This is a genomic window from Roseibium suaedae, from assembly GCF_900142725.1.
Taxonomy (GTDB): Bacteria; Pseudomonadota; Alphaproteobacteria; order Rhizobiales; family Stappiaceae; genus Roseibium; species Roseibium suaedae.
Window position 1 is genome coordinate 461,373 of sequence record NZ_FRBW01000003.1, and the last position, 57,671, is coordinate 519,043.

Genomic DNA, 57,671 nt, shown 5'->3' on the forward strand with positions numbered 1-57,671 from the left:
TTCGCCATATTGGTAGGCGTTGCCGGTCGAGCTGTATGACACCACATTGGTCTGGTTCAGGTCATAGGCCGCAGCCGTGAACTGAAGGTTTGTGCCCACGGGCTGGTAGCGAAGTCCAACCTCATATTGCAGCCCCTCATTCGGCTTCAGCGCACCGCCGGTCAGATAGTCCGTGCCGACCTGCGGAAGGAAGGACTGGCTGACACTGGCGTAGGGCGCAAGACCGTTGTCAAAGAGGTAGACCAGACCAGCGCGGCCGGTAAATGCGCTGTCTGTCTGATCGGTCACCTTGCCCGTCTGGTAGCTCTTGGAACTGCTGTCCGACCAGTCCTGACGGCCACCGAGCAACAGGATCAATCGGTCATCGAACTTGATCTGGTCCTGCAGGTAGAGGCCATACTGGTTGCCGATGCTGTCAGAGCCGCGGTCCACGGCATAATTGACATTCGGACCGCCGGTGTTGATGCCGGTTGCAAGGTCTAGCGTGCTGTAGCTCCCGCCACGATAGCGGTGGCTGTCATAGGAGCGGCGGTAGAAGTCAAACCCGCCCAGCACCGTGTGCTCGGCACCCAGCGCGTCGAATTTATATTCCAGCGAATTGTCGGCGGTCATCCCGTAGGACGTTTCGCTGCGGGCCGAGGCAAGACGCGTCATCACCCCACTGGCGCTGATCGGCGTCAGGTTGCCCATCATGTAGTTCCACGTCACATCGGCCTGGAAATACCGGGCAGCACTGCGAAGCTTCAGGCCACTGTCGAACTCATGCTCGAATATGCCGCCGGCGGTGTAGGTATCCGACTGATAGGTGTCGAAGCCGTCGATGCCGGTATAGGCATTCCGCGGCAGCTTTCCGGACGTGACGTCCGTCAGCAGATAAGGCGGCGCAAAGCCCGTGTCGACATGCTGATAGCTGCCAAGCAGGGTCAGTGACGTCGTGTCATCAGGACGCCAGGTCACGGCAGGGGCGATATAGACCTTGTCGTCCTTTGTGTTGCCGACCCAGTTGTCCGCATTGCGGTAAAGACCGGTCAACCGATAGGAAAACACTCCCTCCTCATCGATCGGCCCGCCAAAATCAGCAGAAACCTGTTTCTTGTCATAGCTGCCATATTCGACATTGACCTCGTGAAGCGGCGTATCCGTTGGCCGCTTGGAGATCCCGTTGACCAGCCCCCCGGGAGAGACCTGGCCATAAAGCATGGATGAAGCCCCACGCAGCACCTCGACGCGTTCCAGGCCGTAGGGCTCCTGCCCCCCGTCATAGACGTTGGACTGGTATTTCATGCCGTCGCGCAAGGTGCCGGTGTTGCCGCTCGCGCTGTTGAAGCCGCGGATCATGAAGTCATCGACCATGCGGCTGAAGCCACCGGACTGGGTTGAAATGCCCGGGGTGTAGGTCAAGCTGTCGGCCAGCGAGCCTGCACCCTGGTTTGTAATCTGATCAGCCGTGACAACGCTGATGGATTGCGGGGTCTCGATGATCGGCGTGTCGCTCTTGGTGCCGGAGGAAGAGCTGTCGGCGCGGTAGCCTTCCACCCGGTCATAGGCCCCGCCCCCTTCGGCCACGATCGGCGCAAGCATCGTGGATCCGTTCGGATCCGTGGGCAGGCCTGCGGATTCTGCACCAAGGATGGTGACGGCGGCATCGCCCGTGAAGCTGTAGCGCAGGTTCGTGCGGGACAGCAGCATGGCAAGAGCATCCTGCGACGACATCTGCCCCTTGATGGCCGGTGCAGTCACATTGGAGGCGATTGCGGTTTCATAGGCAATCTGGACGCCCGATTGCATGGAGAACTGCCGCAAAGCACGAGAAAGCGGAGCGGATTCGATGTTGAAATTGTAGGTCCGTTGAGCCTGGGCATAAACGGAATGAGGCGGAAAAGCCGCAACACCTACAGCCCCGACAGCCACACCCGCCATCAGCATCCGCAGTGCCGAAGACCTCGTCCGCGACCCCTTGTTATGTCCTGACTTGCCCATTTCAATCGTCCCCATGCCTAAATCAACGTGACAGCGCGCAGGTTTCGGCGCTTTTGAAATGTTGACGTTTACAGGCAGGTTTTACCTAAAGAGGCTGGGCGAAAAATTTGTCTCAGGTCAGGACAATGGCCACAGACGGAATGCGCCGGACCGTAAGATTCTGCGTCTTGGCGATCGATTGAAGCGCGATCAGCGGCTGTGCCGTTGAAAAAACGCCGCTGACCTTGAAGCTCGGGTCGATGCCCGGTCTGACAATGATGGGTTCGGCGATATAGCGTCCGACGACCGAGACTGCAGCAGAAAATGACTTTCCGTCGAAGACGATGCGGCCAGCCCGCCAGGCCAGAACGCTTTCCAGGTCGGCGATCACCGGACCGGATGGCGCAGCACCCCGAAGATAGGAGGTTTGCTGTGCGGTTTCGATCTCGATGCCCGGAAAATCTCCGCGCGGTGCATCAGGAGCCATGGGGCTGAAAACACTCGCCATGCCCTCCACCGCGGCAACGGTCGTCAGGTCGTCGCCGCTGTCGACAAAGACCTTGCCGCTGCGCATTTCCGTGTTGCCACCACGGGCCGCGACACGGAAAGGCGCATCACCGGTGACTGGCGCAACGTGGAACTCGGCCTCCCCCTGAAGCAGATGCACAAGGCGAAGCCCAGGCAGGAACTCCACCTTGAGCGCCGCCCCTGTGTTCAAGGTCGCAACGGTTCCATCGGACAGGGTGACGTCCCGCTGCTCTCCAACCTGCGCAATGAAATCGGCCTGCAAGCTCGTGAGAATCCGCGGTCCTGCGACAACCCCGACAGCCACTGCAGCTGCCATTGCCGAGCCACCGAGAAAGAGACGCCGGCTCAAAGGGGCGCCTGGCACAGCCCGCCGCTCTGAAGCCAGATGCTCGATCTGGGTCCAGAAAGCCCTCTCCTCCTCGAATGCGGCCCGATTTTGAGGGGAGCCATCCTGCCAGCGCTTGAAGCTTTCAAGATCGGCTGCGCTCGGGGCTCCGGATGTCAGCCGGACCAGCCAATCGCGCGCTTCCCGGGAAGCCCTCAAATAACCGGCGTGTTCCTCATGACTGTCGCTCATCGTCGAAAATAGATGCGTGCTCTTGATGCAGATGGTTGCAGGGACTCATACCACAAAAACGAAAACATTGATTTGCCTGCAGAATGTCACCATTCCAACTCGGCTCTGGCGGTTGCCAGCCGCTCGAGAACCCGCCTGATATGGTAGTACACGGCCTCTTCCGAGATTCCCTCAAGCGCAGCAATCTTCCTGTGGCTCAGGCCATCAATCCTGTTCATCAGGAAGATGCGGCGGGAGCGTTCCGGCATGGCATTGAGCGCCTCGGTTACAACCTCAAGCATCTCGCGCGCCATGACTGCACGCTCGGGAGAGATATCATAAGTGCCTTCACTCAGGATATCCTGAACTTCCGCATCAATTTCCCGCCGCCGCTTTTCCCGCCGCAAATGATCCAGTGTGGTGTTCGACAAGGTCCGGTGAACATATCCGGCCAGATTCTCGATGTTTTGATCCGAAACCGCGGTCTGAACCTTCACCCAGGACTCCTGAATCAGATCATCCGCCAGACTTCGATCGACCCTGCGTTGCCTGGTCACGGCGAGAAGTTGCGGCTTCATCTGAAGGAATGATTCCAGCAGTCGAACTATTTTTGCACTCATGAGGGGGTAGCTGACGCAATGCTTTCGAACGGCAACGCCGCTGGAGGATCAACCTGACCAGTTGCGTCTATCGGAGGTCCGACCCGGGAAGGGTAATGGAATATATGAGTACTATACTCATATATTCTCCTTGTCACGGTGCTAACTGGCCAGAAAAAGAGGCCAGCTTCAGATTTCTCGTGTGACCGAAAGATCCAAATCAGTCCAAACGGCAATGGGATATCCGTTATCCCATGCCGGGGGCATCAGAAACACGATCCCCAACCTTCGCTTCTATGAAAGCCGGCAAGTTCATTTTTTTCAAACGGGCATTCACTGTGCGAAGCAGGTCTTCCTTCGTTTTGAATCCGGTGAATTCAATCCGGCCCTTGAATGTGTCGTGACTCCCCAACTTTATATGTTCCCCCTCACGCGCCATCGCGAGATACTGAAGCTCCTCTTCGAAAAAGTTCCGGAACATTGAGGGGGTCATCTTCATTTCGTGAACCCAAAACAGTTGGTAGGCGTCGGCGATCTCCTGGATCGAATAATCGACCTGACTTTGCGGCAACAGCTGGTTCATCCGGGAAGTCTTTTGCTGATGGATATACCAGCCGATGTCGATCCCGGCAGCACGAAGCTTTCGTGCAATCTCGAGGCTTGGGGGAACAAGGATGGCACGGAACAATGACGCATCGACGCTGCCACCATATTGCTCCACCTTGCGAAACCGTGCTTCGATGAGATGGTCGGAGTTGAGGATGATCCCCAATCCCGGATATTGCGACGTGATCAGCTCGCGATGGTGAAAATAAGTATCGGGATTGTTCATGAGCCGCGCGATTTCTTCGCCATATCTGGCGATCATCGTATCGGGGTTTGGCGGCGGCCTACGGCCGGTCACAATGCCCCATGCTTCTTCACCGTATTTCAGATCAAAGGCGTCACGGGCCTCGGTCCCCTTCCCTGCAACCTTGGTCAAATAGGTAAAGGGAGAAAACGGAACCCCGTGATTGTTGAAAAATCCTTTTAGGCCGAAGCGGCCAGCATAAGCGGCGGCTCGCCGTATGATCGCGGGGTCATTGTTGATGTCATACAAGATCTGGTCTCTCAGACCGTCAACAAGAGTGTCGGCCACCTTGCCGTCAATCTTGCGGATATCTGCGATGACATTTGCAAGGTCCCCAGCCGCCTGGGCGTCTTCCCAGGCCTTCACGATCTGACCTTGGATAGCATTCGGAATGCCATTGATGTTCTTCAAGCGCGCAGCAAAGCGATCCCGGTGCTCACGCAACATGGCAAGGGTTGCTGGCTGCTGTTCAAAACCGATTGTCCTTGCATTGGCGCGCATGACGGCTTCGAATTCTGTCTCGAATTTTTTAGCGAGAGCTATGAGACCGCTTTCATCGCCAGCTGCAATCAGACGGTCCAGTTCCCGCATGAATGCACCACCCTCTTTCCTGGCAAGGGTCTCACCCGCAAAGATGAAGGCAGGTGTTCCCGAATAAGCAGCCCGAACAAGGCTCCGCGAGAAATTGGGATTGTGGGATACGATTTTGGCCGGTCCAAAGAAATAGGCTCCGATACGGGACATCATGCCTGTATCCACCTGTTTTGACAGGTCCCCAAGCACACCGAGCATGGCAAACCCGCCCATGAGCACGATATCCGACTTGGTTTTCCGGGCGCCCCAAAGATCCTTCCCCGTGACGGCAACACAAATGATATCCGCGACATCATAGAGTTGTCCGACGACAGGGATAAAACCGATTCCGAGCTGAAAAAGTGTATCGATTCCATACCAATCGGCTTCCGGCTCCAATTCCACCCAATTTCCGTCGTCGAACGTAAATTGATAAGGGTCGGCGAAACTGTCTGAGACGATGACATTCTCCGTCTTGCTCACCGCATCATCGCTTGCCCATACCGGGGTAATTGAACGGTTTTCCCATTTGGGGCTGTGGTAAACCTTGCGGGTTTGAACAATGGCCCGAAGAGGCGAGAGGCCGACCGCCGCCCCGCCATTGACCGTGAACTTGATGGTCGTATTTGCATCATGAATGATGCGAAACAGGGTGGAGTTGATTTCCCGCTGAGTGAGGACAGGTGCCCGGGGATAGCCTTCCCAGCCTGGCGGCAGTTTCATCGTTGGCTCGCCTGCCGAATGGGGAACAATTGCGATCTTGAAGAACGACGGCTTGGTCTCGCTCAGATTGATCTTGATCTGAAACTGAACCGGTTTTTCGATGATAATGCTGGTCGCCTCACGCCGGATCCGGATATCCGGTATGGAAAGCGGATCATCACTGTCAAAAACGGCATTGGCATTGACCTCATCCAGAAGATCACCCGCTGACAAACGGCCATTGAAATATTCCAGTGTCGGGCGGTCGCCAAGCAACTGACCCAGGTTCGGATCGCTGCCTGGAGCTGGCACTTCGTAAAGGGAATCGAGCCGGATGATGTAGATATCGGGATTCAGGAACACGGAACCCATGGAATAAAAGGGCAGCGGCATTCGCGTCACCTCGACATGAGGTGCTACGAATACATAAAGGGTGGTCGCCACGTTGGCGTAGTTTCCAGCACGACCGCGAAGCCAAGTTTGAGCAGGTTGCGTGGTCACATACCAGCTAAATGGCGGCTTATCGTCGTAAGCCCACTCCTTGGCCCTGATCTTTAAAATGCTCTTGTAATGCCAATTGCGGTCAGGCTCGCTCCAGCCGGGCGGCTCGGCCCCTTTGGCATCAGCGTTATCACGGATCGGATCAAGCGGGCGCCAGAAGAGCTCCGCAATTCCGGCATGTGAGTTGGCTTCCTCACGAATACAGCCGTAACCGTCGTTGACCAGAGGCATTGCTCAGACCTGTGTAACCGTCCCATCGGATGGCGGCACAATGCTGTCATCCGGATCGAGCACGACAAGAGTGGTCGGTATGGCATAGGTCCATGGCTTGCCGACAGGCAACGGGTCGTCAAGATCCCGCCCCTTTCGTTCAACGATCTCGTCAATGAGAGCGACATAGAGCGGGTTCCCGACACCTGGTGTCGGCCCACCTTTCCAGACCTCCCCGGTCGCGAGGAACCAGATGACGGCGCCCTCGAAACCGGGACGGACCGCAAGATTGACCCGCGCGGCACCGGATTGGAGGAAGGCATTGAAATTATAGTCAGGATCGCGCTGGGTCATCAGCTTGAACCATTCGGATCGCCTCGCCCAGAAGTAGGGATAATACAGGTAGGTCATCTCGGACCATTCAAAGGCTTCTTCGAAAAACCGGGCATACGCCCCCTCTTGCCTGGCCTCTTCAAACCGAATGCTTGGAAAATTGACCTGACCGTCCCGGACCAAGTCTATCGAGCCAGACTCCTCATAATTGTCTGAGGCCAGCATGGAAATCGCTGCCCGCTTGACTTCCATGCGCTCGATATTGCGCTTGATGTCAGTCTGGAGCGTTTCCTGAAGGACACTTGTCAGCGCATCCTTGCTCTTTTTGGCCGCAACATAAGCATCTATCGCCTTGTCATTTGCAGCCTTCAAGGCATCATACACACTGTTCTGCCAAGTCTCCCAAGCCTCTGGAGAGATCCGGCAATCAACGCGGACAGAGACCACGCCTCCCTCGAAGAAATCGATGTAAACGCCAAACTCAAGTGTCCCGACGTGATTGTTGAGCGAAACAGTCTGACGGGAAGTCTCGATATCTTTCTCAAGACCGCTGATGACGATGCGCGCATCGTCCTTGCCGTCGTTGTTCTCCTTCTTTGTGTCGCCGAAGAACTGAATGACGGCTTCCTCGCCGCGATATCCAGACGGGATCTGGATCTGATCAGTCGCCATGGAACATGATGTCGCCTCACCGGTTCCGAATTTCGGAACTTCCAGTTTCAGGGCCTTGGAAACAGAAACGATGGTGTCTGGCGGAGCAGGCACATTGGTTGCGCCCCAGGTATTGGCGAGGTTCTGATAATTGTCGACGTCAATACCCGCAGGGTTCACGTTGAGCTTCGCCGGTTCCTTCAGTTTGCTGTCAGGCAAGGACTCCTCCTCGCGCGACAAACGCCAATTGATCGAAGGCTCGGGGACCACCAGATCAAGCATCAGGCGCTTGCCATAATTGAAAACCTGTGCTGCCCAGATCTGGTCGATATGCCTGTAGACGCCGATCACATGCTTTGCACCCGGCTCAAGGTTCTTGAAGGTCTGAACATGCGTGTCCTCGCTTTCCGAGAGAACCACCGTGACAGTCTCATTCCTCTCGCGGCTCGTGACCGTGCTGACGGCCCGCTCGACCAGGTCCTGAGCATATTCCTGAGCCGAGGATGCGCTCTGTTCGCTCGCGGTCGTGAAGTCAAAAGAGGCACTGGTATCGACCGAAACCGTCGGGCCATAGGCTGCTGAAACGGTAGCGCCGGTCGACAGGCTCGACGACTGGGAAATGCTGCTCTGAACTTCCCTGGAAATAGCGGAATGGGTCGAGGTTGCGGTCTCCTTCAAGGCCTCCTCGATCCGCTCGCTCTCATAAGTCGTCGTGGTTTCGGTCCGGTTCAGTTGGCGGCGCGTGGTTGTCCGCTCTTCGGTCGCCATCACGTTTTCAATGTGAGCTATTTCCGTGCGCTGGTAGCCGATCCATTGTTCCTTGACGACCATGAGATCGGAAACGCCGATGACGAATGGGAACCTGACGCGGAAATTGCCACCGACAAGGTGGACGATCCATTCAGGAAGGATCGGTTGTCTCAAAAGACATTTCCGGAAGTCGTCCGCGGTCCGCAGCGTCTGCCTTGCATTCAGGAGAGCCACAGCTTTGAGGCAATCGACGAGAGCGGCACGCTTCTTGTCTTCGACATGGGGAAGAAGCAAGCTCAGGACGTAATCATCCCAGATGTCGCCAACGTTGCTCGCCTGCGTTTCCAGGTCCTTCAGCTTTGTACTGTCTTTCAGGGTTTCGGCGAGGTCTGACTTGATGACCGCAACATCCCCTGTCGTTGTCATTGTATAGGCCTGCTTCATTAAGCTGATCAGAGGCCAATAGGCCGTGTTCTGGAAGCGGGCGGCCTTGAAGAAAGGATCCTTGGCAATTTCTTCTGCAGCCAGACTGCGCGCCTGTTCCCGGGTTGCCAGTGTTTGCAACCGACGCAGGAAGGGGGTCAGTTCACCCTGATACTCTATGCCCATGTTGCTATCCGGCTGGGGCGCAACGGGCCGGACCGTGTTGAAACGGAACAGGCGCTTGGCTTCTTTCGACATGTCGGTTCTATCCCGTTTCAAATTTCGTTGGGTCTTTTCCCCTGAGCGGTCGCGCAGGCGGCCATCCCTGGTTGGTTCGGCGGCATTTCCAGCGTCTTCAGTGGACTTTGATCCGTTCTCACTCCGGCTGTTGCCGGTTTGAACGTGAAGATTGTCTTTCCCGCCGTCCGTGATCACAGAACCGCCGGGAGAACGTGGCTCGGGTGGATCTTCCTTGCCAGGGGAAAGAACATGGATTTCGAAACTCTGCAGACGTGCAGTCTTCGTCAGCCGAAGAGTTTCAATAACCTGAAGCGTTTGACCGTTAAGCGTAACCGAGGCAGATGGCAGACCATCCTCGCCCGGCATTTCGAACCCAGAAGTTGACAGCGCGGCAGACGCGCGGCCAGCAGCGTCGGTCTTCAGTGGAGAACTGATCAGTGCTCGCCCAGTATCCGGATCAAACAAAATGACTGACGCATCTGGAACAGGCACAAGGCTCTGATCTGTGACTGTCAAACGAACAACCAGTTCAGCCTCGCCCCCTGGCGCGTCCTCATTCTCCGATTTTGGGCTATCGGCAAAGATGGTAAGGGCAAGGAAACGGTCGCTGGACTTCTCGATTTTCGTTACGATCTCCGGCACCTGATCACCGTTGAACCAAAGTTCCACGGAAGGTTTGATCCCCCTCCGCAAAGCTGCACTTTCCTTGACGGTGAAGATGTACTCGGCGCGTCCATCGCGATCGGAAGCTGGCAATGTCACCTCATGGGATTTGCTGCCAGATCGAAACGCGAGAACGGTGACGCCCCCCTCCAGCGGAAGACCTCGAGTGTTCGAAATCCGGATCCGGACACCCTCTGCAACACGTTTCTGGATCGGATCTATTGCCAATGGCGCCCCTCGGTGAACCTACAGGCTACCGTAAGGGAATATTCTGCACAAGTTGCACAATCAGATCAATATTACCTATAGTTACAAATTAAGTTATGACAACAAGCCTCTGAGGAAACGAGGCATTTAACCGTAATCACCTGAGTGCATTCCGGCACGAGCGATCCTAAGGGAAGACATTGGTAGTTCTGGCAAGCGCTGCCAGCAGTAAATGCTCTACCAGAATACAAACAAGCCCGGCCATAGTGACCGGGCTTTCCGATTGTCAGGATTCTTGCTGGCGCTTAGCGCTTGGGCAGCGGGATCCATTCTGCGACGGAGACATCGGCGTGCTGGAACTGAGGCATCTTCACGCCCAGGTCTTCCATGTTCTTCACGTCATTGTCGTTCAGGAACTTCTGGGTGATCAGCGTCGGCGGAACGACGACCTGCTTTTCGGTCATCTCGCCGGCCAGCATCAGGGCCAGGGTGCGGACGCTGACTTCCCCGACAACCGCCGGATTGGTGGCAACGGTAGCGACCCAGGCAGAGTCCGGTTCCCGCATGGCAGAAATATCCGCAGTCGAGACATCGGCAGAATAGATCTTGATATCCTGGCTGAGACCAGCCTCGTCCACCGCAATCTTCACGCCCTTTGCGAACTCGTCGAAGGGAGCGAACATGACGGAAATGGCCGGGTTGGCCTGAAGCACCGAACGGGCCTGGTTGGCAACGGAATTGGCAATCGGATTGTCAAGCGTGCCGAACATGGCCGCTTCCTGGATGCCCGGATTGGCTGCCTTGATTTCCTTCCAGGCAACGTCGCGGCGGTCCAGCGGGGCGATGCCCGGAACATAGACATAGCCTGCGGTGAAGCTGCTGCCATTGTCCTCGATCGCCTGATCAAGGGCGAGTTTGCCAAGCAGATAGTCCGACTGCTCGATCTGCGGCACGGATGCATTCTCGACGTCGACGTCAAAGGCGACGACCTTGATGCCCGCATCCACCGCGCGCTGAGCAGCGGCTTTCATGGATTCCGTCAGGCCGTGCTGTATGATGATGCCGTTGACACCGAGCGCAATGGCCTGATCGACCATGTCCGCCTGAAGGGCTGCATCCTGGCGGCTGTCGAGCACGCGCAGATCCACGCCCAGGGCTTGGGCCTGCTTCTCGACGCCCGACAGGTAGGACTGGAAGAAGTCACCGGTCGACAGATAGCGCACGAGCGCGATCTTGACGTCTGCCGGCTTATCGAACGGCGCCGGCATGTCTGCCGCCTGGACCGATCCCAATGCAGCGAGCGTCATGCCTGCTGCGGCCGTGAGCTTCATGAATTCACGTCTGATCATTCTGTTTCCTCCCAATAATTCCGTGACACGTGTGAGCGTCAGGCATTTCTCCTGCCGCCGCGGCGCGAGGACAGGTAGAATGTGAAGACAAGGGCTGCGACCAGCACGGCACCCTTGACGAAATCCTGCATGTAGTAAGGGGCATTCATCATCGTCAGGCCCTGAAGCAGGATGCCGACGAACAGGGCGCCTGCGGCCGTGCCGAAGGCATTCGGCCGGGCAGCCCCCAGAACCGCAAAGCCGATCAGCGCAGCCGCGACACTGTCCAGAAGCAGATTGTTGCCCGAGGCGATGTCGCCCCGGCCCAGGCGCGCTGCCAGAAGGATGCCGCCAATGGAGGCCAGCACGCCGGAGATCATGTAGGCCGCAATCTTGTAGCGCTGGACATTGGTGCCAACCAGGCTTGCCGCCCGCTCGTTCGAGCCGATGGCATACATCAGGCGGCCGTGGCGGGTGAAGCCGAGGAACAGCCAGATAATCAGGGCAATCGCCAGAAAGATCACCACAGGCACCGGCAGAAGACGGTCGAGGAAGAGATCAAAACGGTGACGGCCAAGCCAGAGGAAGGCTTCGGAAAAGACACCATCCGCGACGCTGCCATCGGACAGGCTCATGCCGGTTGCGACCGAATTGCCCTGGGTCGGAATGCGCTGCAGGCCGATCAGCAGGAACATCATGCCGAGTGTCGCCAGCAGATCCGGCACCTTCATCTTCACGATCAGGAGGCCGTTGATCAGGCCGACTACCGCGCCCATCACGAGGCACAGGGCGACGGCCACGAATGCGGACTGCTCAAGCACCACCATGGAATAGGCCGACAGCATCAGCGAAGAGGTCGCGACCGACCCGATCGACAGATCAAAACCACCGACGACGAGGGTGCACGTGACGCCAAGGGCCAGAATGCCGGTGATGGCGACGGACTGGAAGATGAAGACCGCCGACCTTGGGCTGGCAAATCCATTTGCGTAGAAACTGAAGAACAGCGCAAGGCCGGCCAGAAGCACGATGAAGCCATAGCGAATGGCATATTCGAGAGAATTCTTGTTCATTTGAGTGGTCTTCATCCTGCCTCGGCCGGTGTTGCGGCCCTGTGTCCAGATGACGCTCCGGCCTCTTCGTGGAGCGGTTCGCGAACCCGTCCGGAAACATCCGCAACCAGTCCGTTCAGATCGATATCCTTGTTCCGGTATTCACCGGCGATCGCGGCTTCGTTGAGCACGATGATGCGGTCTGCGATCTCCAGCGCCTCATCGATCTCCGCAACGAACACCAGCGTTGTGCGCCCAGCCGAGGTTTCCCGGATATAGCGGCCGATGTCGCGCCGGGCGCCGATATCGACGCCCTGAAACGGCTCATCCAGAAGCAGCACCCTCGAGGCCTTCAGCAGCCAGCGGCCGATCATGACCTTCTGCTGATTGCCGCCTGACAGGGTGTCGATCCCGTCCCTGTCGCTTTCGCATTTCACGCCGATCTTGCTGATCATGTCGTTTGCCGCGCGCCGCTGCGCACGTTCACTCAGGAACGAGAACGTGCTGAACGCCTTGAGGAACGGCAAGGTCATGTTGTTGGCAATGTCGAAGTCACCGATCACCGCATTTGAGCCGCGATCCTTCGGCGACATGAAGACGCCCATATCGACAGCCTGCGAGGCATTGGCCGGGTGATAGGGCTTGGCGTCGAGGAACAGCTCTCCGCCGGCAGCCTCGGCGAGACCGAACACAATCTCCGCCAGTTCGGTCGTGCCGCTGCCCAGAAGCCCGGTGAAGGCGATAACCTCCCCTTCCCGCGCCGAAAAGCTGATCGGATCGCTATGCTCGAAGAGCTTCAGCTCTCTTGCTTCCAGAATGGTTTCACCGCCGGAAACCGGCTCGATATCCACCTCGGTCATCTGATGGCCGAGCATGGCGTTGACCGCACCGACATAGTCGAGCGTTTCGCCTTCGAAGATGCCGGAGATGGCACCATCGCGCATGGAGACGATCCGGTCCGCAACCCTTCGCAGGTCCGACATGCGGTGGGAGATATAGAGGATCGCCACCCCATCGGCGCGCAGCCGGTCGATGAGCGAGAACAGGCGCTCCGCCTCCGATGCCGATAGCGATGAGGTCGGTTCGTCCAGAATGAGCAGCTGCGGAGACCGGGCCATGGCCCGGGCAATCGCAATCATCTGCCGGTCGGCAACATCGAGATCCGCCACGCGCGCCCGGACATCCATATGAAGCCCCATGCTCGCGGCGACTTCCTCTGCCCGCTGGCGCAGCTTCCGGTCATTCACGAACAGGCTTGCGCCCGGTTCCGTCAGACGGTCCAACGTCAGATTGGTCGCAACATCGAGGTCTGGAATGACGCCATCATCAATGGACTGGTGAACGGTCACCACGCCCTTGGAAATGGCATCGGCAGCATCGATCGGGGCGAAAGGCTGGCCAGCGAACTCGATCTTGCCTGCATCGGCAAAATGATAGCCGCACAGCACCTTCACCAGCGTGGACTTACCTGCGCCATTGGCTCCCATGAGAGCCGTGACCTCGCCGGCACGCAGCTCCAGATCAATCCCCCGCAGCACGTGATTGCGCCCGAAAGACTTCTCTAACCCATTAATTTTACAGGTGATTTTAGCCACCTTACCTCCCACCATTCTGACGAGCTCCCCCTCGTATGGATAAGTTACAACACGTCACTTAGTCATTTGTCAACTAGCTTGACTTTTGAATATTTCTGCATTTTAGTCCGGGTAATTCGGGAGGAAAGATCATACAAATGACCCAGCCAAACTCGCAGGACGCGCGCTATTCGCCGCTCACGGCAGAGACACTGGCCGCTCAGCTTTCTCAGGTCGCAGCCGTTGCCGACAGGGTCGGAAGCGATCCGGACAAATGGAGTGTGAAGGAAGTCGGCGACGGCAACCTGAACCTGGTCTTCATCGTGGAAGGACCGAAGGGCAGCGTGATCGTCAAGCAGGCCCTGCCCTATGTCCGGCTCGTGGGAGACAGCTGGCCGCTGCCGCTCTACCGGGCGTTTTTCGAGTATCACGCCCTGATCCGGGAAGCGGACAGGGACCCGGGTGCGGTTCCAGAGGTCTTCCACTTTGATGAGGCTCAGGCACTCATCGTCATGGAGTTCCTCAGCCCGCACAAGATCCTGCGCCGCAAGCTGATCGACGGCGAGAAGGTCGAGGGTCTCGGCGCGTTCCTGGGCCGCTTCTGCGCGCGCACCGCCTTCCGCGGCTCGGAGCTTTCCATGAAAAGCGCCGACAAGAAGCAGGATGTCGCGCTCTTTGCCGGCAATGTCGCCATTCCGGCCATTACCGAGGCGCTTGTTTTCACCGATCCCTATTTCAATGCGCAGATGAACCACCACACGGCCGAACTGGATCCGGTCGTCGCGGAGTTGCGCAAGAACGTCAAGCTGAAGTCCCGCGCCCAGCGGATGCTGATGAAATTCGCATCCAACACCGAAACCATGGTGCATGGCGATCTGCACAGCGGCTCGATCATGTCCACGGCGACCGAAAGCCGCGTCATCGATCCGGAATTCGTGCAGTACGGACCGCTGGGCTTCGACATCGGCATGCTGACGGCCAACTTCCTGATGGCCTATCTCAGCCAGCCCGCGCACCGGAGCGCCGAGGCTCTTGAGGACTATCAGGAATGGATCCTGTCCGTGATCGAAGAGACCCTCGCAACCTTCGATGAGGAGTTCCTCCGGCTCTGGAAGAGCGAGCGCACCGGCATGCTTTATCCGGCCAGCCTGTTCGAGGATCAGGACCAGTCGTCCGAGGAAACCTGCGCCGAGCTTCTTGCCGGGATCTGGCAGGACGCGGTCGCGTTCTGTGGCATCGAAATGCACCGGCGCACCCTGTCCCTCGCGCATAACGCAGACTTCGAGACCATCGAGAACACTGCTATCAGGGCACCGCTGGAAGCCCGCAACCTTGCCCTGGGCACGGAACTCATTCTGAACACCGGGGCGATCCGCACGCCCCGGGCTCTTCTGGAAATCGCACGTCAATTCAATGCAAAGGACATCCTATGAAGGTCAACGGCACCCACTACCGCTCCCTTTGGTGGGATGAGGACAAGGCCGCGCTTCAGATCATCGATCAGCGCTGGCTGCCCCATGACTTCCGCATCCAGCAGGTCGATACCCTTCAGGACTATGCAGATGCCATCGTCGAGATGCGGGTGCGCGGTGCACCGCTGATCGGCGCCACGGCCGCCTATGGAATGGCTCTGGCCGCCAGCATCGATCCGTCCAACGCCCATCTGGACAAGGCCTGGGAGTTTCTCGACAAGACACGCCCGACGGCCATCAATCTGCGGTGGGCGCTGAACCGATGCCGTGCGCATCTGGTGACCCTTCCGGAAGACCAGCGAGCCGCCGCCGCCTTGGCTCTTGCGCATGAGATCGCTGACGAGGACGTCGAGATCAACCGCAACATCGGCCTCAACGGTCTTGAGATCATCCGCAAGATTGCCACGGGCAAGAAGGATGGCGAACCGGTCCGCATCCTGACCCACTGCAATGCAGGCTGGCTTGCCACCGTCGACTGGGGCACGGCCACCAGCCCGATCTATCATGCCCATGACGCCGGCATTCCGATCCATGTCTGGGTGGATGAAACCCGCCCGCGCAATCAGGGCGCCCTCACCGCCTGGGAACTGGGCAGCCACGGCGTGCCGCACACCTACATCACCGACAATGCCGGCGGCCACTTAATGCAGCATGGCTTGGTCGACATGGTCATCGTCGGCACGGACCGCACCACCCGGCGGGGCGATGTCTGCAACAAGATCGGCACCTATTTGAAGGCGCTGGCCGCGCAGGCAAACAAGGTTCCCTTCTACGTGGCCCTTCCGTCCCCGACCATCGACTGGACCGTCAGCGATGGCGTCAAGGAGATCCCGATCGAAGAGCGCAGCCAACGGGAAGTCACCCATGTTCAGGGCCTGACGGAAGCCGGAGAAATCTCCCAGGTTCAGGTCTCCCCGCATGGAACGCCCGGCGGCAATCCGGCCTTCGACGTGACCCCGAACCATCTGGTCACCGGCCTGATCACGGAACGCGGTGTCTGCGCGGCAACGCCGGAGGGGCTGGAAGGCCTCTTCCCGGACCTTTCCCGGATTGCCAAGAGCGCATGACGACAGGTCCGAAAAAGCCAGGCCCCTCCGAGGGCAAGACCGTCCTGCGAGCCCGCTCGCAGGACGAAGGCATCATTGAGGTTGCCTGGTGCTATTACCAGGAAGGCATGAACCAGAACGAGATTGCCGAACGTCTCGGCTTCTCGCGGGCCACTGTCGTCAACTACCTCTCCGAAGCCCGCCGCCGGGACTATGTGCGCATCACCCTCGACCACACGATCTTCCGGAACCAGGAACTGGCCCGCAAGCTGGTCGACACCTTCGGCCTGAAGGATGCAATCGTGGTGCCCGCCTCATCGGACGGCCCAGAACGGTCGCTGGACCGGGTGACGCGGGTCGTCTCGGACTGGCTGCCGAGCCTGCTTGAGCCGGGCGACCGGCTGGGCGTTGCCTGGGGCGAGACGATCTACCGGGTCGCGGAAGCGGCCCCCCGCCTCTCCCTGAACGAGCTCACGGTCGTGCAGCTTGTCGGCTCGCGGCCTGCCGCCATGGGCTTTGCCGCAGAAACAAGTTCGGCCACTCTGGCCCGCCGCTATGGCGCCCACTGCATCAACCTTCATGTGCCCCTGGTGCTGTCCGACCGGGATCTTGTCGACCGCCTGAAGCAGGAGCCGGTGATCCGGGAACAGCTGGAGGCCGTCGCCAATTGCAACAAGACGATCTTTGCCTGTGGCACCTGCGGCGAGAACAGCCATGTCGTTCACACCGGCCTTCTCGATCATGCCGACATCGCCGCCTGCGCGCAGCAAGGCGCTGTCGGGGTGATCTGCGGCCGCCTGATCGACGGCGAAGGCAAGGGGCTCGACCGGGAAATCGAGAGCCGCATGATCGGCGTCACCCTCGACCAGATGCGCAACAAGGACATGGGCCTGCTGGTCGGCTCAGGCCCCGAGCGGGCCAGACCGATGCTTGCCGCCATTCGCGGCGGCTATGCCACCCATGTCGCCACAAGCTCAGACACTGCCCTAGACATCCTGAAACTCGCGTTGGACCCATGCTGAAAACACCCTACACCGACACACCCGAACTGCGTCAGGCCATCATCGACACCTGTATCGACATGAACCGGCGCGGCATCAACCAGGGTACCTCCGGCAATATCTCCGTTCGCGTTGGCGACCGCATGGTGATCACCCCGTCCGGGATCCCCTATGACCGCATGACACCGGACATGCTGGCCTCCCTCCCGCTGGCGGGACAAGGCGAATGGGACGGACCTTGCAAGCCCTCTACCGAGTGGCAGTTTCATCTGGCCCTGCTGAAGGCCAAGCCAGACATGCATGCGGTTGTCCATGCCCATCCCGTCAACTGCACGGCCCTTGCTATCAACCGCGAGGAAATTCCGGCCTGCCACTACATGATCGCCATTTTCGGCGGCAACCGCGTGCCGCTAGCAGACTATTCCCTCTTCGGCAGCAACAGCCTTGCCGATGACGTCACGTCCACCATGGAAGGCTACAGCGGCTGCCTGATGGCCAATCACGGCGCAGTCGTCGTGGGGGAAACCCTGGAAAAGGGCCTTTGGCGCCTGGAAGAACTGGAAGTGCTGGCCAAGGCCTACATTCTCAGCAGAACCATCGGCACGCCGCATATCCTGAGCGATGCGGAAATCAACGAGGTTCTGGGCGCGGTCAAGAACTACGGCATGAAGTCCGAATAGACCCGGTTCCGCCCGCCTGCAGCTATGCAGGCCGGCCGGCACGTTGAATGCCAGCTTTCTTGAACACCGCCAGCATTTTCTTTGGGAAATGCTGGCGGTGTTCTTTTGTTATTCGGCCACGCAGTCCGCGAAGTAATGGATGCGGCCGTCGTCGCCGGTTTCCTGCACAAGACCGTGAATATCGGTCTCGAAGCCCGGGCATTCGCGGGCAAATTCCCGGTTGAACTGCAGATATTCGACGATCTTCCTGTTGAAGACTTCGCCCGGAATGAGCAGCGGAATGCCCGGCGGGTAAGGCGTCACCAGGCTGGTGGTGATCCGGCCCTCCAGATCATCGATCGGCACGCGCTGGGTCGTGCGGGCAGCGATATTGGCGAAGGCATCGCTCGGTTTCATCGCCGGCAGATGATCACTCAGGTAGATCTCCGTCGTCAGGCGCGCCACGTCATATTTCGCATAGAGCGCATGGACGTGCTGGCACAGGTCGCGCAGGCCCATCTTCTCATAGCGCGGCTGCTTGGCGCAGAACTCCGGCATGGTGCGCCATAGCGGCTGGTTCTTGGCATAATCATCCTTGAACTGCTGCAGCGCGGCCAGAAGCGTGTTCCACCGGCCCTTGGTGATGCCGATGGTGAACATGATGAAGAAGCTGTAGAGGCCGGTCTTCTCCACCACGACCCCATGCTCGACCAGATATTTGGTCACGATGGAGGCCGGAATGCCCGTTTCCTCGAAGCGGCCATCGATGTTCAGGCCCGGGGTGATGAGCGTGGCCTTGATCGGATCCAGCATGTTGAAGCCTGGCGCCATGTCGCCAAAGCCGTGCCAGGCGTCCTCGCCATCGCGCTGAACGCCTTCGCTGTCCGTGCGCCGCAGAACCCAGTCCTTGGTCCGGCCGATGCCCTCTTCTTCGAGCTCTTCCGGTCCCCAGACCTCGAACCACCAATCGTCCTCGCCGAACTCCTCATCCACCTTGCGCATGGCCCGGCGGAAATCGAGCGCTTCGAGAATGCTTTCCTCCACCAGGGCCGTGCCGCCCGGCGGCTCCATCATGGCAGCGGCCACATCGCACGAGGCGATGATGGAATACTGCGGGCTGGTGGACGTGTGCATCAGGTAGGATTCATTGAAGAGATGCCGGTCCAGCTTGGTGTCTTCGGAATCCTGCACCAGCACATGGCTGGCCTGGCTGATGCCGGCCAGCAACTTGTGGATCGACTGTGTCGCGTAGGTCACCGAATGTTTGGTGCGTCCACGCTTGCGGCCCATGGCATGGAACGAGCCGTAGAACGGATGGAAGGCCGCATGGGGCAGCCAGGCCTCGTCGAAATGCAGGTTCTCGACATAGCCGTCCAGCATGCCCTTGATGGTCTCGGTGTTGTAGAGCACCCCGTCATAGGTCGACTGGGTCAGGGTCATGATGCGCGGCTTGACCGTGTCCGCATCGACGCCTTCCAGCAACGGGTTGGCCCGGATCTTTTCCTTGATCGAGCTGATCTCGAATTCGGAATGGGGGATCGGTCCGATGATGCCGTAGTGGTTGCGGGTCGGCTTCAGGAACACTGGCACGGCGCCGGTCATGATGATCGAATGCAGGATCGACTTGTGACAGTTGCGGTCCACCACAACCACGTCGCCCGGAGCCACCGTGTGGTGCCAGACCATCTTGTTGGACGTGGAGGTGCCATTGGTCACGAAGAAGCAGTGATCGGCGTTGAAGATCCGCGCCGCATTGCGCTCGGACGCGCCAATCGCGCCATTGTGGTCCAAAAGCTGGCCCAGCTCTTCCACCGCATTGCAGACGTCGGCGCGCAGCATGTTTTCACCATAGAACTGGTGGTACATCTGGCCGATCGGGCTCTTCAGGAAGGCCACGCCGCCGGAGTGACCCGGGCAGTGCCACGAGTAGGACCCGTCTTCCGCGTAGTCGAGCAACGCCTTGAAGAACGGCGGCTGGATGCTTTCCAGGTAGCTCTTGGCTTCGCGGATGATATGGCGGGCCACAAACTCCGGCGTGTCCTCGAACATATGGATGAAGCCGTGCAGCTCGCGCAGGATATCGTTGGGCAGGTGCCGGCTGGTCTTGGTCTCGCCATAGACATAGATCGGCACTTCCGCATTCTTCCAGCGGACTTCCTCGATGAAGTTGCGCAGGTTCAGAACCGCCGGATCCAGATCAGGCCCTGGGCTGAACTCCTCGTCATCGATCGACAGCACGAAGGCACTCGCCCGGGACTGCTGCTGGGCGAACTGGGACAGGTCGCCGTAGCTCGTCACGCCCAGAACCTCGAACCCTTCATTCTCGATGGCCTGCGCCATCGCCCGGATCCCCAGGCCTGAAGCATTTTCTGAGCGGAAGTCTTCGTCGATGATGACAATCGGGAAGCGGAACTTCATGAAATTTTCCTAACGGGAAAACAGAGAGTGGGCACAGCGGGGCTTGATCAGCTCTTGGCGGTTACGGCAGGTCCGGGCCGCGAAAGCCCGCAATCTGACCAAGCCATACACCTTCGCATTTCATTCTTCATGTCAGACCGATTGAGGATCCGAAATCTCCTTTGGAGAACCGGCATTTTCCCTCCTCCCGGTCCATTCATCCGACTGAATACCGTTCTTTGCCGATTTCTGCAAAAGCTGCGGCAAGGCAGATGGAGCAAGCCGGAACATAGAGGCCAGAATTTGTCCGGCAATGCCCCGCCTTGATCGAAGGCGAATGAGACACCTGTCCGGCAAGCGGAAATTCGTGCCTCATTTGGACAGGATTTGCCCGGATCAGGGATTTCCAGGGGCGAAGCACACATTTTTCTCGCCCTGTCGTGACAGTCTCCGAAAGCCCCAAGCAACTGAAATAAAGGTCGCTTTCAGATCACAAAATCCGTGAGATCAGATCAATGAATTCCACCCTATGATCTTGCCACTTTCTCGCCATTAACCCTCAGTAATCGACACAAATCGCGCTTCAAATTGCTGATCCGGGCACCGTATCTATTACGGCACATCTGCCCCTGGTCACCACAGGCTCACGGCTATTCTGCCCAATCCTGAAATGCGCCTGTTTCCAAGCCTTTAAGGCACATCGAGGGACGAACATGAACGTGAGAACGTTTCTGGCTGCTGGCCTGCTTCTGGCCGCGGCATCCGGCCCGGCTTTGGCCGGCAGCACCTGTGGCAAGGCATCCTGGTATGCGCTTCACTCAAGAACCGCCTCTGGCGAAATGATGAAGCCGTCCGAGCTCACGGCAGCCCATCGCAGCCTGCCCTTTGGCACCAGGGTCAAGGTGACCAATGTCAGCAACGGCCGGTCTGTCATCGTCCGGATCAATGACCGCGGGCCCTTCACGAAAGGCCGGATCATCGATCTGTCGAAGGGCGCAGCCCAGCATCTTCAGTTCGTCGGCAAGGGCATTTCCAAGGTCTGCATCCTCACCAATCCGGTAACGGCCTCCCCCGCCAGCGCACCGGCCAAGAAGCCCTTCCTGATCGCGACGGACGACAAGGTCTGACCTTCCAATCCATCTGATCCTAGGGTGTGGCCTCGCAAATTCAGTGAGACCACACCCTAGCTGCAGATTGTCGCACGGGCCGCTTTCAGATTGCAGAGTGCGCGCTAGCTGCCTAATTCTTGGGCTATCAGTACACGCCATGGACAACAGGATCCCCGCAGCAAAGCGCCAGAGACCGCGCTTGCCGGAGCGGTTCCGGACACACGTTCCGGTGCCATGGCCAATATGAGCCAGGACCTCCCATGTGTGACAAGCACGACTATCCGCCTCTCAATCCCGTCAAGGTCGGCACCCGCGGACTGTGCCCGCGCTGCGGCGAAGGTCACCTGTTCAACGGCTTCCTGACCTTAAAGCCATCCTGCGAAGTCTGTGGTCTGAGCTATGACTTTGCCGATCCGGCAGACGGCCCGGCGTTCTTCGTCATCTGCTTTGCCTGCGTGCCCGCCGTGATCTTTGCACTCTGGATGGAAGTCGCCTTTCAGGCCCCTTACTGGGTGCACCTCTTCACCACCCTGCCGCTCCTGCTTTTGACCTGCATCCCGCCACTGCGCCCCCTGAAGGGCTGGCTGGTCGCGAGCCAGTATTTCTACAAGGCCGAGGAAGGCAAGCTCGTCTGATCCCGGAGGTCACTTATCTGAGTCATTTCAAGGCGCTGGAAGGAAGCTTTGCCACTTCCTTCCAGCATCTTCGCAAAGTGAGTCAGATTGCTGGCTGCAACCTGACTGGTGCGCATTTAGCCCTGCAGCCGTAGCTAGGACATAGCCAAGCGCCACCCGGACCGTTACGACACCAGCTTCAAAAGCGCCTTTGCAGCTGCCTCGGAACTGGCTGGGTTCTGACCTGTCACCAGCTTGCCGTCCTGCACGACAAACTCGCCCCAGTCCTCTCCCTTTCTGAATTCGCCACCCTTGGCCTTCAGTTCGTCCTCGACCAGGAAGGGCACGATATCGGTCAGCTGAACGCCCTCTTCTTCCGTATTGGTGAAGCCTGTCACTTGCCGCCCCTTCACGATGGGAGCGCCATTCGCAGCGGTCACGTGCCGGAGAACCCCCGGGGCATGACAGACGAACCCGATGGGCTTAGCCGCCCGGTCGAAAGCTTCGATCAGCGAAATGGACGTGCTGGATTCCGCCAGGTCCCACAACGGACCATGGCCACCCGGATAGAACACGGTGTCGAAGTCGGCTGCCTTGACCGACGAGAGCGATACGGTGTTCGCCAGCGCATGTTGAGCGTCCTGATCCGCCTTAAACCGGCGCGTCGCATCGCTCTGGGCATCAGGATCGTCGCTTTTTGGGTCGAGCGGCGGCTGACCGCCATCGGGAGACGCCAGAACGATCTCTGCCCCGGCATCCTTGAACACGTAATAGGGCGCGGCGAATTCCTCCAGCCAGAAACCGGTCTTCTTGCCGGTGTCTCCCAGCTTGTCATGGGACGTCAGGACCATGAGGATCTTCATTGTCTTTGCCTTTGTTCTGAGTGTTTCGGATGGACCTCGGCCACACGGTTCGCGCCTCAATGCACGTTGGCCGCTTCGCCTCTGTTCGACGGGTTAACGCCCCAGCCCAGCATCGGTTCCGGTTAAGCGGTCACCTGCCCGTTTAAGCTGCAAGAGCCTCTGGACGTTTGCGCAAAAAACACGCTTGGAGAGACCGGCGCGACTGTCTAATCTGGTCTGACCAGTCGCCAGGTTCCGGCGGATCACTCACTTCCAATTCAGAACCACCTCAAGGGACACCTCATGTCGAACGGCTCCTATTATGCCGCCCCGGGCGGACATCCGCCCCAGACCCAGCTTCTCACCGACCGGGCCATGTTCACCGAAGCCTATGCGGTGATCACCAAGGGAACCCTGCGCGACATCACGACCAGCCGTCTGCCCTTCTGGGACAAGACCCGTCTCTGGGTCATTGCCCGTCCCCTGTCCGGATTTGCGGAGACCTTCTCCCAATATGTGATGGAAGTGGAAAGCGGCGGCGGCAGCCAGAAGCCGGAGACCGATCCGGATGCCCAGGGCGTTCTGTTCGTTGTCGAAGGCGAGATGCGCCTGACAATCGACGGCGTGGAGCATGTGCTCACCGAAGGCGGCTATGCCTATATTCCGCCTGCAACGCCCTGGAGTCTCAAGAACGACGCGGACAAGCCCCTGCGCTTCCATTGGGTGCGCAAGGCCTATGAACGCGTCGAAGGCCTCGACGTGCCGCCTGCCTTCGTCATCAACGAGAAGACCATCGCCCCGATCGAGATGCCGGGCACCAATGGCGCCTGGGCAACGACCCGCTTCGTCGAGCCGGATGACCTGCGCCACGACATGCATGTCAACATCGTCACCCTGAAGCCGGGCGGCGTGATCCCCTTCCCGGAAACCCATGTCATGGAGCATGGCCTCTATGTGCTGGAAGGCAAGGCGGTCTACCGGCTCAATCAGGACTGGGTGGAAGTGGAGGCAGGTGACTTCATGTGGCTGCGCGCCTTCTGCCCGCAAGCCTGTTATGCAGGTGGCCCGGAGACCTTCCGCTACCTGCTCTACAAGGACGTCAACCGCCACATGAAGCTGCGCTGAGACCAGACTGATGACGACCCGCACAATTGTCACCGAACCGCTGACGGCAGGGGCCTTTGCGCCCTTTGGCGACGTTCTGGAGGCCACCGGCACGCCGGACCGGCTGATCAACCAGGACATGTGCGGGCGTTATCATGACCGGGCGCGGCTGGAGACGGAAGCTGAGGGCGGCAAGGCCGGCATCAGCCTGTTCCTGTCGCAAAAGCGCTCCTTCCCCTACCTGCTGGACATGGTCGAGCGGCACCCGCTCGGCTCCCAGGCCTTCCTGCCCATGAGCCTTGCGCCGTTCCTCGTCATCGTCTGTCCGGATGACAACGGAAAGCCGGGCGCGCCCCGCGCTTTCCTGACCAGCCCCGGTCAAGGCATCAATCTCCACCGCGGCACCTGGCACGGCGTGCTGACACCGCTAGAGGACCCGGGCCTTTTCAGCGTAGTGGACCGCATCGGCCCTGGCGACAATCTGGAGGAAGTCTGGTTCGACGAACCCTGGACGGTGATCAAAGGCGATGAAAGCCCCGCCTGACGTAAGGCTCAAGCAGCCTCGTCGTCTTCTTCGCTCTCGGCTTCCTGTTCGGCCTGAAGATCCCGCTCGACCTTTGCCGCGTAGTCAATGAACTCGGTGGCCGGCATCGGCTTGGCGAAGTAATAGCCCTGCGCCGCAGTCACGCCCAGCTCGCGCAGACGCTCGACCTGCTCCGGCGTCTCGACGCCCTCGGCGATGATGCCCATGCCCAGATTGTCGGCCAGTTCCACCATGGAATCCACGATGGTCGTGGAGCTGTCGTCATCGCCGATGCTGTCGATGAACATCTTGTCGATCTTGATGATGTCGATGCCGAGCTTCTGCAGATAGGCCATGCCGCCATGGCCCGTGCCCACGTCATCCAGTGCGACACGCACGCCCATGGCCTGCATTTCGGCAATGATCTTGCGGGCCAGCGCCATGTCTTCCATGGGATATCGCTCCGTCACCTCGACCACGATCTGCTGGAACGAGATATCGGAATTCTCGTAAATCGCCTTGATATCGTTGATGATATCCCTGTTCAGGAAGTGCCCGGCAAAGAGGTTGATCGAGAGTTTGAAGTCCGGGTTCTCCTTATAGAGCTCACCGACTTCATCCACCGTCTGAACCATGAGGCTGCGGGTCATCGCAAAGATATGACCATTGGCCTCCGCATAGGCCATGAACTGGCCCGGCGAGACCATATTGCCATTGGGCCGCCGCCAGCGCATCAGCACTTCACAGCCCCGCAGACGGCCGGTCTCGATGTCCATGACCGGCTGATAGAAGGGAATGAACTCGCCATCGCGGATCGCGCGGACGAACTCGTCATTGGCTTCGCTTTCCGGCCGCCAGGAGAACCAGACGCCAATGGCAACAAAGAGCAGCGCCATCGCGGCGCAGGCCGTCACCGCGATGATCTTGAGGTCATGCACCATCTGCAGCGCAGCCGATTTCGGCGCGACGACGGTCACTTCCAGCGGATAGCGGCCGGAAGGCACCGTGGTCACGATTGCATTTTCAGGGTCCGACCCTTCGGAATTATAGCCGCCGGTCGAGTACCAAAGCAGATCGTCCCCCAGGCGCAGTTCGACACGGCGGTAGGAACGCAGATATTCCGGCCCAGGGTCGCTTGCGATGACCGCCGGCGTGATTTCGGCAAACAGGCGCGAACCATTGCGCAGATCCCAGCTCACCACCGCCACCTGAGCGCCCATGAAGCTGCGGTCGAGCATGCCGATACCGACCAGGGGCCCGTCCTTGCGCAGCAAGGGCAAAATGGCCTCACCGGTCAACGGCATGTCCGGGGTCACGCACATGCGCTTGCCGCCCTCATCCGCAAGGCCGATGGCGTCGATGGTGCCCACATCGGAAATGACCTGCCGGAACAGCTGCTTGTCGGCTGCGGTGCAGGTTTCGACATCATCCCGGTCCAGCCTCTGAAGGGCGGTCACGGTCGTGCTGATCGCCATCTCCGCACGCTGGATGTAACGCTCGCCCATGGCGACCATTTCTCCGCGCGCCTGGCTCTGCGCATATTGATTGAGGATGATGTTGGCCGCGAACAAGGGCGCAGTCGCCAAGACGAGCGCGAGAATAACTGCCCTGACGAATATCATATACCGGTCGGACACCGCATCGCCTGTTCGTGAAGAATCTCCTTAATGGTGTTAACCCTAGAGACGTAAACAAGCGCTGAACAGTAGCACCCTTTACACAAATCAAGGCTTTCCACGCCGGAACAAGCTTTTCTACGACATCAACGATTCCCGGCGGGAATCACATTTTGAACCCGGCTTCAGCAGGAGCAGATTATGCAGGCACTCTTCGTCGGACAGGCCTATATCGACGTGACGTTTCTGACCGACCACTTGCCGACAGGCGATGAAAAGACCATCGCCCGGGACTATGCCGTCAGCTTTGGCGGCAACGCAGTCACGGCGGCCTTCTGCTGCGCCAAGCTTGGCGGCAAGCCGGAGCTGCTCTGTTCCCAGGCCGACGACTGGCTCGCCCGCATGTTCCTGGACATGGCCGCCCAGTACGGGATCTCTGTCCACGGCCGGAAGGTCCGGGAAAGCTCGCTCTCCTTCATCATGCCAAGGGATGGAAAGCGAGCTATCGTCCGCTGCCGGGATGACGAGTATCTGCACCCCTTCCCGCCCCTGACGCTCACGGGCCTTCAGGCACTGCATCTGGATGGTCACATGGGCGATGCGGCCCTTCACTATGCTAGAGCCTGCCGAGACCTCGGCGTTCTCACCTCGCTTGATGGCGGCGCCGTGCGCGAGACGACCGACGAATTGCTCGCCTCAATCGATGTGGCTGTGGTCTCCGAGCGCTTCTGCCAGCAGCTTGGCAAGTCGGTTGGCGACACCCTGAATTACCTCCGCAGCAAAGGCTGCCCTGTCGGCGCGGTCACCCTGGGTGAACGCGGCACGATCTGGTACGAGCGCGGTGGAGCGGACCAGATCTTGCCAGCCCTTGATGTCCCGTTCGAGAAAGTGATCGATTCCAACGGTGCCGGTGACATCTTCCACGGGGCCTATGTCACGTCCTACATGCGAAATCCTGCTGGCAACTGGCAGGATCACTTCACCTTCGCCCGCGGCGCTTCGACCCATGCCATCCAGCATCTGGGGAATGAGGCAAGCCTCCCCACCCTTGGCGATATTGATGCCGCAATCGCCACTTACCGGGAAAAGGCTGCCTGACCGGGCAACAGGTTACGGAACCGGAACGCAAACCGGTTCGGGTCCGGACTGACCGGCGCAATGGCGCGCTCCGGGCGCTCCTCGGGTGCTCCGGGGGTGTTGCTCGGGCACTCCGGGGGCGCTCCCCTTGCGTTCATGGTAACTTGACCTTGCGCAAGGGCTGGAGTTGACCCATCGTGCCCGGCGGCAAGGCCAGAGTATTTTATCGGGAGACACCCAAATGCATTTCTTTTCCTCTTCAGCCGTTAAAAGCCGCAGGCTTCCGGCCTTCACCCTTTCCGCCCTGATGGCCACCTCGATTCTCGCCGGATCTTCCTTCGCTCCTGCCTGGGCCTACGAGCCGACCGGCAATGACGTCGCCGATGCGTTTCTCGACCTCCTGGAAGTCCAGGAAGGCTCGGTGAAATCCTACACAAGTGTCGAGGAAGACGGCGAGACCGTGCGCATCAAGGGCATCGAGCTTGCCAACGAGCAGGACGAAAACGCTCTGATCACCATCGGCACAACGGATCTGACCGGTGGTGAAGTCGCGGAAGGCGGTGCGCTCAGCCTTGAGGAAATGGCGCTGGAAGGCGTCAAGATGGACTCCAAGGACGGTTCCTTTGCCATCGCCAGCCTGACCGTCAGCGATGTCGAGCTGCCCTCCGCCGAGGAAATCGAAAGCGGCAGCGAGAATGCCGGCCCGTCCTATGGCTCCCTGGAAGCCGCAGGCATCAAGGTCGACGCGGGCCCGGAAGGTGCTTTCACCGTCGAACGCCTCCAGACGTCGCTCGACAACTATGTGGACGACATCCCGACCTCCGGCACCTTCTCGATCACCAATGTGGAAATCAAGGCAGAAGATCTGGACGAGGAAGGCCGCAAGAACCTGACCGATCTCGGCTACGAGAAGCTGAATATCTCCGTCAACGGCAAGGGCAGCTGGGATCCCGCCACCCAGGTGGCCAGCTTCGAGGATGTCGCCGTCGAGATGCAGAACGCAGCCGCCCTGAATGTTTCCGTCAAGCTTGGAGGCGTTACCAAGGAGCTGATGCAGGAGCTGACCTCCGGCGCAGGGGATCAGGACAAGATCGGACCGATGATGCAGTCCACGTCCCTCTCCGCCCTGAACATCCGCCTCGACAACAGCAGCCTTGTTGAACGCATTCTGGACAAGCAGGCCAAGGACAGCGGCACCGACCGGGCTGGTCTGGTCGAACAGCTCAAGATGGGCCTGCCCCTGATGCTTAGCATTCTGCAGAACGCCGACTTCGAGAAGTCTGTCAGCACCGCTGTCGGCGACTTCCTCGGCGATCCGAAGTCCCTGACGGTCACCGCCCAGCCGTCCGCACCGGTGCCGGTCATGCAGATCATGGGCACGGCCATGATGGCTCCGCAGGCCCTGCCGCAGATCCTCGGCGTCACCATTGCGGCCAATACCGCCAAGTAATCCGAACAGCCTTGCCGGGCATCCAGTCCGGCAAGGCTTTTTCTCATCCGGACATGCCTGTCCGTCGATCAAGGCCCGCGGCACGCGGGCGCTGTGGAGTAGAATGATGGCCAATCCAGTCTGGTCCGGCACCGCAGAACCGCGCTTTTCCCCGATGATCCGCCATGGCTTGCCCGCAACGGCGCTGGCGCTCTGGTGCAGCCTTACTCCTGCGGCCCATGCCCAGGACAGTGACAAACCTGCCTCCGGCAATGATGCAACGGCCATCCTCCAGACCTGGACGCAGGGCCTGAATGCGCTCGACGGGGTCACTGCCAGCTTCAAGGCCGTGAAGGCCGGAGATCTCAACCGCTCAGCCTCGCTGCAGGGCGGCAAGATTTCCTTCAACTTCTCTGAAGTGCCCTGGATCGCCGAGAACGGCGGCACAACCATGAGCCGGCTTTCAGTCACCATCAGCTTCGATGAGATCGACTTCGGAGGCCTGCGGGAATCCGGCGGCCTGATCGAAGCCGACACGATTGCCATCCCCGGCTCCCTCGATTTCAGCATGAAGGTCGAGCCGGAACCGGATGCACCCAAGAAGATTTCAGCCGACGGCAAGGAAGCTCCAGAAGCGGGCGGGAAACCGGAAGCGGACACCGGGTCTCCAGTTGTCGACGATGTCCCGGCGCTCAACACGGAAGTCCGCGTTCTCATTCCGAGCACCATGGATGCCTCTTACCAGGACGTCCTGATCGAGGATTTCTCCATCCCGGCTATTCTCCCGGACAAGCCGGAGGCAGACAGCGACACGATCGCGACCGCCCGCCAGTGGCTTGCCGCCTTCAGACAGGTTCGGGTTGCCCGCGCCTTCGTGTCCGAAGCCACCAGCAACAGCACCGGTGACAGCACCGGCCCCGCGTCCTCGGTCTATAACGACATGCTGATGCTGGACCTGAAGGATGGCCGGATCGCCGAACAGGCCGTCTCAAGCTTCCGCGTCATCCAGGAAGCAACTGGCGAGAACGGTGAGACCCACCGGGTCGACTTCAATGGCGGCGCGGCCACCGTGCGCGGGCTCGACATCGCACCCTTTGCCATGCTGCTCGGCGGTCCGGATGAGCCCGGGCGCACGACCCTGCTCGACCGGGAAGAACTGCTGGATCTGACCTTCTCTTCCGAAGGCACCAAGGGCAGCATTGACAGCATCATGCTGGAAGACCTGTCACTGCTCGACACCTCCAAGGCCAATCTTGTCGAGATCGCCAGCAGGGCAGAGAAAGGCGAAGAGCTGAGCGAGGATGACATCGGCACTGCCGTTCTTCTGGATCTTGGACGCTTTTCCCTCGGCCGGATGGAAATGAACGGCCTTTCCGCAGACGGCGAGGAAGGCAACGCCCAACTGCGACGGTTCCTGCTCAAGGGGCTCAGTGGCAGCGGTCTGGCAGAACTTTCCATCGACGGCCTGCAGGTTCAGGCCAAGGACGGCACGACTGAGGCGCCTGAGACGAACGGCGGGGACGCAGAAGCCACCTCGTCGGCGACCGGCGTATTCCTAGATCACGCCGGGCTTTTCCGAGTCGGATTTCCGTCTGCGGCGGCCCTTGCGGTTCTCGGCCAGGTGGATGAGCCAACCCCAAGTCAAATAAGGGATGCATTGCCGACTGTCGGCAAGATGATCCTGAGCGCGCTCGAGGTCACCGTGCCGGATGGAACCGCCGACGGGGATACCGGTTCTTCCGGGGAGGATGCGGCTGCAAAATCCACCATCCGCCTCAATCTGGCGGAGCTTCTTCAGGGGGGCTTCACCGACAAGATCCCGACCCGCAGCTCCTTCGTGATCGATGGTCTGTCGATCCCCGCATCGCAGATCACGGACCCGGGCCTGAGCAAGATCCTCGATGACCTCGGGATCGAAGAACTAGAGTTCAACCAGTCCTTTGCCGCAAGCTGGAACCCTGTCACGGAAGACCTGTCCCTGTCGAACCTGACGGTGGAACTGCGCGGCGGCGGCAAGGCCTCCCTGTCCCTGGAACTCGGCAAGATCCCGGCGATGATCTTCACCTCGCCCGAACTGGCGCAGGTCGCGCTCGCCGGAGCGGTGATCAAGTCGGGACGGCTCAGGATCACGGGCGAGGAACTTGTCTCCGCCCTCCTCTCCGATCAGGCGCAGGAAACCCAACTGACCGAAGAGCAGCTCGCTGACGGCTTTGCCGAGGCTCTGCGCGGCGAGATCGGGCCTCTGGCCGGCACAAACTTCGGCGATGATCTGATCAAGGGCTTCCGCAGCTTCCTGACCGATCCCGACGAGCTTTCTGTTGTGCTTGCCCCCAAGACGCCGGTGGGTGTAGCCGAACTTCTGGCTCTGGCGGTCACCGCTCCTTCGGCGATCCCGGACCGTCTGGAAGCCAAGGTCATCAGCGGCGCTTCGAAATAAGCGCCCGCAAAAAACAACAAAGGCCCGGAGCATTCCTGCTCCGGGCCTTTTTCATTTCAATTGCTCATTGCACCCAAATTGCCTCAGGCATTTGAAACCGGCCGGATCCACACCGCCGTGTCATGGAACGCGGCGCCGCCGTAGGGGGCGACCGGGTCGGCACTGGTCAGGGTGTTGATGCCCCGGCCATCGGGAAAGGCCTCATTCGGCCAGATGCCTTCGGAGATGACCGTTCCCGGCGTCAGATCGCTGTAGAACCGGGCATGCAGCGTGACGGCACCACGGCCATTGCCCATCCGGACCAGGGCACCGTCCTCGATGCCGTAGGCGGCCGCATCCTCGGCCCTCAGCCAGACTTCGGGACGGCCTTCCTTCTTCAGGGAGCCCGGGGTCTCGTTGAAGGTCGTGTTGAGGAAGGACCGTGCCGGCGAGGTCACAAGCCGGAATGGCGTGCGCTCATCTGCAGCCTCGATACTGTCCCATTGATCCGGGAGCTCAGGCATCACCGTCCAGGGGCCCATGGGGCTGCCGGCAGGCTTGTTGGGCGCAGCGGACCGTCCCCAGTCCGGACGGAAATGGAACTTGCCATCCGCGTGGCCAAAGCCTTTCAGGAAATGGGCATCCTCGAAGCCTGGCTGGACATCCAGCCAGCGCTTTTCCATCAGATCATCAAAGCCTGCATATCCGGAGGCCTTGAGCATCCAGTCAATGTGCTCGCGGGCGCTCATGTGGAAGCCCGGATGATCCTTCGCGCCAACACGGCGGGCGATCTCGTTGAGAACGAAGAGGTTTTCCTTTGGCCCTTCCGGCGCCTCGATCACCTTCGGCCCCAGCATGATGTGCTGATGACCACCGCCCCGGTAAAGATCATCATGCTCCAGGAACTGGGTTGCCGGCAGCACGATGTCGGCCATCAGCGCCGTTTCGGTCATGAATTGCTCGTGGACCACAGTGAACAGGTCCTCGCGGGCAAAGCCCTTCTTGATCAGGTCCTGTTCCGGCGCAACGGAAGCCGGGTTGGTGTTCTGGATCAGCATGGCCTTCACCGGCCCGCCGCCGCACAGGGCAGCTTCATCGCCGGTCAAAATACGTCCGATGAGGCTCTGGTCGAGAGCTCGGACAGAGAGATCACGCAGCGAATGGGCCTCGACCATGGACTTGTCGAGTTGGAAGATCGCACCGTTGTTGTGAAAGACACCGCCACCTTCATATTGCCAGCAGCCGGAAACCGCTCCGATGGAAGCGGCCGCATGCATGGCAACGGCACCGTTGCGGGTCCGGGTGAAGCCATAGCCGAGCCGGAAGTATGTGCGCTTGACCGTCCCGATCAGGCGGGCCACCTCTTCGATGGCCTCCACGTTCAGTCCGGTGATCTCTGCCGCCCATTCCGGCGTGCGCGTCTGAAGGTGTGCCTCCAGTTCCGCCGGGCAATCGGTGTATTTTTCCAGATACTCCCGGTCAGCCAGATCGTCACGGAAGAGGACATGCATGATCGCACAGGCAAGCGCGGCATCTGTCCCCGGACGGATCACAAGGCCGATATCGGCCTGCTTCATGGTCTCGGTCTTGTAGACGTCCACCACGATGATCTTTGCGCCACGGCCCTTCCGGGCGGAAATGGCGTGGGTCATCACGTTGATCTGGGTCGCAACCGGATTGGTGCCCCAGATCACGATCTGGTCAGAGACGGCCATTTCGCGGGGATCCGGGCCGGCCAGCTTGCCCGTGCCTGCCACATAGCCCGTCCAGGCCATGTTGGTGCAGAAACTGTCGAACTGGCGGGAATAGCCCTTGGCATGACGGAAGCGGTGAATGCTGTCGCGCTGCACCTGCCCCATCGTGCCGGCATAGTGATAGGGCCAGATGCTCTCGGCGCCGAACTCGGCCTCGATGGCCAGAAACCGTTCTCCGATCTCGTCCAGCGCCGTGTCCCAGGAGATTTCCTCGAACTGGCCGGATCCCTTTGGCCCGGTCCGGCGCAGCGGCTTCAGCAGCCGGTCCGGATGGTGGATGCGTTCGGCGTAGCGCGCAACCTTGGCGCAGATCACGCCAGCGGTGTAGCTGTTGTCCGAGGAGCCGCGCACGCGGCCGATCTTGCCCGTTTCCAGCACCTCGACATCGAGAGCGCAGGTCGAGGGACAATCATGCGGGCATGCGGAAAAGGCAGTCTTCGGGACAGGCTTGTTCATTTGCTTGGTTTTTCTTAGATGAGGCGTCTCTTGGCGATGGGCGCAAGGTCGGAGGGAAACCGGCATCTGTCAAGCACTGCGTCCGCAAGAACGGCAAGTGCGGCAGACCAAGGCCCGCCGCACCAGACATATCAACCTCTCATGCCGTTATTTTCCGCGGCAGGGAGAAGGACCGCCAGACCGGCCAGCGGGCGGGCGGCCCGCCTGCGGACCACCGGGGCGGCCTCCGCCAAGGAAGGGCGGCAGCCAGTCACCGCCGCGCACTTCGACGAGTGTAACCTCCCCGGCTTCATCTTGCCCCTCCAGCAAAGCGGCCTGGACCTCCTCCTGCGTTCCCTCCGGTTCATCAAGGCTGCCCCAGCGCGGGCCACCGGCCTTCAGCCGGGAAAAGCTCGTGTCCGGCGTTCCCATCCAGCATCTGGGAATGAAGGGGAAGCTGTCGGTCAGCACATAGTGATAGGTGCCTTCCGGATATTCGCGGGTCACGGCAAATCGGCCGTTGCACTGGTCCAGGTCGCCACTTGCCGCAGCATAGGTCCAGTCCTGGGTGAACTTGCCATTATAGCGCCCGCCCGGACCGCCGGACCGGCTGCCCTGTTTCATGCGATAGCTGCTCTTCAGCTTCACAAGACCACCCGATCCGGTGCTTGAGGCATAGCCATAGGGGCCATAGATGGGAAAACCGTCGGCGGCATAGCCGAGCAAGGCAGGCGCACCGTCCGTGCCCCTGGCACTCATCAGGCCCTCGGGAACGCCGTGGTAATGATAGGTCCCATCCGGCTGCACATGGGCATTGTATTGATCCAGCCCCAGTTCGCAGGCGCCGCCCAGCGCCTCATAGTTCCACCCGGACCGCCGGTCATTCTGCCAGAACTCTGCAGTTCCCGGATCGAACAGAACGCCGTTGAGAGCAATGCCGAAGGGCGTTCCCTGCGCGGAGGTCGCCTTGCTTCCCTTGTGCGGATCAAGTGGCACCCGCAATTGATAGTTCTTTTTGGAGATGCTGTTCGGATTGCCGGAATTGGGAAACTGGCCGGGCGCCTTGTAGGGATAACCGTCGGCGTGAATATAGCGGTAGTTGCCCTTCACCTCGAAGTTCAGGGCCGCTTCTGCGCTTGGCACAAGCAACTGGAAAAGCTCTTCGGCAACGGAAGCCTCTTCCTGCGCATGCTCTCCCTCAAGATGTGAGCTGGAGTCATGTGCAAAGGCCGGCAGTGAAAAAACAGCCACAGACAGTGCAAGTATTGATCTCATAGGACCCTCCTCTTTCATTCCGCCCACCGGAAAAACCTAGGCGAAACAGCGAGGAATACCTATCTTCGTACTGTATTCGTTTGTACCGAAACGTAACAGGGCCGGCACCTTGCGGTACCGGCCCTGAACTTTACCGAAATGACTTCGGAAGAGGCTGATTAGCCGACCAGCTCGACGCCGGAGAACCAGAAAGCGATTTCTTCAGCAGCGGTTTCCGGAGCGTCGGAACCGTGAACGGAGTTTTCGCCGATGGACAGGGCAAATTCCTTGCGGATGGTGCCTTCGTCAGCCTGTGCCGGGTTAGTGGCGCCCATGACTTCACGGTTCTTGGCAATGGCATTCTCGCCTTCCAGAACCTGAACAACGGTCGGGCCGGAGGACATGAACTCGGTCAGTTCGCCGAAGAACGGACGTTCCTTGTGAACAGCGTAGAAAGCTTCGGCTTCACGGATGGACATCCAAACGCGCTTGGAAGCAACGACGCGCAGGCCTGCGTCTTCGAGCTTCTTGGTGATGGCGCCGGTCAGGTTGCGCTTGGTTGCGTCCGGCTTGATCATGGAAAAGGTGCGTTCGATCGCCATGGGTCTCAATCTCTCTACAAACTTGGCCTTGCGGCCTGATCAGGTGCCGGTCGAAAAGGTTTCCGCTCCGGCTCGAATTTCGCGCCTCCTATAGCTTTGACGGCCGTTGACCGCAAGGGGCAGCGGCATAAGCAGGCATGGGAAAAGCCTTCTCCTTCGCGCGGAAGCAGACTTGCAGAGTTCCGTCCCTTCGAAAAGCCAAGACGGGCATGTGTCCGCGCCTCCCCGTTCAGGACCTTCTTCACGGCAAAACCGGCTGGTGTTCTGCTCACCTTGCAGGTCCGTTTTCTGGCAAGTTCCGGAAATTGCCAGATTTTTTCCAGAGCCTTTCCAGGGCTCTTGGGCAAAACTCCATTGTGAAAAAAGCGTATCTGGTCACTGGCGCTGGTCTGGATGGTTTTGCAGTAGCCCTCAAGAAAAAGCGCAGCCTTTTTGAAAATATTTCGACGCATTGGCACTTCCGTGCCGGGAGAGAATTGTCTTGAAAGTTTTTATTTGCATCCTCAGCGAGCACAACAAATGGGCAAATGACCGGCTGTTGTCCGATTGTTCCAAGCTTACCGAACACGATTATCATCACAACCACCAGCCGATGCTTGGTTCCGTTCATGAAACCCTTGTGTCGGGCATGGCAACGGATGGGCATTGGCTGTCCCGCTTTTCCGGCGAGCCTATGAACTCCTTCTTTGCCTTCGGCTCCCCGGCAACATGTCTGGATGACCTTCAGGAAAAGCGGTCCTCACTTGATGAAGCTCTTTGTAACTTCGCCCATTCCCTGACCGAGTCCCGTCTGTCCAAGACGATTGCCCTGCAGGACCCGGATGCCAGCGCAGATTTCCACCAGCCCCTGTGCATGGCCATGCTGCATATGTTCCAGCAGCAGACCCAGTACCGCTCCCAGGTTCAGGTCCTTCTCAGCCAGGCAGGTCTCACCGTTTCCGGTACCGATCTGCATCTCTTCCAGAACCTGACCGGCCGCGGCACCTTGCGGGTTCACAAGACGAAGAAGGCGGCCATCTGACAGGAGCTGGCAACTACGTGTTTTTATCATTTGGTAGAATACCTATTCCCCTCTCAGGAAAGACAGCTAGTCTAGGGTGACCGAAGCAAGCAGACGGACGGGCAGAATTGACGGGCTTGAAGCGTGTTCTCAGTCAGATCGAGATCTTCCTGACAGTCTGCAGTCCCCGCTTAGTGCCAGTATCCGGGTCGGCCGTTCCACCGATGGCAAACACACTCTCCTCGCAAGCCTTTTTGCCCGCGTGCCGAGCCAGTTCGTTCCTTATGCTGGTCAGGAAACCGCGTGCCAGAGTGCGTAAGTTGGGCTGGACCGTAGTCCGCGCCACAGCGGCTCTTTTGACTGGACTGTTTGCAGGTTTGTCCGACAAGCCAGCCATTGCCCATGAGCTGGTCCCCCCTGCGGCGGTTACCGACATGAACACCGCACTTTTGGCAATGCCGGTGAAAGAGCGGGAGACGTTCCTCGCCGATGTCGCCGGCAGCACGATGTTTGTCGTTGCCCAGCAATCCAGCCGCATGCTGATGTCCCAGCTCAACCTGCCTGTCCGCGGCGAGATTGAAACAACGATCGACACCCTTACGGCACTCTACCTGATCAACAGCACCAAGACTGCCTTGAAGGAAAGCCGTACTCTTGCGATCCGAAGCGCTCTGGCAATCACGTCAAAGCCCCGGTCTCAGTGGCCAAAGTTTTTCCGCTACCAGAACATTAACCGCAAACGGGTGGAACGGATCCTTTGTCTCCTGGTGGGAAGCAACCCGGATGTCTTTTCTTCCTTGAGAGAAGGGACAGGCATGAGCGACGAGCAGGTCTCCAGCTGTGTTCGCGAGTACGAGAAGACCGAGCAGGTCTGGAGCAAGATCCTGGCAAACCACCTGCGCAAGGAGGGGGATGACACCCGCCGCATGGCTGTCAGCTACAACAAGGTGCCGAGAGGCGACGAAATTCTGGTCGAGATGCTGAAGCAGAGCCAGATCCTCGAGAACGCAGCCCGGGAGCTGGATGACTTCTACCGCTTCCCGGCGCCTGTCATCATGCGCGCTGCCTCCTGCGGGGAAGAAACAGCCTATTTCGATCCCCGCACCCGTGATTTCCTCATCTGCTACGATCTGATCCTGCGTTTTGCCACGGATCATCTGGAACAAATGAACCGCTGACGCGTTGTCCAACGGGAGCTGGTGTTTGAACACGAATGCCAGCCAGGGGCATGCTGCGTGGAAGGACGCCATTTGGACCGGACCAGACTGAAGAAACTGCTGCAACCGATCCTGTCAGATCATGGCTTCATCACGGTCCCAGGCGCGGTCGCGCTGATCATCTGGGCCTCCAGCGGCATTCCGCTCGGCATCGACTATTTCGGCCTTCTGCCCTGGTTCGGCGTTCCCCCTTTCAGTGACTGGCTTTCCTATGACACGGCCACCTCAATCCTGAGCACCATTGCCTCAGCGGCGATGACCACGCTCAGCCTTGTCTACTCCCTTGTGCTGGTTGTCTTCACCCTGGCCGCCGGCACGATTGCTCCCCGCCTCCTGAAGCGCTTCACCAATGACCGGGTCAGCCAGATGACGGCCGGGCTCCTTGGCGGGACCTTCCTGTTCTCCCTGACGATCCTGAGCTGCACGGGACCAAAATTCGTTCCCTATCACTCCATTGGCACGGCCTTCGTGCTGGCGGCCATTTCCGTGCTGCAGTTGATCTACTTCGTGCACTCGGTCTCCGTCAGCGTGATGATCGATCAGGAAATCGCCGAAATCGGCTCCGAACTGAAGAGCCGGATGACCCGTGTCGTCCGGTCCGACAAGACCTCAGATGACTGCGAGTGGCCAAGCAAAGACGGGTTCGATGTGCTGATCACTGCGGAAGAGACGGGTTTCATCTCCGTGCCGGATGTGCCGGAGCTCGTCGCCTGCGCTGAGAAGCACGACATTCTGGTGGAACTCTGCATGCCACCGGCGAGCTTTGTCACCCAGGGCAGCGACATTCTGCGGATCCGCTACGGGGACCGGAGCCTTGTGGGGACCGAAGAAGAAGAGAAACCCAAACGCGCCCTCGCAAAATCCGCAAAGACTGACAAGGACGAGAATATTCCGGCAGACGGCGAGGACGAGACAGCCGACACGCCGGAAAAGGAAGAGACCCCGCGCCAGAAAATCGAGCGCTCCGTGCGCGAGAAAGTTCATCTGGATACGGTGGGAGGCAGCGAGAAGGACATCATCTTCGCCATCAATCTTCTGCTGGAAATTGCCCTGCGGGCCCTGTCCCCCGGCGTCAACGACACTTTCACCGCCATAGCCTGCACCAACCGGCTGTCGGAAGTGCTGCGCGAGCCTGTTGCCAAGGGCCTGCGCGAGAACATCCATCTGGACAGCGAAGACAAGCCGCGTCTGCGCATTCCGGGTCTCACGCTCGAAGAGCTTTTGAAAAAGTCGTTACAGCCCCTGCGCCTGGCTGCCGCCGACAATCTCCTGATGCTGATGAACCTGGCGGGCATGATCCAGCGCCTCTATGCGGCAGCGCGCACGAACCGTGTCCGCCGCCTTCTCGCCTCCCATGCGGAGGATCTGATTGCCACCTATGAGAAGACCGGGCCTCTGGACCGCGACCTTCAGGACCTGAAGGATCAGCTGACCGGTGTCCGGATGAAGCTGGAGGACGACTGAGCAGCCAACTGTGATACGGAAATGCTTGGCATTTCGCTGCAAAGCCATGTTCCCGCTTGCATCGCTGCAGCGCCTCGTTCAAAACCTCGGCCATGCTACAGATTTCCGACCTCACCTTCCGTATTGCCGGGCGCACTCTGATCGAGAACGCCAGCGTCACCCTGCCCGCCCGCACCAAGACCGGACTGGTCGGCAGGAACGGCACGGGCAAATCGACCCTATTCAAGATCATCACCGGTGATCTTGTGCCTGAAAGCGGAACCGTCCAGATCCCCAAGCAGTCGCGGATCGGCCAGGTGGCTCAGGAAGCCCCGGGCACAGAACAGACGCTGATGGAAGTCGTGCTGGCCGCCGACACCGAGCGGACTGCCCTTCTGGCAGAGGCAGAGACTGCCAAGGACCCCCAGCGGATCGGCGAGATCCACATGCGCCTTGCGGACATCAACAGCCACACGGCGGAAGCACGCGCGGGCGCGATCCTGTCCGGTCTCGGCTTTGATGCGGAAGCCCAGCAGCGTCCCTGCTCCGCCTTTTCCGGCGGCTGGCGCATGCGTGTGGCTCTGGCGGCCGTGCTCTTTTCCGAGCCCGACCTGCTGCTGCTCGACGAGCCGACCAACTACCTCGACCTTGAAGGCACCATGTGGCTGGAGAACTATGTCTCCCGCTATCCGCATCAGGTGCTGCTGATCTCCCACGACCGCGACCTCCTGAACAAGGCCGTCGACAGCATCGTGCATCTGGACCAGGGCAAGCTGACCTTCTATCGCGGCGGTTATGACAGTTTCGACCGGCAGCGCCGCGAGACCATGATCCTTCAGCAGAAGGCCAAGGAAAAGCAGGATGTGCAGCGCAAGCACATGCAGGCTTTCGTTGACCGCTTCCGCGCCAAGGCATCCAAGGCCCGTCAGGCCCAGTCACGCCTGAAGATGCTGGAAAAGCTGCAGCCGATTGCCGCCCTGACCGAGGAAAGCTCGACCCCGATCCATTTCCCGGATCCCAAGGGCCGTCTTGCGCCTCCGATCATCAAGCTCGAAGGCGTGTCCGTTGGCTATGACGGTAAGGCCATCTTGCGGAACCTGACCGTCAACGTGCAGCCGGATGACCGCATCGCGCTTCTGGGCGCGAACGGCAACGGCAAGTCGACCTTCGCCAAGCTTCTGTCCAACCGTCTGGACGCCATGGGCGGCGAGATCACCAAGGCCACGAAGCTCAACATCGCCTTCTTTGCCCAGCACCAGATGGATGAGCTGCGCCCGGCCGAGAACGCCATCGACCATGTGCGCAGCCTGATGCCGACCTCTTCGGAAGCGCAGGTGCGTGCCCGTGTCGCCCGCTTCGGCTTGCCGACGGAAAAGATGATGACCCCGGCCAAGGATCTCTCCGGTGGCGAGAAGGCCCGTCTGCTTCTGGGGCTTGCCACCTTTGATGGCCCAAACCTGATCATCCTCGATGAGCCGACCAACCACCTGGACATCGACAGCCGCGAGGCCTTGGTCATGGCGCTGAATGAATATCAGGGCGCCGTCATCTTGATCAGCCACGACCGGCATCTGGTTGAAGCCTGTGCGGATCAGCTCTGGCTCGTCGGCAATGGCGGTGTCTCTGCCTATGACGGTGATATGGACGACTATCGCGACCTGATCATCAAGGGTCCGGACGCGAAGAAGAAGACCAAGGCCAGCGACGAAGCCAAGCAGCAGGAAAAGGCGCCCGTCAAGCCGACGGAAAAGCGCAAGGAAGCAGCCGTCAAGCGCACGGAACTGAAGCCGCTGCGCAAGCGCATCGACGAGGCGGAAAAGGAAATCGCCCGCCTGCAGAAGAAGCTCGAGATGATCGACCAGGAACTGGCCGATCCAGGCTTCTACATGGCCGATCCCACAAGGGCGCAGAAATTCGCTAAGGAACGGGCCTTCTGCGAGAAGAAGCTGATCAAGACCGAAGAGGAATGGCTGGAGCTTTCCTCCGAGTACGAAAGCGCCAACTGAGACGAAGGCTCACAGGAACGAGCCAGGAAACAGAAAGGCCCGGGCAGCAATTGCTGTCCGGGCCTTTTCATTTGATGACGAAGAACATCAGCCCGTATGGCCTGGAATGGCCACCCGCCTGCCCTGACTGTCATGGGCGGAGCCGCAAATCAGCTTCGTGAAGATGACCAGCGTATGAGCGAAATCCGCGATAAAGCAGGCAACGGCCAAAAGGATCAGGAAACCGTTGCCATCGGCAGCTCCGGTCACCCAGATGAGGAACCAGCACAGGAACAAGCCAAGGTCGAACAGGCCATGCAGAATGTTGCCAAGATAGAAATGGTGGATGCCCACCATTCCGAACACACCGCACAAGGCGACGGCCACGCCATAGCTCTTCGGGCTCACATCTTCCTTGGCCGCGGCCTGAGGCGCTCCGCATTCCGGACAGGCCCGGGCAGCCATTGCGATCTTCTTGCCGCAATAGCTGCAATGGTTCCAGCCGCCCGTCTGCTCGACTTCCATCGGAGAGCTCATCGCTTCAGCGGCAGGCCGTTCTTGTCCTTGAACGAGCCGACAATGATCATGACCAGATCAATCAGCGTCCAGATGCCCAGTCCGCCGAGGGTCACAATCATCAGGATGCCGGTCAGAATCTTGCCGACATAGAAACGGTGAATGCCGAGGGTGCCCAGGAAGAAGCAGAGCAATGCGGCTGCAACCATCGACTTGTTGGAAGTCGGAGCAACGGCATTGGGTGCGCCGCACTTGGGGCAAGCCGGGGCAATTGCAGCGATTTCGGTGCCGCAGGTGGCGCAATGAACCATCCGGGGTGCGGCAGCAACTCCAGTTTCTGTAACCATTTCAAAATCTCCAATTCGAATTACCCGGCGAACCGCCAGTTGCCTGCGCCTAACATAACCGGCGATTGTGCCAAAGGCTTCCACCCGGCAACATGCCAATTCCCTGTTGAAAAATTTTCAGGGAGCACGCGAAAATGTGTATCGCGTCAAGATTGCAGCTCCGTGGCAGAACCTCACCCAAAAGCTCGGACAGCTTTCCGTTCGGACAAAAAGATCTTGTCGAGTTCGGCAGCTGGCAAGGGCTTTCCGAACAGATATCCCTGATAATGCGGGCAGCCTGCCGCATGCAGCGCCTTGAGCTGCGCCTCGGTCTCGACACCTTCCGCAATGATCGCCAGATCCAGGCTTTGGGCAAGGCGGATGATCGTGTCCACGATGGCCATGTTCCGCCCGTCCGCAAGGAGATCCCGGATGAAGGACTGGTCGATCTTGATCTGGTCGAAGGGAAAGCGCTTCAGGGAACTGAGCGACGAATAGCCCGTTCCGAAGTCATCCAGCGACCATTGAATGCCGAAGTCCCGGAGCGCCTGCATTCTTTCCAGCACCACGTCCGGATCTTCCGCCAAGGCGCTTTCCGTCAGCTCCAGCTTCAACCCTTCCGGACGGGCCCCGCTCACCAGAACGATGGATTTGACCTGCTCGACGAAGTCGGGCTGGCGGAACTGGACCGCGCTGACATTGACGGCGATCGTCAGATGGGCAGTCTCTGGGGACTTGCTCCATTGCACCAGCTGGGCGCAGGCCATGCGCAGAACCCAGTCCCCGATCGGAATGACCAGCCCGGTTTCCTCAGCCAGCGGAATGAACTCCATGGGTGAGACATTGCCTCTGGCCGAATGGTTCCAGCGCAAGAGCGCTTCCACTCCGAAGACTGCGCCGTGACGGTCCGCCTGGGGCTGATAGTGAAGGTGGAACTCGCCGCGGGCAATGCCCCGGCGCATGTCGCTTTCCATGGTTCTGCGGGCATTGATATTTGCCTGCATCATGACCGCCACAATCGCTGTCGCCACGATCCCGGTGATGTTGTTGATCCAGACCCCCGCCATGCTGGGGGGGACCGGCGCGATCAGCTCGAAATGGGAGAGCTGTGGAACGTTGATCGAAAAGGCCAGAAAGATCAGCAGCGACAGAACCGGAAGAATGACCCGGAGATAGATCCCTTCCCGGTTGAACAGAAAGAAAATCGCCGCTGAGACCGGCAGCATGTTCATGTAGACCGAGCGGGGCAATGCATCAACCGGCACGTCCGACAGGGACGACATGGTGACAGTGAACACCAGCGCATGGGCCATAATGATGCCGGCAAAACGAATGTGATTGCCAAAGGAGAGAAAGATCATTGCCAGGCCGGCGCTGACCGTGACGAGATTGATCCCGAAAAGACACCAGTAGCTCTTGCTGGCGTAAAAAATGCCCCAAACCGAACTGGCGGCCACACATGCAAAACCACCGAAAAGGATAAGGTTTCGCGCCCTGGTATTCTTGACCCCAGCTTCCGTCCAGCTCGACAGATCGTCTCGCCGGAAAAGCTTCTCAACAGCCCCTGTTATAATCACAATAGTGTCTTCACCCCCCCGAGTGCCCTGTCATTTTTCGCAGGGAAATATATGACACTCAAAACCTTACCTAATGGCAACTGGCAAGGGGTTTCTAAAATAAAACAATGAATGCAATAGTTTCAGAATCTGCGTTCACTTGAGAAGTGAAGTAATTTCCGGCCACACTGGCAGGGGAAATCTAAAGAGACCGGGCTTCAGCCGACCGGGTATCTGGCCTCACCGGTCGCAGCAAAGCTTGCGATATTATCCAAGGTTGTCTTCGCGATTGCGGACAGGGCCTCCCGGGTAAAGAACCCCTGGTGCCCGGTGATCAGCACATTCGGAAAGGTCAGCAGGCGGGCAAAAAGGTCATCCGGAATGATGGTGTTCGAAAGGTCCTCGAAGAAGAGGTCGCTTTCCTCCTCATAGACGTCCAGTCCGAGCGCCCCGATGCGGCCGCTCTTCAGACCCTCGATCACCGCCGCGGTTTCGATCACCGCCCCGCGGGACGTGTTGATCAGCATGACCCCCGGCTTCATCCGGGCAACCGCTTCCGCATTGATCAGATGCCGCGTCTGCGGGGTCAGCGGGCATTGCAGGGAAATGATATCCGCCTGTGCGATCAGCTCCTCGAAGGGCATATAGCTTGCCCCCATCGCCGTGCAGGCCGGATTGACCACCGGGTCGCTGGCGATCACCTTGCAGCCGAAGCCGGTCATGATGCCCGTCAGGATCTGTCCGATCAGCCCCGTGCCGACGATGCCCACCGTCCGCCCGTGAAAATCAAAGCCCATGAGACCGTCGAGCGCGAAATTGCCCTCCCGCACCCGGTTATAGGCCCGGTGGGTCTTGCGGTTGAGGGTCAGCATCAAGGCCACCGCATGCTCGGCGACCGCATAGGGCGAATAGGCCGGAACCCGGCAGACCGAAATGCCGAGCCGGGCGGCGGCCTCCAGATCCACGTTGTTGAACCCGGCAGATCGCATGGCCACCAGCTTGATGCCCATGGCGGCCAGGCTCTCAAGGACCGGAGCCGACAGGTCGTCATTGACGAAAGCGCAGACGGCCCCTGAGCCTTGCGCCAGCTTCACGCTGTCCTCGGTCAAATGCATGTCGTGGAAGACGAAAGTCAGCCCGGCTCCAGTCTCGGCTTGGGCCTGAGCATTGGCCTCCTCCAGAAAGCGGAGGTCATATGGCTTGGCACTGAAGACATCGACACGGAAGGAAGAGGACATGAAAAAGCTTTCACGGCAAGGACTTGGACAATTCAATTCAGATTAGGATGCAAATCTCCGGCAGACAACCTCGCGCACACCACTGGGCGTCAAAACTGGGCGCCAAAACAGAAAACCCCGGAGCATCGCCCCGGGGATTTCCAAATTGGTGACGTCCTTCAGGCTCAGCCGGTGAACGGACGGATGCCGTTGGCGTCCTGGATTTCCGTCGGCAGGCCGATGCGGTTCAAGATCGCCAGGAAGGGCTTGGGATCAAGCTCCTCGACGTTCTTCATCGTGCCCACGTCCCAGGTTCCGTCTGCGATCAGCATGGCAGCTGCAACTGGCGGAACACCGGCGGTGTAGCTGATGCCCTGGGAGCCGACCTCATTATAGGCGTCCTTGTGGTCCGCCACGTTGAAGATGAAGACTTCCGCATCCTTGCCGTCGGTCTTGCCCTTCACGAGGGTGCCGATGCAGGTCTTGCCTTCATAGTCAGGCGCAAGCGACGACGGGTCCGGCAGGACTGCCTTGACCAGTTTCAGCGGCACGACTTCCAACCCTTCCGCGGTGGTCACCGGCTTCTCGGAAAGAAGGCCGAGATTGTTCAGCACCGTGAAGACGTTGATGTAGTGATCGCCGAAGCCCATCCAGAAGCGGACATCCGCCTGCGGATAATTGGCTGACAGCGAATGCACTTCGTCGTGGCCGGTGAGATAGGCCTTCTGGGTTCCAACGACCGGAAGCTCCCACTCCGTGCCGACTTCGAACATCTTGTTTTCCTGCCAGGCGCCCTGCTGCCAGGAATAGACCGTGCCGGTAAATTCGCGGAAGTTGATTTCCGGATCGAAGTTGGTCGAGAACCAGCGGCCGTGAGAACCGGCATTGATATCCACGATATCGATGGACGCCGGTTCCTTGACGTAGTCGTCGATGGCCAGCTTGGCATAGGCGTTGACGACACCCGGATCAAAGCCGACGCCGAGGATCGCGGTCACACCCTTCTCCGCGCAAGCCTCACGGCGCTTCCACTCGTAGTTTCCGTACCACGGCGGGGTCTCGCAGATCTTGGCCGGGTCTTCATGGATGGCTGTGTCCATATAGGCAACACCCGCTTCCAGGCAGGCATCCAGCACATACATGTTGACGAAGGCGGAGCCGACATTGATGACGATCTGAACGCCGGTCTGCTTGATCAGCGAGACGACTTCAGACGTTTCCATCGCATTGAGGGCATGGGCTTCCAAAACGCCATCGACCTTCAGGCTGCCTTTCTCGCGGATACTTTCGATAATCCGCTCGCACTTCGATTTTGTCCGCGAAGCAATGTGAATGTCGCCGAGCAGGTCGTTGTTCTGCGCGCATTTATGCGCCACAACCTGTGCGACGCCACCGGCGCCGATGATGAGAATGTTGCGTTTCATTTCGCCCATAGTCCTCCTTAGGTCCAAAGGGTCTTCCAATTCGCCCGGCCGGGACTTGGCGGGCTGCATCCGGACGGCTCAGGAGAGAGCCGCCACGAAATCCTGATAGGAGAAGCTGCGGGCAACGTTCACCGTTCCGTCCAGCTCCTTCACTGCAATGGCCGGCATCTTCACGCCGTTGAACCAGTTCTTCTTCACCATCGTGTAGCCAGCGGCATCCTGCATGGACAGGCGGTCACCGGCCTTCAGTGGCTGCTCGAAGCGGAACTCGCCGAAAATGTCACCTGCCAGGCACGACTTGCCGCAGATCATCCACTCTTCCGGTCCGCTGTTTGGCGACATCTTGGCAGTCTCCCGATAGATCAGGAGATCCAGCATGTGCGCTTCGATCGAGCTGTCGACGATGGCCAGGTTCTTGCCGTTGTGGAGCGTGTCCAGCACGGTCACTTCCAGCGTGGTCGACTTGGTGATCGCCGCCTCGCCAGGCTCCAGGTAGACCTGAACCTCGTTCTCCCCCGCAAAGCGCTTCAGGCGCTCTGCCAGTTTTTCCAGCGGATAGCCTTCGCCGGTAAAATGAATACCGCCACCCAGGCTGATCCACTTCATGCCGCGGATCAGATGACCGAAACGCTGCTCGATATGACCGAGCATTCCGTCGAACCGGTCGAAGTCCGCATTCTCGCAATTGTTGTGGAACATAAAGCCTGAGACGAGATCCGCAACCCCGGCAATCTTCTCCGGATCATGTTCACCGAGGCGGGAGAAAGGCCGCGCCGGATCCGCGAGGTCGAAACTGGAGGTCGAAACACCCGGATTGACGCGCAATCCCCGCACGTGACCCGCAGATTGAGCCTCGAACCGGGTCAACTGACCAATCGTGTTGAAAAGGATCTTGTCGGAGGACGCCAGAACCTCATCGATCTCGTCATCCGCATAGGCGACGGAATAGGCATGGGTTTCGCCCGGGAACTTCTCCCGGCCGAGCTTTACTTCGAACAGGGAAGACGAGGTCGTCCCGTCCATGTACTGGCTCATGAAGTCAAACACGGACCAGGAGGCAAAGCACTTCAATGCCAGAAGGGATTTGGCGCCGGAATTTTCGCGCAGCCACGCGATCTTTTCCATGTTCGGCAGCAGCCGCGCCTTGTCGATGAGATAATAGGGAGTGGGGATCATCTCCAGCCCTTCCGAACACCAAGTGAGAGGGAACCAGCCAAGGGGGGCCGATTACCCGTTTTGGCCCCTGACCACAATGGGAAACATAGGTATCAGCGCGATTTATCAAGATTGAGCATGACAGGATTGCGAAGGCGGCAGAGGAAAATGACCTGTTGGCGGGAGGCAAGGGCAGCAAGGGCGCCTGAGTTTGATGAAAAACTGGCTTTCTTCTCGTTCGTCATGGTCGGGCTTGTCCCGACCATCTGCAAGCCATTGACTTCAATAGGTCCTCGGCACAAGGCCGAGGATGACGAATGGAGATGCTGCAGCTTTGCCGGCGGTCTGGGGCGACAAGGCTGCCGGTTTCGCCTCCCCCTTTCGCCGAACGCGCCTCTTGCCCTGATGCGCCGGACGGCGCAGTCTTCGCGGGCCTGCCGGAGTTGACCCATGCGCCGCCTGATCCAGATCCAGTCCATCACCCGCCGGAACAGGCATGAGGTGAACCGATTGATTTTCGACACGGTTGCGGCTCTTGGCGGTTGGGTGGACGATGTGCAGATGTATTCCAACATCATGAGCACCATCCGGCTGACGCTGTCGCTTGGGCGCTACTCGTTGTTGGCCGAGACACTGGCCGGCAGCGGCATCCCGATAGAGCTCCCCGACAGCCTGAAGGCCAACCCCAGCGAAACCCGCGAACAATCCGCCAGCCTTCAAATCACCTTCGTGCACAATGAACCGGACCTGAGGCGCGAGATCCCTGCGGTTCCGGGGTAGCTCGCCTCGCGAGGTCACGGCATGGACCCCATGGTCGCACCTAAAAAACTGCTCGTCGCACAGAACAACAAACGACCAGACACACCCTAGGATTGAAAATCTTTACCAGTCCCCGAAAGACAAATAATCTAAATGTTCCGTTTTCAGGTGTTAGTGGGAGAAAAGGATGGGGTGGAGGGGAACAATGCGTTCAATTGCTGCGGCAGCTCGCGCAGCAGAACGCGATGCGCAACGCAGACACAAACAAGAACAAAAAGAACAAATGATTGCAGACTCTGGAACAGCCGTAGAACAGTGGGAACAGTATATCGACGACCTCGTATCTATACACACTGACATGGTAGATATGATAGACTGGAGCGCTATGCGAAACCTGCCAGCGCCCATTCAACCAGTAAAAAGAAACGACAATCAAGTTCGTGCAGAAGAGAAACTAAGTGGCTTCAAACCCAGTATTTTTCATATCTTCCGTGGAGGCTCTCGAAAAATCCACTCAGAGCTTCAAGACGCGGTCACTGAAGCTTCCCAAAAAGACGATCAGATTTTCCAAACTCTTATCAATAAATACCATGCAGATTACGCCGAATGGGTAGACGACACAGAATTAGCCAAGAAACTCCTTAACGGAGAGGTCACAGCGATACGTCAGGTTATCGAAGAAATGCAATCTCTAACCTCTAAAGCCCTCATCGGCAGCGGGATTGACTTTTCTATCGGAGAAAATGTTGTCCATGCCCAACCTCAAGTGCACTCTGACGAGATCATTCCATCATTCCGAAGGAAGCAGCTTTCGAGTGGCAGACTCTCCGAAACCAAAATGCCAGTCGGTCAGTTTAATGAGCTCTATCAGGACTATGTTGCCAGCGTCGCACTAAAAACGGCAGGTGACCTTTTTCACATTCTGCCATTGCAAGAAATATACGTTACATGCATGGCAAACACTCTCAATTCAGAAACAGGCCACAAAGACTGGTCACCAATCATATCGGTTCACTTTGTCAGAGAAACATTTCTAAAGCTGAACCTATCCAAGATTGACCCATCAGATTCCTTGAGAAATTTTGGCACAATATGCAATTCTCAAAGACAAAAGGCTTTTCTCCTGTTTTATCTTTAAGTCCGGTCTAGTTTGCCCTACGGACGAACAAACCACCCAAGAGCTTTCCATGCCCATCACCACCCTTGGCTTTGATGCCGATGACACGCTCTGGCACAACGAGAGCGTGTTTCATCTGACCGAAGAACGCTTCGCAGCTCTTCTGGCTGACCATGCGGACAAGGCCCGGCTTCAGGAGCAGCTGCTGGCAGCGGAGCGGCGGAACCTCAAGCACTATGGCTATGGCATCAAGGGCTTCGTGCTCTCCATGATCGAGACGGCGCTAGAGGTCACCGAAGGCAAAGCGCCCGGTGCGGTGATCTCTCAGATCCTGGACGCAGGCCGCGATATGATGACCCACCCGGTCGAGCCCCTGCCCCATGTCACGGAGACCTTGTCCGTCCTGAAGGACGACTACCGCCTCGTGCTGATCACCAAGGGCGACCTGTTCGATCAGGAGCGGAAGATTGCCGAATCCGGTCTTGCCGACTGGTTCGATGCCATCGAGATCGTCTCGGAAAAATCAGCTGCGACCTACAGGACCCTGTTTGCCCGCCATGGCTCCGGACCGTCTGAAGCCCTCATGACCGGCAACTCCGTCAAGTCGGACATCCTGCCCGCGCTGGAAGCCGGAAGCATCGGGGTGCATGTGCCTTATGCGATCACCTGGGGACTGGAGCGGGCCGAAGCGCCAGCCAATCATGACCGCTTCCACCGGCTAGACCACATCGGCAAGCTGCCGGAGCTTTTGACGCGGCTAGGACAGGACGGCATGTGGTCCTGACCAAAGTCGTCCGGCTATAGGCAGCGGGACTGTTTCGCCTAGTCGTCCTCCGGCTTCTCAACCGGTCCGCCCTTGGCAGCCCAGTCATTGAACCCGTCCTTGAGGTGGGCACAGGCAAAGCCCATGTCGTTGAGGGTGGCAACCGTCAGCGCCGAGCGCCAGCCGGAAGCGCAATGGAAGACGAAGGTCTTCTGCTCGGCAAAGACCGGCTTGAAATAGGGGCTGTCCGGGTCGACCCAGAATTCGGCCATGCCGCGCGGGCAATGGAAACTGCCGGGAATGAAACCGGAGCGTTGCCGCTCGCGAATGTCGCGGAGATCCACGATGACCACATCCGGGTCGGCCAGCATGTCGATCGCCGCCAGCGTCTCGATCTCCCGGATGCGCGCCCTGGCGCGCTTGACCAGTTCGCCGGACGAAATCTTCAGACCTGTCATCGCGTTTCTCCTCCTCTTGAACTCCAGCGCCTGTCTCCCTCAGAACGCCGGATGATTTGTCTCGCCTTGGTGGTGATCGCTCGGCGTCAGGCCTTGCGCTCCCAGCCGCCGCTGTCCGTCTGCTGCCAGTAGGTCAGGGCAAAGCCTTCCGCCTTGACGGCCTTCCACAGCGCACGGGCATCGGCCAGCGCTTCCGGATCATTGCCGTCGAACATGTAGACCGCCCGCTGATAAGCCTGAAGAGGCGGCGGCACCGCCCTGTCGACCAGAAAGCGGACGGTTGCCTCGTTCGGATTGTCCTGTCCGTCCGTCAGATAGACCGGCTGCATCTCTGCATAGCCATCTTCTTTCGTGCCATGCGGCAGGAAGCTGTCCCCATCGAAGGTCCACAGATGCTCGTTCAAGGCCGCGCAGCGCTCGGGCGTCCCTGTCTGCACCACGACCTTCCAGTCCCGCTCCAGACATTTCAACAGAAGTTTTGGCAGCGCGGCTTCCAGCGGCTGATGCAGCAAATGATAGAAAAGAACTTCGACACTCATCCCGGATCCATGCAGCCAGACATCGCAGAAAAGGCCGCCACCGGCTTGCCCCCATTAACCCCTGCCCCATGTGATGCCGCGTTGCAACACCTTGAAGCTGTTTGATTCAAGGCTAGTTTCCGTCATGGACAGGACAAACGAGTCGTATCATTAACCCTTCGCAAATGTCGATTGGCTAGGTGTTTCTGGTCGGGGACATTCCGTGACAAAGGTCACGGTTTCCGCATCGGGCGAAGGATTACGGTGGTGTCCGGTGCTCTTGGGGGTTTTTATGATCGCACGCGTATTGGTGTTTTTTGCTCTCGTCTTCGCCATGGCTGGCGCAACTGCCGGAATGGGTCTCATCGTGACCGAAGAGGCAACTGCCTGCCACGCCTACAAGGCTTGCTGAGCCTGGCAGCTGGACAGAATTCGAGCGCATTAAAAAAACCCGCCGTTTCCGGCGGGTTTTTTGTTGGGGTCCGTGTTTCAGATTGAAGCCTCATCCCATTCCGGGCGTCACCCCGGCCAAGCGAAGCGCGAGCCGGGGCCTACTTGCAAACGCTTCCCGGCAAAAGCTGGCTTCGCCTCCGAAAGACTTCCGGCGGAAAGGTTTCCCAATCTAGTCCTGCGCGGAAGGAAGGACGCTAAAAATACAATCGCTCTGCGAATGAGTAGGCCCCGGATCTTCGCTTCGCTGCGTCCGGGGTGACATCCGGACTTCAGTGTCACGAGGACAGCGCACCTCCCGCAACGGTCCCGGCTCGAAGGCCGGGACTGCGCGAGAACAGGCCGGAAGATCCGGCCCCTTTTTCAGACCTCGTAGAAATCTGCGACCAGACGGTCGAGCAGACGCACGCCGTAGCCAGTGGCCCAGCTCTGGTTGTACTCGTGCTTGGCCGGACCGAAAGCCGTGCCGGCAATGTCCAGGTGCGCCCAGGTCACGTTGTTGGTGAAACGCTGCAGGAACTGCGCTGCGGTGATGGAGCCACCCATCCGGCCCCCGGTGTTCTTCACATCCGCATTGGGTGTGTCGATCAGCTTGTCATAGGCCTTGGACAACGGCATGCGCCACACAGTTTCCCCTGAGGACTTGCCTGCGGCATTCAGCCGATCCGCCAGCTCGTCATTGTTGGAATACATGCCCGCGTGCTCGTGCCCGAGGGCAACCAGAACCGCACCGGTCAGAGTCGCAAGATCGATCATGAAGGCGGGCTTGAAACGCTCCTGGGTGTACCAGAGCGCATCGGCCAGAACGAGGCGGCCTTCCGCATCCGTGTTGAGGATCTCGATGGTCGTGCCGGACATGGCGGTCAGGATGTCGCCCGGACGATAGGCACCTGCATCCGGCATGTTCTCGACGAGGCCGATCACACCCACCACATTGACCTTGGCCTTGCGGCCTGCCAGCGCATGCATGAGACCTGTCACGGCCGCAGCGCCGCCCATGTCGCCCTTCATCTCGTCCATGCCGGCACCCGGCTTGATCGAGATGCCGCCGCTATCGAAAACCACGCCCTTGCCGACGAAGGCCAGAGGCGCATCGTCCTTCTTGCCGCCGTTCCAACGCATGATCGCAAGGCGCGGAGGACGGGCAGAGCCCTGAGCAACGCCGAGGAGCGCACCCATCTTCAGCTTCTTCAGTTCTTTCTCGCCGAGGATCTCGACCTCGACGCCGAGCTTTTCCAGCTCCTTTGCCTTCTCGGCAAACTCGACGGTGCCAAGGTCGTTCGGCGGCAGGTTGACGAGATCGCGGGCAAGGCAAACGCCTCCGGACACGGCCTCATAGCGGCTCCAGGCCTTCTTGGCGGCCTTCGGATCCTCAACGGCAAACTCGATCTTGACGTTCACCGGAGCGTCTTCCCCGGCCTTGGGGCTCTTGTAGGCATCGAATACATAAGAGCGCAGCACCGCCCCCATGGCAACGAGCGCAGCCTTGTCCGCATCGACAGGCGCTTCGCCCGGCAGGTCGAAGACCACGGTGACGCGCGCGGCCTTGGCAGACAAGGCACAGGCCTGGATGGAGCCACCGAGCTTCAGCCAGTCTTCTTCTGCATAGACGGCAAGGTCACCCGTGCCGAACACGAAGAGGCGGTCGAGCGAAAGACCGGCGGGAGCAATCAGATCCAGCGAGCTGCCCTTCTTGCCGGAAAAACCGGCAACGGCGGCGGGGCGCGCAAGGCCACCGGCCAGCGGCGCAACAAGCTCGGCAGCCACCTTGCCAAGGGCAAGCTCTTCGCCCGCCAGAACAACCACGATGCCGTCCTGCGGCGCTTCCGCCTTTGCAAATGAGATCTTCGTCAGCTTGCTCATGTTGGCTCACATTTTCCTTATTTCATGACAAGTGTCTGACGGGACAGGAGTTGCCCCGAACAGACACGCAACGGTTTTGCGATCATGCACCTGCCACACCATATCCAGCAAGAGCAGCAAAAATTAATTGCCGTTAACCAAGCTTGTTGAGATCCCCTTCACCAAAAACCATGTTATTGCAGGGGGAATGCCGGCAGCTTGACCGGCCCAGAAGGTTGTCATACTCAGCGGCATGAAAATCCTCGAGCGCTATATCATCCGCCGTGCCTTCATGGTTTTTGCCATGACACTCGCGGCCATGACCGGCGTGGTCTGGGCAACCCAGGCCCTGCGCCAGCTCGATCTGGTAACCTCCAAGGGCCAGACGCTGATCCAGTTCATCTCCATCACCATGCTCGCCATGCCGTTCCTGGTGGTGATCGTTGCGCCCTTCGCGCTGATGATCGCCCTGGTCCTCGTGCTCAATGCGCTCTCCGGCGACAGCGAACTGATCGTGATCAACGCCACAGGCGGCTCGCGCTTTCTGGTGCTGAAGCCCGTGCTGATCTTCGCCGTCACGGTGATGGTCCTTTGCGGCACGCTGTCGCTTTATGTGGCACCACTCGGCTTGTCCCAGCTGCGCGAGGAAATCACCCGTGTGCGTGCGGATCTGGTTGCCAACATTGTCCAGCCCGGCCGGTTCATCTCTGTCGAGGATGGCCTGACCTTCCACATCCGCAACCGCTCGGGCAACGGCACGCTGGAAGGCCTGCTTCTGCATGACATCCGCGAGCCGGACTCCGCCTTCACCTATCAGGCGGAAACCGGCCATATCGTTGAAATGCAGAACCGGACCCTGCTGGTGATGCAGAACGGCACGATCCAGCGCAAGCCGCAGGCGGATGGAGACATTTCCATCGTACGCTTTCAGTCCTATGCCTTTGACCTCTCCAGCCTGATTCCTCAGGCCTCCACGCCGGTCTACAAGGCAAGCGAACGATCGACGGCCGATCTCATGTCCCCGTCCCCGGATGATGCCTATGCTACGCAGCATCCGGACAAGCTTCTCCAGGAGCTGCATGAGCGCTTCAGCCAGCCGCTCTATCCGGTTGCCTTCAGCCTGATCGTTTTCGCCTTCCTTGGCCGGGTGCGCACCACCAGGCAAAACCGCAACATGGCGGTTCTGGGGGCCATCGTCGGCTGTGTCACCCTGCGCACCGCCGGCTTCGGGGTCACGGCAATCGCTGGCGAAGGCGTCCTGACCACCGCCCTGCTCTATTTCGTCCCGCTGCTTGGAATTGTCCTGTCCATGTGGACCATTCTCAAGGATGAGCGCCTGACGCCGCCCAAGTGGGCAGGAAACCGTCTCGAGGCGATCGGCGAGTGGATCGAGCGGGTGACTGACCGCATCAACGGCCGCACCAACGGGGTTTCATAAGACCATGATCCTCGGACGCACGCTCACGCTCTATTTCTCCGGCAAGTTCCTGAAGGCCATCCTGGGCCTCTTCCTGCTTGCCGCGGTCCTGATCTATCTCTTCGACGTGCTGGAACTTGTCCGGCGTGCCGGAGACCGGGAAGGCTTCTCGGTTCTGCGCGTTGCCATGATCTCGCTTCTGCGCGTCCCTCTTCTTCTGGAACAGGTCATCCCGTTTGCAGTCCTGTTCGGGTCGATCGCCAGCTTTGTCGCTCTCAGCCGTGCGCTGGAACTGGTCGTGACGAGAGCTGCCGGCATCTCCGTCTGGCAGTTCACCCTCCCCGCCATTCTGGTGGGCTTGCTTCTCGGCATCCTGTCGATCACCGCCTACAATCCGGCTGCGGTCTGGCTGCAACAGAAATCGGATGAAGTCGCCTCGGGCCTGTTCGGCTCGGACCAGAGCATGCTGATGAGCTCAACAGGCGATGTCTGGGTCCGTCAGGACGGCCTGGACGGCGAATCCGTTCTGCGGGCGCAACAGCTCATGGATGGCGGAGAGCGTCTTCAGGGTGTGACGATCTTCACCTTTGACCATTCAGGAACCTTCCAGGAGCGCATCGAAGCCCGGGAAGCCGTGCTTAGCCAGCAGCTGTGGAACCTGAAGGACGTGACCGTCTACACAACTGATGCCGATCCGCAACACTATGGATCCTATTCGGTCAGCACCTACCTCACACCGACGGAAGTGCGCGAGAGCATCGGCTCTCCCGAATCGATTTCCTTCTGGAATCTGCCCCGGTTTATCGAGCTGGCCAGTAACGCAGGTCTGCCAGCCTATCGATATGCCTTGCAATATCAGACGCTTCTGGCTCGTCCCCTGCTTTTGGTGGCCATGATCCTGATTGCGGCGGCAGTTTCCCTTAAAGTTTCACGCTTCGGAGGCTTGGGCCGGATGATTCTGGGTGGAATCCTTTCCGGCTTCGTGCTTTACGTTCTATCGGAGCTCGCGAAGGACTTTGGCGGAGCGGGGATTGTACCGCCAATTGTCGCCGCCTGGGCTCCTGGGGTCTTTGGAGTGCTCATGGGGCTTACAATCCTGCTGAATCAGGAAGATGGGTGAAGATCGAGTGACTAGTGCTTCTTCCATGGTCCTGGCCCTGGATAAGGGGTTTACCACGCGCAGGTCTGTTGCGACCGCGCGAACCCTGCTGTTTTGCCTTGGCCTGTCCGTTTCCACGCTGACACTGATCGCCGCCGCCCCGGTTGCGCAGGCGCAGGACGTGCTTGCCCAGCAGCTTGGCGGAAAAGTGCGCGACGACGCACAAATGCTGCTGGAATCCAGCCAGATCACCTATGACTTCGACCGGGACCTGATCATTGCCAGTGGCAAGGTCCAGATCTTCTATGACGGCTATACGGTCGAAGCCGACCGCATCGTCTATGACCGCAAGAACGGCAAGATGTCCGCGCGTGGCAACGTCATCATGACCGAGCCGGACGGAAACGTGGTGCAGAGCCATGAGCTCGCCCTGTCCGAGGACTTCGCCAACGTCTTTGCCGAGACCCTGCAGATCGACACGCCCCAGCGCACCCGCTTCCTGGCGGAGCGCGCAAACCGCACCGACAACAACGTCACGACGTTCGAGAACGGCATCTACACGGTCTACACCCGGCCGACAAACCCGCCGGACAAGCCTCCGCTGTGGCGCATCCGGGCGGCGAAGATCATTCACAATCAGCAGGAAAAGACGATCGAGTACGAGGATGCCTCGTTCGAGCTCTTTGGCGCATCTGTTGCCTACCTGCCCTATTTCTCGATGCCTGACCCTACGGTCAAGCGCAAGTCGGGCTTCCTCATTCCAGGTGGCGTGACCTCCAACAAGCTGGGCGTTGGCGCCGTTGTTCCCTATTACTGGGCGCTCAGCCCCAATTACGACCTGACAACCACTGTCGCTCCGATGTCCAAGCAGGGCGTGCTGGGTGACGCCGCCTTCCGGCACCGTCTCTCCAACGGCATGTATACGGTCAGCGTTGCTGGTCTGGTTCAGTCCAGTCCGGGCGAGTTCGACGGCACCAGCGGTGACCGGCGCTTCCGCGGCGCGATCAACACAACCGGCTCCTTCCAGCTCACCGAGAACTGGAAGTACGGCTGGGACATCACCTACAAGAGCGACCGCTCGTTCTTTGACGACTATTCCTTCGTCAGCTTCGACGACAATGGCGAGACCAGCGAAGTCTATCTGTCCGGAAATACGCTCCGGAACGGGCTGAGCTTCCGTGGCTACGCCTTCTCCCTGTCGCAGGAGGACTACACCACCACCGGCGTCAACGATCCGAGCTCTGCCTTCTCCCCGATTGGCCAGTCCCTTCAGGAAAAGCAGCCGATCGTCGCGCCGGTCATTGACTACAACTTTGTCTTCGATGATCCGGTTGCAGGTGGGGAACTCTCGCTCACGAGCAATTTCACATCGCTTACCCGCTCCGAGACAGACGCCTTTCAGTCCACGGGTTCGAACGTCGACCGCTTCCGCGGCGTTGACGGCACGTTCTCCCGTCTCAGCGTCAGATCCGACTGGCGCCGGACCTTTATTGACCCGATCGGCCAGGTCTTCACGCCCTTTGCCTATGTCCGCGGCGATCTGTTCTTCCTGGCGTCCGCCGACAAGAATGTGGCAGCCCTGACGGACGAGGCCTTTGTCGGCCGTGCGATGCCTGCTGCCGGTCTCGAATACCGCTATCCGTTCCTCGCGACGTTTGACGGCGGCAACCAGGTTCTGGAGCCGATTGCCCAGGTCGTCGTGCGTCCGAACGAGCAGCGTATCGGCGAGTTGCCGAACGAAGATGCGCAAAGCCTCGTCTTTGATGCCACGACCCTCTTCGACACGGACAAGTTCTCTGGTTTCGACCGCGCAGAAGGTGGTTCGCGCCTCAATGTTGGTCTTAGCTACAAGCTGCAGCTTGATGAGGGCTATTACCTCAGCACGCTCTTTGGCCGCTCCTACCAGATCGCCGGCGAGAACTCCTACGCCACGGCCGATCTTGTCGGCACCAGCATCAATTCCGGTCTTGCGACCGGCAAGTCCGACTATGTCGGCAGCATGTATCTGGACACCTATTATGGCGTGAAGCTGGGCGCTCAGGCCCGCCTTGACGACAAGGACTTCAGCGTGCGCCGCTTCCAGGCCCAGGCAACCGGCACCTACGGGCCGGTGGTGTCCTCGCTCGCCTATGCTTTCCTCGGCAAGCAGCCGGACCTTGGCATCAACGATCCCCGTGAGGAAATCGTCGGCTCAGCCAGCCTCCGGCTTGAGGAAAACTGGCGTGTCTTCGGTTCCATGCGTTATGATCTGGAGAACAAGGACATCGTTCAGAACGGTCTTGGCGTCGGCTACGACGACGAGGGCTTCTCCATGTCCGTGTCCTACGCGGAAGACCGCAGCCGCAACAATGGCGGTGACG

47 protein-coding genes (2 of these 47 cut by a window edge) are annotated in these 57,671 nt (G+C 59.3%); 23 read left to right on the top strand and 24 right to left on the bottom strand.

What is annotated here, in order from left to right; translation table 11 throughout:
* The 8 genes from BUA94_RS15545 to BUA94_RS15580 all read right to left on the bottom strand — a co-directional run.
* Nucleotides 1–1,995, bottom strand: partial view of a TonB-dependent siderophore receptor gene (locus BUA94_RS15545; RefSeq protein ID WP_208980113.1) — the 5' portion only. 456 nt of this gene lie to the left of the window's left edge; 1,995 of the gene's 2,451 nt are visible here — the first part of the coding sequence; the start codon lies at nucleotides 1,993–1,995; its stop codon lies off the left edge, out of view.
* Between the two features lie 97 nt (nucleotides 1,996–2,092).
* A complete protein-coding gene (locus BUA94_RS15550) occupies nucleotides 2,093–3,064 on the bottom strand; it encodes a FecR family protein (RefSeq protein WP_073014227.1) in 972 nt (323 codons plus the stop codon).
* Nucleotides 3,065–3,150: 86 nt separating this feature from the next.
* Nucleotides 3,151–3,621, bottom strand: coding sequence for an RNA polymerase sigma factor (locus BUA94_RS15555; RefSeq protein WP_073014228.1), 471 nt, complete (start codon nucleotides 3,619–3,621; stop codon nucleotides 3,151–3,153).
* Between the two features lie 268 nt (nucleotides 3,622–3,889).
* Nucleotides 3,890–6,499, bottom strand: coding sequence for a hypothetical protein (locus BUA94_RS15560; protein ID WP_139251161.1), 2,610 nt, complete (start codon nucleotides 6,497–6,499; stop codon nucleotides 3,890–3,892).
* A gap of 3 nt (nucleotides 6,500–6,502) precedes the next feature.
* Entirely contained in the window at nucleotides 6,503–8,893 is a 2,391-nt protein-coding gene (locus BUA94_RS15565; RefSeq protein ID WP_139251162.1) for a hypothetical protein, read from the bottom strand.
* 1,157 nt (nucleotides 8,894–10,050) lie between these two features.
* Nucleotides 10,051–11,076 carry a substrate-binding domain-containing protein gene (locus BUA94_RS15570; RefSeq protein ID WP_235860627.1) on the bottom strand — a complete coding sequence of 342 codons (1,026 nt, stop codon included), beginning with the start codon at nucleotides 11,074–11,076 and terminating at the stop codon, nucleotides 10,051–10,053.
* Between the two features lie 56 nt (nucleotides 11,077–11,132).
* The gene (locus BUA94_RS15575) at nucleotides 11,133–12,146 is read right to left on the bottom strand and encodes an ABC transporter permease (protein ID WP_073014232.1); all 1,014 of its coding nucleotides are present in this window, start codon (nucleotides 12,144–12,146) and stop codon (nucleotides 11,133–11,135) included.
* 11 nt (nucleotides 12,147–12,157) lie between these two features.
* Nucleotides 12,158–13,735 carry a sugar ABC transporter ATP-binding protein gene (locus tag BUA94_RS15580; RefSeq protein WP_084082057.1) on the bottom strand — a complete coding sequence of 526 codons (1,578 nt, stop codon included), beginning with the start codon at nucleotides 13,733–13,735 and terminating at the stop codon, nucleotides 12,158–12,160.
* Nucleotides 13,736–13,857: 122 nt separating this feature from the next.
* Between BUA94_RS15580 and mtnK the strand changes: the two genes are divergently transcribed.
* From mtnK to BUA94_RS15600, 4 genes are read left to right on the top strand one after another with little or no spacing between them, the layout of a single operon-like run.
* Entirely contained in the window at nucleotides 13,858–15,132 is a 1,275-nt protein-coding gene (mtnK, locus tag BUA94_RS15585) for an S-methyl-5-thioribose kinase (protein ID WP_073014233.1), read from the top strand.
* Complete coding sequence (gene mtnA, locus BUA94_RS15590) at nucleotides 15,129–16,238, top strand: S-methyl-5-thioribose-1-phosphate isomerase (protein ID WP_073014234.1); 1,110 nt, start codon at nucleotides 15,129–15,131, stop codon at nucleotides 16,236–16,238. The genes mtnK and mtnA overlap by 4 nt, the downstream gene beginning before the upstream one ends.
* Nucleotides 16,235–17,239: a sugar-binding transcriptional regulator gene (locus BUA94_RS15595; protein ID WP_073014235.1), complete on the top strand. Its 1,005-nt coding sequence runs from the start codon at nucleotides 16,235–16,237 to the stop codon at nucleotides 17,237–17,239. The genes mtnA and BUA94_RS15595 overlap by 4 nt, the downstream gene beginning before the upstream one ends.
* Nucleotides 17,233–17,898 (top strand): class II aldolase/adducin family protein, encoded by a 666-nt coding sequence (locus tag BUA94_RS15600; RefSeq protein WP_073014236.1) that lies wholly within the window; start codon nucleotides 17,233–17,235, stop codon nucleotides 17,896–17,898. The genes BUA94_RS15595 and BUA94_RS15600 overlap by 7 nt, the downstream gene beginning before the upstream one ends.
* Before the next feature lie 108 nt (nucleotides 17,899–18,006).
* Here the strand turns inward: BUA94_RS15600 and BUA94_RS15605 are convergent, their stop codons facing one another.
* Entirely contained in the window at nucleotides 18,007–20,295 is a 2,289-nt protein-coding gene (locus BUA94_RS15605) for an arginine/lysine/ornithine decarboxylase (RefSeq protein ID WP_073014237.1), read from the bottom strand.
* Nucleotides 20,296–20,987: 692 nt separating this feature from the next.
* Here BUA94_RS15605 and BUA94_RS15610 point away from each other — a divergent pair.
* Both BUA94_RS15610 and BUA94_RS15615 read left to right on the top strand, forming a co-directional pair.
* On the top strand, nucleotides 20,988–21,401 hold the full coding sequence (locus tag BUA94_RS15610) for a septal ring lytic transglycosylase RlpA family protein (protein ID WP_073014238.1): 414 nt from the start codon (nucleotides 20,988–20,990) through the stop codon (nucleotides 21,399–21,401).
* Between the two features lie 242 nt (nucleotides 21,402–21,643).
* Nucleotides 21,644–22,018, top strand: a complete 375-nt coding sequence (locus tag BUA94_RS15615) for a DUF983 domain-containing protein (RefSeq protein WP_073014239.1) — start codon at nucleotides 21,644–21,646, stop codon at nucleotides 22,016–22,018.
* A gap of 164 nt (nucleotides 22,019–22,182) precedes the next feature.
* Here the strand turns inward: BUA94_RS15615 and BUA94_RS15620 are convergent, their stop codons facing one another.
* Nucleotides 22,183–22,860 carry a type 1 glutamine amidotransferase domain-containing protein gene (locus BUA94_RS15620; protein WP_073014240.1) on the bottom strand — a complete coding sequence of 226 codons (678 nt, stop codon included), beginning with the start codon at nucleotides 22,858–22,860 and terminating at the stop codon, nucleotides 22,183–22,185.
* A gap of 282 nt (nucleotides 22,861–23,142) precedes the next feature.
* On the opposite strand from BUA94_RS15620, the gene BUA94_RS15625 reads away from it, so the two are divergent.
* Nucleotides 23,143–23,964: a bifunctional allantoicase/(S)-ureidoglycine aminohydrolase gene (locus tag BUA94_RS15625; RefSeq protein ID WP_073014241.1), complete on the top strand. Its 822-nt coding sequence runs from the start codon at nucleotides 23,143–23,145 to the stop codon at nucleotides 23,962–23,964.
* A 10-nt stretch (nucleotides 23,965–23,974) separates the two neighbouring features.
* Nucleotides 23,975–24,487, top strand: a complete 513-nt coding sequence (locus BUA94_RS15630; RefSeq protein ID WP_073014242.1) for an ureidoglycolate lyase — start codon at nucleotides 23,975–23,977, stop codon at nucleotides 24,485–24,487.
* 8 nt (nucleotides 24,488–24,495) lie between these two features.
* Here BUA94_RS15630 and BUA94_RS15635 read toward each other — a convergent pair whose 3' ends face one another.
* Nucleotides 24,496–26,103, bottom strand: a complete 1,608-nt coding sequence (locus tag BUA94_RS15635) for an EAL domain-containing protein (protein WP_073014243.1) — start codon at nucleotides 26,101–26,103, stop codon at nucleotides 24,496–24,498.
* A 180-nt stretch (nucleotides 26,104–26,283) separates the two neighbouring features.
* Here BUA94_RS15635 and BUA94_RS15640 point away from each other — a divergent pair, with 180 nt between their 5' ends.
* From BUA94_RS15640 to BUA94_RS15650, 3 genes are all read left to right on the top strand, one after another.
* On the top strand, nucleotides 26,284–27,180 hold the full coding sequence (locus tag BUA94_RS15640; protein ID WP_073014244.1) for a sugar kinase: 897 nt from the start codon (nucleotides 26,284–26,286) through the stop codon (nucleotides 27,178–27,180).
* Nucleotides 27,181–27,400: 220 nt separating this feature from the next.
* Complete coding sequence (locus BUA94_RS15645; RefSeq protein ID WP_084082058.1) at nucleotides 27,401–28,609, top strand: hypothetical protein; 1,209 nt, start codon at nucleotides 27,401–27,403, stop codon at nucleotides 28,607–28,609.
* Between the two features lie 106 nt (nucleotides 28,610–28,715).
* The gene (locus BUA94_RS15650; protein WP_139251163.1) at nucleotides 28,716–31,025 is read left to right on the top strand and encodes a hypothetical protein; all 2,310 of its coding nucleotides are present in this window, start codon (nucleotides 28,716–28,718) and stop codon (nucleotides 31,023–31,025) included.
* An 83-nt stretch (nucleotides 31,026–31,108) separates the two neighbouring features.
* On the opposite strand, the gene BUA94_RS15655 is transcribed toward BUA94_RS15650, so the two are convergent.
* From BUA94_RS15655 to ndk, 3 genes are all read right to left on the bottom strand, one after another.
* Nucleotides 31,109–33,214, bottom strand: coding sequence for a molybdopterin-containing oxidoreductase family protein (locus BUA94_RS15655; RefSeq protein ID WP_073014246.1), 2,106 nt, complete (start codon nucleotides 33,212–33,214; stop codon nucleotides 31,109–31,111).
* 147 nt (nucleotides 33,215–33,361) lie between these two features.
* On the bottom strand, nucleotides 33,362–34,468 hold the full coding sequence (locus BUA94_RS15660) for a YHYH protein (RefSeq protein ID WP_073014247.1): 1,107 nt from the start codon (nucleotides 34,466–34,468) through the stop codon (nucleotides 33,362–33,364).
* 158 nt (nucleotides 34,469–34,626) lie between these two features.
* Nucleotides 34,627–35,049 carry a nucleoside-diphosphate kinase gene (gene ndk / locus BUA94_RS15665; protein ID WP_073014248.1) on the bottom strand — a complete coding sequence of 141 codons (423 nt, stop codon included), beginning with the start codon at nucleotides 35,047–35,049 and terminating at the stop codon, nucleotides 34,627–34,629.
* A 137-nt stretch (nucleotides 35,050–35,186) separates the two neighbouring features.
* On the opposite strand from ndk, the gene BUA94_RS23365 reads away from it, so the two are divergent.
* The 5 genes from BUA94_RS23365 to BUA94_RS15690 all read left to right on the top strand — a co-directional run bounded on the left by BUA94_RS23365 (nucleotide 35,187) and on the right by BUA94_RS15690 (nucleotide 40,715).
* Entirely contained in the window at nucleotides 35,187–35,534 is a 348-nt protein-coding gene (locus BUA94_RS23365) for a hypothetical protein (RefSeq protein WP_139251164.1), read from the top strand.
* Nucleotides 35,531–36,070: a DinB family protein gene (locus BUA94_RS15670; RefSeq protein ID WP_073014249.1), complete on the top strand. Its 540-nt coding sequence runs from the start codon at nucleotides 35,531–35,533 to the stop codon at nucleotides 36,068–36,070. Before BUA94_RS23365 ends, BUA94_RS15670 begins: the two co-directional genes overlap by 4 nt.
* A gap of 290 nt (nucleotides 36,071–36,360) precedes the next feature.
* Entirely contained in the window at nucleotides 36,361–37,227 is an 867-nt protein-coding gene (locus tag BUA94_RS15680; RefSeq protein ID WP_175558059.1) for a DUF4344 domain-containing metallopeptidase, read from the top strand.
* Nucleotides 37,228–37,299: 72 nt separating this feature from the next.
* Nucleotides 37,300–38,730 carry a DUF2254 domain-containing protein gene (locus BUA94_RS15685; protein ID WP_073014252.1) on the top strand — a complete coding sequence of 477 codons (1,431 nt, stop codon included), beginning with the start codon at nucleotides 37,300–37,302 and terminating at the stop codon, nucleotides 38,728–38,730.
* Nucleotides 38,731–38,822: 92 nt separating this feature from the next.
* Nucleotides 38,823–40,715, top strand: a complete 1,893-nt coding sequence (locus BUA94_RS15690; protein WP_073014253.1) for an ABC-F family ATP-binding cassette domain-containing protein — start codon at nucleotides 38,823–38,825, stop codon at nucleotides 40,713–40,715.
* 87 nt (nucleotides 40,716–40,802) lie between these two features.
* On the opposite strand, the gene BUA94_RS23370 is transcribed toward BUA94_RS15690, so the two are convergent.
* The 3 genes from BUA94_RS23370 to BUA94_RS15705 all read right to left on the bottom strand — a co-directional run bounded on the left by BUA94_RS23370 (nucleotide 40,803) and on the right by BUA94_RS15705 (nucleotide 42,849).
* Nucleotides 40,803–41,219 (bottom strand): NINE protein, encoded by a 417-nt coding sequence (locus tag BUA94_RS23370; protein WP_175558060.1) that lies wholly within the window; start codon nucleotides 41,217–41,219, stop codon nucleotides 40,803–40,805.
* An 8-nt stretch (nucleotides 41,220–41,227) separates the two neighbouring features.
* A complete protein-coding gene (locus tag BUA94_RS15700; protein WP_084082061.1) occupies nucleotides 41,228–41,557 on the bottom strand; it encodes a TM2 domain-containing protein in 330 nt (109 codons plus the stop codon).
* A 173-nt stretch (nucleotides 41,558–41,730) separates the two neighbouring features.
* Nucleotides 41,731–42,849, bottom strand: coding sequence for a putative bifunctional diguanylate cyclase/phosphodiesterase (locus BUA94_RS15705; RefSeq protein ID WP_175558061.1), 1,119 nt, complete (start codon nucleotides 42,847–42,849; stop codon nucleotides 41,731–41,733).
* On the opposite strand from BUA94_RS15705, the gene BUA94_RS23615 reads away from it, so the two are divergent.
* The gene (locus BUA94_RS23615; protein WP_175558062.1) at nucleotides 42,841–43,224 is read left to right on the top strand and encodes a hypothetical protein; all 384 of its coding nucleotides are present in this window, start codon (nucleotides 42,841–42,843) and stop codon (nucleotides 43,222–43,224) included. The two genes, BUA94_RS15705 and BUA94_RS23615, sit on opposite strands and share 9 nt — an antisense overlap.
* Before the next feature lie 86 nt (nucleotides 43,225–43,310).
* Here the strand turns inward: BUA94_RS23615 and BUA94_RS15710 are convergent, their stop codons facing one another.
* The 4 genes from BUA94_RS15710 to BUA94_RS23895 form a co-directional block, all read right to left on the bottom strand.
* Nucleotides 43,311–44,330, bottom strand: coding sequence for a 2-hydroxyacid dehydrogenase (locus tag BUA94_RS15710; RefSeq protein WP_073014256.1), 1,020 nt, complete (start codon nucleotides 44,328–44,330; stop codon nucleotides 43,311–43,313).
* 164 nt (nucleotides 44,331–44,494) lie between these two features.
* Nucleotides 44,495–45,733 (bottom strand): saccharopine dehydrogenase family protein, encoded by a 1,239-nt coding sequence (locus BUA94_RS15715; RefSeq protein WP_073014415.1) that lies wholly within the window; start codon nucleotides 45,731–45,733, stop codon nucleotides 44,495–44,497.
* Nucleotides 45,734–45,811: 78 nt separating this feature from the next.
* Complete coding sequence (locus tag BUA94_RS15720; RefSeq protein ID WP_175558063.1) at nucleotides 45,812–46,909, bottom strand: carboxynorspermidine decarboxylase; 1,098 nt, start codon at nucleotides 46,907–46,909, stop codon at nucleotides 45,812–45,814.
* A 92-nt stretch (nucleotides 46,910–47,001) separates the two neighbouring features.
* On the bottom strand, nucleotides 47,002–47,133 hold the full coding sequence (locus BUA94_RS23895; RefSeq protein ID WP_268877524.1) for a hypothetical protein: 132 nt from the start codon (nucleotides 47,131–47,133) through the stop codon (nucleotides 47,002–47,004).
* 205 nt (nucleotides 47,134–47,338) lie between these two features.
* On the opposite strand from BUA94_RS23895, the gene BUA94_RS15725 reads away from it, so the two are divergent.
* The 3 genes from BUA94_RS15725 to BUA94_RS15735 all read left to right on the top strand — a co-directional run bounded on the left by BUA94_RS15725 (nucleotide 47,339) and on the right by BUA94_RS15735 (nucleotide 49,548).
* Entirely contained in the window at nucleotides 47,339–47,668 is a 330-nt protein-coding gene (locus BUA94_RS15725) for a hypothetical protein (protein WP_073014257.1), read from the top strand.
* Nucleotides 47,669–47,852: 184 nt separating this feature from the next.
* A complete protein-coding gene (locus BUA94_RS15730) occupies nucleotides 47,853–48,785 on the top strand; it encodes a hypothetical protein (protein WP_208980114.1) in 933 nt (310 codons plus the stop codon).
* Between the two features lie 49 nt (nucleotides 48,786–48,834).
* Nucleotides 48,835–49,548 carry an HAD family hydrolase gene (locus BUA94_RS15735; protein WP_073014258.1) on the top strand — a complete coding sequence of 238 codons (714 nt, stop codon included), beginning with the start codon at nucleotides 48,835–48,837 and terminating at the stop codon, nucleotides 49,546–49,548.
* Between the two features lie 38 nt (nucleotides 49,549–49,586).
* Here BUA94_RS15735 and BUA94_RS15740 read toward each other — a convergent pair whose 3' ends face one another.
* The 3 genes from BUA94_RS15740 to BUA94_RS15750 form a co-directional block, all read right to left on the bottom strand.
* Nucleotides 49,587–49,985 (bottom strand): rhodanese-like domain-containing protein, encoded by a 399-nt coding sequence (locus BUA94_RS15740; protein ID WP_073014259.1) that lies wholly within the window; start codon nucleotides 49,983–49,985, stop codon nucleotides 49,587–49,589.
* An 86-nt stretch (nucleotides 49,986–50,071) separates the two neighbouring features.
* Entirely contained in the window at nucleotides 50,072–50,524 is a 453-nt protein-coding gene (locus BUA94_RS15745) for a DNA polymerase III subunit chi (RefSeq protein ID WP_073014260.1), read from the bottom strand.
* Between the two features lie 792 nt (nucleotides 50,525–51,316).
* The gene (locus BUA94_RS15750; RefSeq protein ID WP_073014261.1) at nucleotides 51,317–52,816 is read right to left on the bottom strand and encodes a leucyl aminopeptidase; all 1,500 of its coding nucleotides are present in this window, start codon (nucleotides 52,814–52,816) and stop codon (nucleotides 51,317–51,319) included.
* Between the two features lie 232 nt (nucleotides 52,817–53,048).
* On the opposite strand from BUA94_RS15750, the gene lptF reads away from it, so the two are divergent.
* The 3 genes in view from lptF to BUA94_RS15765 are tightly spaced (at most 7 nt apart) and all read left to right on the top strand, a layout consistent with a single transcriptional unit that may run on beyond the window.
* Nucleotides 53,049–54,233, top strand: coding sequence for an LPS export ABC transporter permease LptF (gene lptF, locus BUA94_RS15755; protein WP_073014262.1), 1,185 nt, complete (start codon nucleotides 53,049–53,051; stop codon nucleotides 54,231–54,233).
* A gap of 4 nt (nucleotides 54,234–54,237) precedes the next feature.
* Nucleotides 54,238–55,332, top strand: a complete 1,095-nt coding sequence (lptG, locus tag BUA94_RS15760) for an LPS export ABC transporter permease LptG (RefSeq protein WP_073014263.1) — start codon at nucleotides 54,238–54,240, stop codon at nucleotides 55,330–55,332.
* 7 nt (nucleotides 55,333–55,339) lie between these two features.
* Nucleotides 55,340–57,671, top strand: partial view of an LPS-assembly protein LptD gene (locus BUA94_RS15765; protein WP_208980115.1) — the 5' portion only. The gene runs 77 nt beyond the window's last position; 2,332 of the gene's 2,409 nt are visible here — the first part of the coding sequence; the start codon lies at nucleotides 55,340–55,342; its stop codon lies off the right edge, out of view.

Coding starts and splice junctions, on each gene's coding strand:
- BUA94_RS15550 (WP_073014227.1), bottom strand. CDS start 3,064: ATGAGCGACAGTCATGAGGAACACGCCGGTTATTTGAGGGCTTCCCGG.
- BUA94_RS15555 (WP_073014228.1), bottom strand. CDS start 3,621: ATGAAGCCGCAACTTCTCGCCGTGACCAGGCAACGCAGGGTCGATCGA.
- BUA94_RS15560 (WP_139251161.1), bottom strand. CDS start 6,499: ATGCCTCTGGTCAACGACGGTTACGGCTGTATTCGTGAGGAAGCCAAC.
- BUA94_RS15565 (WP_139251162.1), bottom strand. CDS start 8,893: ATGTCGAAAGAAGCCAAGCGCCTGTTCCGTTTCAACACGGTCCGGCCC.
- BUA94_RS15570 (WP_235860627.1), bottom strand. CDS start 11,076: ATGAAGCTCACGGCCGCAGCAGGCATGACGCTCGCTGCATTGGGATCG.
- BUA94_RS15575 (WP_073014232.1), bottom strand. CDS start 12,146: ATGAACAAGAATTCTCTCGAATATGCCATTCGCTATGGCTTCATCGTG.
- BUA94_RS15580 (WP_084082057.1), bottom strand. CDS start 13,735: ATGGTGGGAGGTAAGGTGGCTAAAATCACCTGTAAAATTAATGGGTTA.
- mtnK (WP_073014233.1), top strand. CDS start 13,858: ATGACCCAGCCAAACTCGCAGGACGCGCGCTATTCGCCGCTCACGGCA.
- mtnA (WP_073014234.1), top strand. CDS start 15,129: ATGAAGGTCAACGGCACCCACTACCGCTCCCTTTGGTGGGATGAGGAC.
- BUA94_RS15595 (WP_073014235.1), top strand. CDS start 16,235: ATGACGACAGGTCCGAAAAAGCCAGGCCCCTCCGAGGGCAAGACCGTC.
- BUA94_RS15600 (WP_073014236.1), top strand. CDS start 17,233: ATGCTGAAAACACCCTACACCGACACACCCGAACTGCGTCAGGCCATC.
- BUA94_RS15605 (WP_073014237.1), bottom strand. CDS start 20,295: ATGAAGTTCCGCTTCCCGATTGTCATCATCGACGAAGACTTCCGCTCA.
- BUA94_RS15610 (WP_073014238.1), top strand. CDS start 20,988: ATGAACGTGAGAACGTTTCTGGCTGCTGGCCTGCTTCTGGCCGCGGCA.
- BUA94_RS15615 (WP_073014239.1), top strand. CDS start 21,644: ATGTGTGACAAGCACGACTATCCGCCTCTCAATCCCGTCAAGGTCGGC.
- BUA94_RS15620 (WP_073014240.1), bottom strand. CDS start 22,860: ATGAAGATCCTCATGGTCCTGACGTCCCATGACAAGCTGGGAGACACC.
- BUA94_RS15625 (WP_073014241.1), top strand. CDS start 23,143: ATGTCGAACGGCTCCTATTATGCCGCCCCGGGCGGACATCCGCCCCAG.
- BUA94_RS15630 (WP_073014242.1), top strand. CDS start 23,975: ATGACGACCCGCACAATTGTCACCGAACCGCTGACGGCAGGGGCCTTT.
- BUA94_RS15640 (WP_073014244.1), top strand. CDS start 26,284: ATGCAGGCACTCTTCGTCGGACAGGCCTATATCGACGTGACGTTTCTG.
- BUA94_RS15645 (WP_084082058.1), top strand. CDS start 27,401: ATGCATTTCTTTTCCTCTTCAGCCGTTAAAAGCCGCAGGCTTCCGGCC.
- BUA94_RS15650 (WP_139251163.1), top strand. CDS start 28,716: ATGGCCAATCCAGTCTGGTCCGGCACCGCAGAACCGCGCTTTTCCCCG.
- BUA94_RS15655 (WP_073014246.1), bottom strand. CDS start 33,214: ATGAACAAGCCTGTCCCGAAGACTGCCTTTTCCGCATGCCCGCATGAT.
- BUA94_RS15660 (WP_073014247.1), bottom strand. CDS start 34,468: ATGAGATCAATACTTGCACTGTCTGTGGCTGTTTTTTCACTGCCGGCC.
- ndk (WP_073014248.1), bottom strand. CDS start 35,049: ATGGCGATCGAACGCACCTTTTCCATGATCAAGCCGGACGCAACCAAG.
- BUA94_RS23365 (WP_139251164.1), top strand. CDS start 35,187: ATGGGAAAAGCCTTCTCCTTCGCGCGGAAGCAGACTTGCAGAGTTCCG.
- BUA94_RS15690 (WP_073014253.1), top strand. CDS start 38,823: ATGCTACAGATTTCCGACCTCACCTTCCGTATTGCCGGGCGCACTCTG.
- BUA94_RS23370 (WP_175558060.1), bottom strand. CDS start 41,219: ATGGAAGTCGAGCAGACGGGCGGCTGGAACCATTGCAGCTATTGCGGC.
- BUA94_RS15700 (WP_084082061.1), bottom strand. CDS start 41,557: ATGGTTACAGAAACTGGAGTTGCTGCCGCACCCCGGATGGTTCATTGC.
- BUA94_RS23615 (WP_175558062.1), top strand. CDS start 42,841: ATGGGCCATAATGATGCCGGCAAAACGAATGTGATTGCCAAAGGAGAG.
- BUA94_RS15705 (WP_175558061.1), bottom strand. CDS start 42,849: ATGGCCCATGCGCTGGTGTTCACTGTCACCATGTCGTCCCTGTCGGAC.
- BUA94_RS15710 (WP_073014256.1), bottom strand. CDS start 44,330: ATGTCCTCTTCCTTCCGTGTCGATGTCTTCAGTGCCAAGCCATATGAC.
- BUA94_RS15715 (WP_073014415.1), bottom strand. CDS start 45,733: ATGAAACGCAACATTCTCATCATCGGCGCCGGTGGCGTCGCACAGGTT.
- BUA94_RS15720 (WP_175558063.1), bottom strand. CDS start 46,909: ATGATCCCCACTCCCTATTATCTCATCGACAAGGCGCGGCTGCTGCCG.
- BUA94_RS23895 (WP_268877524.1), bottom strand. CDS start 47,133: ATGACGAACGAGAAGAAAGCCAGTTTTTCATCAAACTCAGGCGCCCTT.
- BUA94_RS15725 (WP_073014257.1), top strand. CDS start 47,339: ATGCGCCGCCTGATCCAGATCCAGTCCATCACCCGCCGGAACAGGCAT.
- BUA94_RS15730 (WP_208980114.1), top strand. CDS start 47,853: ATGCGTTCAATTGCTGCGGCAGCTCGCGCAGCAGAACGCGATGCGCAA.
- BUA94_RS15735 (WP_073014258.1), top strand. CDS start 48,835: ATGCCCATCACCACCCTTGGCTTTGATGCCGATGACACGCTCTGGCAC.
- BUA94_RS15740 (WP_073014259.1), bottom strand. CDS start 49,985: ATGACAGGTCTGAAGATTTCGTCCGGCGAACTGGTCAAGCGCGCCAGG.
- BUA94_RS15745 (WP_073014260.1), bottom strand. CDS start 50,524: ATGAGTGTCGAAGTTCTTTTCTATCATTTGCTGCATCAGCCGCTGGAA.
- BUA94_RS15750 (WP_073014261.1), bottom strand. CDS start 52,816: ATGAGCAAGCTGACGAAGATCTCATTTGCAAAGGCGGAAGCGCCGCAG.
- lptF (WP_073014262.1), top strand. CDS start 53,049: ATGAAAATCCTCGAGCGCTATATCATCCGCCGTGCCTTCATGGTTTTT.
- lptG (WP_073014263.1), top strand. CDS start 54,238: ATGATCCTCGGACGCACGCTCACGCTCTATTTCTCCGGCAAGTTCCTG.